This is a genomic window from Cellulomonas pakistanensis (assembly GCF_016862755.1).
Classification (GTDB): Bacteria; Actinomycetota; Actinomycetes; order Actinomycetales; family Cellulomonadaceae; genus Cellulomonas; species Cellulomonas pakistanensis.
Genome location: NZ_BONO01000016.1, coordinates 1 through 56,196, shown reverse-complemented (window position 1 = coordinate 56,196; position 56,196 = coordinate 1). Strand labels below are relative to the sequence as shown.

Here is a 56,196-nt window from a genome sequence, read left to right as displayed (position 1 = left end):
GGTGGAGGTGAACCTGTCGGTCGACGGCACCTTCGAGCAGAAGATGCAGTACCTGAGCGACCTGCAGTCGATGGACGACCGGCTGCTCCTGGTCACCGCGTGGAGCAACCCCGGCGCGGACCAGAGCATGACCGCCACGGGCTACACCTTCGTCCTGATCGACGCCGACGCGGTCCCGTCCCCCGACGCGCCCGCCGACGAGGTGGCCGACCCCGACGACGAGGCCTCGCCGTGACGCGAGGGACCCGCCTCGCCCGGTGGCGGCGCTCACGCGACGCGGGCTTCACCCTCGTCGAGTCCGTCGTCGCCACGACGCTGTTCGGCATCTTCGCCGCGTCGCTCCTCACGTTCGTCATGGGGACGTTCCGGATGACGGTCGAGACGCAGCGGCGGGTGACGGCGTCCCAGCTCGCGGCGGGCTCGGTGGCGGAGGCGCGGGCGCTCGCGGCGCGCCCCCCGGCCGGAGCCGCCGGCCCGGCGGCCGTGCCGATCGACCCGACGTTCCTCGTCGACACGTCCACGGTCGACGTCGGCGGCGTGCCGTACGAGGTGCGCCGGACGGCGACGGTCGTCCGTCCGGAGGGGGGCCCGGTGTGCGGCGACCCGCTCTCCGCGGTCGCGACACCCGCCGCGCTGGCGGAGGTGCGCGTCGAGGTGTCGTGGCCGACGGCGAGGTCCCCGGTGCGTGTCGAGCAGCGCGAACCGCTGACCGAGCGGTCGTTTGTCGCGGTGCGGGTGCACGACGACCAGCAGCCCGTCGCCGGCCTGGAGGTCGCGCTGCTCTCGGCGGTCAGCGCCGGGGCGCCCCCGGGCCTGGCCGGGACGGCGACCACCGGCACCGACGGCTGCGCCGTGTTCGAGGTGGACCCGGCCGCGGACCCGGCACCGTCCCACTGGTACGCGGTGGACACGGGGGACGCCACGGCGGCCTCGGCGCAGTACGTCACCGCCGACTGGCGGTTCAGCACCGGGACGGTGCCGCTCGGCCGCGTCGGTCCCGGGGAGGTGCGGTCGGCCGCGGTCGAGGTCCGGCGCGAGGCGACGCTGCGGTTCGTCCTGCTGGACGGGGCCCGGAACCCGCTGGCCGGCAGCGACACGGACGGCGTCAGCGTGTCGCTGGTGGCGGCGGACGGGCGGGCCCACGACGCCGAGCAGGTCCGCAGCACCGCCGAGGCGGTCGACGTGGTGGTGCCCGACGACCGTTCCCGGACCGCCTGGCGGTACCCGGCGCGGCACCGGGACCTGGCGGCGGACGGGCTGTGGTGGACGGCGGGCGGCGCCCCGGTGGTGACGCCCTCGTCGGTGACGATCACGCTGCACCCCGTCGACCAGGAGGTGCAGGGGACGGAGCCCGCGGTCTTCGAGATCGCGGCCACCGGGGACGGGCCGCTGCACGTGCTCTGGCAGGTCTCGGGCGACGGCGGTTACACGTGGCACGACCTGGACTCCGGCGAGGAGATGACGAGCGTGCAGGTCCCGCCGGGGACCGAGCTGCCCGGTGGGATCACGGACCGTGGCGTCCTGTCCGTGCGTGCCGTGGTGTCGAACGGAGTCGGTCACGCGGTCTCCGCCACGGCGCGCGTCCGGGTGCTCCCGGCCGAAGAGGAGGAGCCGGCGCCGCAGCCGGCGCTGCCGGTGATCACCATGTCACCGGTGGACGCCACCGCGTCGGTCGGCGACCGGGTGACGTTCGAGGCGTCGGCAGAGGGCGCACCGGCGCAGTACGTGCTCTGGCAGAGCTCGTCGGACTCCGGGCTCACCTGGGACGACCTCGCGGTCGACGCCGACCTGTGGACGTGGGAGACGCCGGAGCTCACGGCGCAGGACCACGCCCGGTGGTACCGGGCCGTGGTGATCGGCGCCGAGGGCATCGCGATCTCGGGTGTGGCCACGGTGTCGCTGTTCGAGGGTCCGCGGGAGTTCACGCTGCGCGCTCTGTGGCCCGCGGACTACGTGGTCTGGGTCGGCCCCCGACCCGGCGCCCTGGTCCCGGTCACGCTGGAGCCCGGACGGACGGTGGACCTCCTGCTGTCCGTCGACGGCGGGGTCGTCGCGGTGCGGGACGCGGACGGCGTCGTGACCGTCGTGGACGGCGGTGCGGGATGAGTCGCAGGTGCGCGGCCCGGCGCGGGTGGGCGGCTCGACGCCGGCACCCCGCGGGTCGCCGGCCCGGGACCCGGGCGTGGGGCGCCGGGGTGCCGGACGCCGGCGTCACCCTCACCGAGCTGGTCGTCGCGATGACGGTGTTCGGCATCATCCTGATGGGCGTCGCGACGCTGACCGCGGGGATCCACCGCTCGGACGGCGCGGCCCGGGACCGGGTCGACGACACCGCGGAGGGCAGCTACGCCCTCGAGCAGATCGACCGCGCGGTGACGCGGGCCGCGGTGCCGACGACGCTCGGCGGCCGGGAGCGAGCCGCGTTCGCGGAGGCCGGGCCGGGCACGATGGTCCTGTACGCGGACCTCGACGACCCGGGTGGTGCCGCGGGCCCGTCCCGGGTGGAGCTCGTGCTCGCGGACGGGGTGCTCTCGCAGACGGTGCGTCGGCCGGTCGAGGGCACCCGGGACACCTACTGCGCGGACGACGACGGCTCGCCGGCGTGCGACGGGCGGGTGCGGACCCTCGTGCTCGCGCGCGCGGTCCGGAACGACGGCACGGAGCCGCTCTTCACGTACCTCGACGCCGAGGGCGCCGTGACCGACGAGCCGCACCGCGTGCGCGCCGTCGAGGTCGCCCTCGTCGTGCAGCAGGACCCGTCGACCGGCGGCGCGCCCACCCGGTTCGCGGCGCGGGTCGTGCCCTACGGGCTGGTGCGGTGACCGGCGCGGCGCCCGCACCCGGCCTCGGACCCCGGAGGAGGACCTCGATGCGACGACGACGTGCCCGGGCGGGCGACCACGGGCAGCGCGACGCCGGGCTGTCCGCCGTCAGCGTCCTGTTCACGTTCCTCGCGCTGACGGCGCTCGTGATGGTGACGTCCGTCTACGCCTCGAACGCCGTCCGACCCGCTGCTCGGCACCTGCACTGGGCGCAGGCGGGCGCGGCCGCGGAGGCGGGGGCCGCCGACTACGAGCAGCGGCTGCTCGCGGACCCGACCTCCTGGCTCGACGTCGACTGCGGCGATCCCGCGCAGGTCGGGCAGGACCCGGGCGTGCTGCCCCACGCCTGCCCGTGGCCGGCGGGGGAGACCGGCTGGGCGCCGGTGGCCGACGGGGACGACCCGGCGACGTCGCCCGCGTACCACTACGAGGTGACGACCGCGCCCGCCGAGCTCGACGACCTGTGGGCGAGCTCGCTGACCCTGACCGTGACCGGGCGCGCGGGCTCCGTCGAGCGGGTCCTCGAGGTGCGGTTCGCCCGCGAGTCCACCGCGGACTACGCGCTCCACCAGGAGACGGACCTCGTCGAGCCGACGACGTGGGCCGAGGGCCGGCGCGCGCTCGGCCAAGCGACGGACCTGCCCGACGGCTGCGGCGCCGGCGCGGTCCTGCGGGCCGCGGACCGCACCGACGAGTGCCCCAACGTGGGCGTGCTGGCGCCCGGCGACTCGATCACCGGTGCCGTGCTGACCCAGGACCGGCTCGTGCTGGGCGCCGAGGCGGGCCCGGGGGCCGACGCCGCCCTGGTCGACGGCGAGTACGCCACGGCGGACCAGCGCTGCGGCCCTGAGGACGACGACACGGGCTCGTGGGCGGGGTGCGTCGGCACGGACGCCGGGGGCGACGCGGCGGCCGGGCGGGTCGACGAGCTGCTGGGCGGCTGGGCGCCGGTGCGACGGTCGTGGTCGGGCCTGCCCCACGGGATCGCGACGCTGTACGCGGACGTACCGGGCTGCCACTACTACGGCGCGACGCGCATCGTCGGCGAGGGCAAGTCCATGCGCGTGTGGTCCCCGGGCACCGCGGCCGCCGCCGCGCGCGGGGCCACCGTCGCGGTCCCCGGGCCCGACGGGGTGCTGCCGACCTGCGGGACGGGGTCGGTGGGCGTGCCCGACGGGCTCGCGGTCGTGGTCTGGACCACGCCGCTGGAGTACGCGACGGCCGCCGGGTCGTGGGCGGTCGACACGCCGCTGGACACGGTCGACCAGCAGGTCGGCGGTGACGACCGCTACGGACGGCTGCCGATCGGGGCCTACGGGTCGACGCCCGACCCCGCGCTGGCGCCCGGGGGCGACTGGCTGACCGGTGCGGTCGACCCCGAGCAGACCCGCACGACCAAGTGGGCGCGGTACGGGAACCTCTACGTGGAGGGGCAGTTCTCGCCCGGTGCGGACGACGGCGGAGGCGGGGTCACGTTCGTGGCGCAGGAGTCCGTGGTGGTCACGGGCGACGTGCTGCGCACCGGCGCGGGGCCGGGCGACGCGTGCGGCGAGGTGGGCACCGAGTGCCTGCTGGGCGTCGTGGCGGGCCGGGACGTCGAGGTGATGCACCCCGTGCTGGCGGACCTCGCCGGGGAGGGCACGGACGCCGCCGACGCGCGGTGGGACTTCGGGTTGACGATCGGCGAGGCCCCCGTGCGCGCGCCGGCGGACGACACGGAGAGCCGCGTGGGCAGCTGGTTCGACTCGTGGCCGCACCGGTACAGCGACCAGGCGACGGGTGCGCCCCACCCCGACCCCGCGGCGGGCCCGGGTGTGCAGGTGCAGGCCGTCGTCCAGGCGCTCTCCGGCACCCTCCGCGTGCAGCACCACGGCGGGGCGGCCGGCGCGTTCGACGTCGTCGTGCACGGCTCGCTCGCGCAGCGGTACGCGGGCGCGCTGGGTCCCGCGGCGGCCACGGGGGACGGGGCCGGCTACCCGACGATCGTGCACGACCCCGCCCTGGCGAGCGCGGTGCCGCCGTACCTCGCCCCGCTGCTGGGCACGGCCTGGCAGGTGCGGGCGGTGTCGGAGCTGAGGGCCGGCTGAGCACGGGCGTCCGGGAGGTCAGCCGAGCAGACCGACGTACCAGGCACCGACCGGGTCACCGACGGCGATCCCGACGAACGCGCCGGCGAGCATCCACGGGCCGAACGGGATGCCCGACCCGCGACCCGCGCGCCCCAGGACGACCAGCACCGCCGCGTACACGCCGCCCAGCAGGAACGCCGCGAACCCGCCCACCACGAGCGCGTCCCAGCCGAACCAGCCGAGCACCAGGCCGAGCACTCCCGCCAGCTTCACGTCGCCGAGGCCCATGCCCGCCGGGTACGCCAGGGCCGCGGCGAGGTAGAACGTCAGCAGCGCCACGCCGGCGACCCCGGCCCGCAGCAGCGCGCCCCAGTCGGACGTGCCGCCGGGGTTCCACGCCGCGAGGGCGAGCAGCACCGCGAGCACGGGGTACGAGGGCAGCACGATGACGTCGGGCAGTCGGTGCACGTCCACGTCGATGAGCGCCAGGGCGACCGCCACGGCCGCGAGGTACAGCACGGCCGGCAGCGCCCACGACGGGCCGACCAACGCGGCAGCGGCGGCGAACAGCGCGGCTGTGCCCGCCTCGACCAGCGGGTACCGGGCGCTGATCGGGGCTGCGCAGTCCCGGCACCGTGCTCGGAGCAGGAGCCAGGACACGACCGGGACGTTGTCCCGCGGCCGGATGCGCGCGCCGCACGCCGGGCACTCCGACGGCGGGCCGGTGACGGACCCGCCGCGCGGGACCCGCCAGATGACGACGTTGAGGAACGAGCCGATCGCCAGGCCGAGGACGGCGGCGGCGAGGGCGAGGGCGGCGGTGGGGGGCACGGGGCTCCTCGGGACGGGGTCGTGGTCAGCCCGCGCGGTGCGAGGCGACGTAGGCGTGCACCACCGCGACCGGGAGGCGCCCGCGCTCGGCGACGCGGAAGCCGTGCTCGCGCGCCCAGATCCGGACGGCGGCGGGCTCGGCGCGTGGGACGAGGTCGAGGTCGGCGGCGGTCTCGGGCGCGGGCGCGGCGGGCTCGGGGTCGGGCGCGGTGCCCGCGACGTCCGGCGATCCGGGCCCGCTCGGGTCACCGCGGTCTGCGCTCGCGGGGGGATCGCCGCCGGGCTCGCCCGGGCAGATGATCGTCCGCCCGGCCCGGATCCAGCGCGCGAGGGTGTCGAGCGCGGCCTGCACGGCCGCGGGGTCGGGGACGGAGGCGGGCTCCGGGTGCGCCGCCGGGGCGGCGACGGGGTCGGGCTCCTCGACCGGCGGACCGCAGCCCGCGTCGTCCGGCCACGTGCTCCACCCGTCGGACGCGGGCGGGGGATCGCCGGGTTCGTCTGATCGGGTCATCCGTGTGCTCCGGGTGCGTCGGTACGTGCCGCGCGCGGACCGGGGCGGGCGGGTTGCGGGCCCGCTCGTGCGCGATTCGCGTGCTGATTCATGAGTACTCGCCCCCCAGATCCCCTCGAATCGCGTGAGCACCTACGCGAAAGCGGCGGATCGACGGAGACGGCGGACGGCTGCGGATCCGCGGCGCCGCAGGCGGTCCCGCACGTGGTCCCGGCCTCCTGCGGAGCGGCGGCGCTAACCTCGAGGTGCGGTCGCGGGCGACAGCCGCAGCGCGGGGCCGCACGTCACCAGCAGCCGGACATCGGAGCACCCCATGCCCACTCGACCGACGACCCACGACCCCGCCGCGGCCGGCGCAGCCGCGGTGCCCGCCTCGTCCGTGGCGCCCGCCCCGACCTCCCGTCGCGCGCTGCGCGGCGCCGCCGCCCTCGGGGCCGTCGCGCTGCTCGCCGCGTGCGCCTCGGCGGACCCCGGCACGAGCGGGGACCCCACGACCGAGCCCGCCACGCCCACGCCGGCGCCGACCGGGACGCTCGAGCTCGTCGCCGGGTCGTCGGTGGTCGGGCTGCCCGACGGGCTGGACGCGCCGCCGGTGGACGCCGCCGCCGGCGCCGCGCGGACGTCGGACGACACCCTGCTCTACGTCGTCACCTGGGGGTCCAGCACCTGCCCGCAGGTCGCCGACCCGGAGGCCTCGGCGGACGGCGACGGCGTCGTGCGCGTGACGTTCGCCGAGCCCGGGGACGGCCCGTGCACGATGGACTACGTGCCGGCCACGTCGGTGGTCGCGCTGCCGGACGCCACGGCGCCGGACGCGGACCTGACCGTGGCGGTCGGCGAGTGGGGCGAGGTCGCGCTGCCGGCGGGCTCGGTCGAGCCGGGCTGGGTGCTCGCGGAGGGCTGACCCCGAGGCGCGGCCCGGGTGGGCGAGCCACGGTCGGGCCGTGGCCGGCGGTCCGGGCTGCTCGGCGGCCGCGCCGTCGCCGAAGGTCTGCCGCTGGAGGTCGGCGTCGAACCGCGCGACCTCCTCACGGTGCCGGAGCAGCGCGACGCCGCCGAGAACCGCGAGGACGCCGACGACCAGGGCCGGCCAGAACACGGTCACGCGCCACCACCTCCACCCCGCCGGGCGCCGTGCCCGACGTGGTCGCGAGTGCGCCGAGGCGTGCGGGGGCGCGCCGGCGGTGGGCGCCGGGTGTGCTCAGCAGAGGCCGGCGGACCGCGCCCAGGCGACCGCCTCGTCCCGGGTCGACGCGCCGATCTTGCGGTAGATCGACCGGACCTGGGACTTCACGGTGTTGCGGGAGACGAACTGGCGGCGCGCGATGTCCTCGAGCGAGTCGTCGCTCGTGAGCTCCGCGAGCACGACGAGCTCGCGCGGGCTCAGCAGGTCGACGACCTCGCTCGCGGCGTCGGTCGGGCTGAGGTCGGTGGTGTGCATGGGGGCGTCCCTGTCGTGGGTCGGCGTGCGCGGATACCGAGACGATCGGTCGCGGCCGGGGGCGCGTGAGCGCATCGCGAGCGGCGCGGGTCGGGCCTGGGTGGCAGCACCCAGGCGGCGGACGCGCGGCGGACGCGCGGTGGACGCGCGGCGTGGCGGGGCCGGCGCGCGGGCGGGCGTCCACAGGCGGCCGAGCGGGGCTGGTCAGCGGCCTCAAGGGCCTGGCTAGGGTCGGGCACTCAGCCGCGCTCGCCCGTCCGTCCCGGGGAGAGGCCCGGTGCTGGCACACCGGACCCCTCGTGCCCGCTCGACAGATCCTCAGGAGACCTGACATGCACGCACGGCCATCTTGGCATGCCCGCCGCGCCACCTCGGCGCTGCTGGCGGCGCTCCTCGCCGCGGCGTCGGCGACCGCCCTGCTGCTCCTCCCGGACCCGGCCCGGGCGGTCGCGGCGGCGCCCGCGGCCGGCATCAGCATCACACCCGCCGGGTACGGACCCGTCCAGCTCGGCCCGTTGGAGGGGACCGCCGGGTCGGACGAGCACGGGTACTGCGTCCAGGCGCGGGTCGCCGCGTCCGGCGCCGCGGACGCGCCGCAGGGTCTCGCGCACGTCGACGACCCGCAGCTCGGCGCCGCGCTCGCCCGGCACCGGTGGGCGACCGACGACCTCACGCAGGCCGCCCTCGGGTACGAGATCCACCAGCGGCACGAGCGGCCGGGGTTCGTCGCGGGCGGCGACGTCGCCGCGGTCAAGGTGCTGCTGGCCGACGCCACGCCGCAGGCCGTGAAGGACCGCGCGGCGCAGATCATGGCGGAGGCGGCCGCCGAGGCGGGCCCGTGGGCGGGTGCCGCCGGGACCGTGTCCGGGTCGGGCGGCCGGACGGGGGAGATCCGCGGGATCGAGCTCCGGTCGGCGGCCGGGAGGCCGGTCGTCGGCGCGTCGTTCACCGTGACGCTGACCGGGCCCGCGGTCCTCGACGCCTCGGGGACCCGCACGTACACCGGGACGACCGCGGGCTCGCCGGTCGCGCTCGCCTGGACCGCCACGGGCAACGGCACCGTGGGGTACTCGATCGTGTTCCCGGACGCGCCGCGCACCACCGTGACCGTCGTCGAGCTGCCGTCGAACCGGCAGGACCAGCTCACCTACGGCAACCGGCCCGCGCACGACATCGCGGAGATCACCGTCCCCGGCGAGCCGTTCGAGGTGGTGAAGGACTTCCGCCCGCGCGCGACGACCAGCGTGCGCGACACCGTGGTGGCCGACGGCGACCCGCTCGTCGACGTCGTGACGTTCACCGCGGCGCCCGGCGACACGTGGGTCGAGCTCGACGGCGTCCCGGTGGCGCTGCCGGCGGACGTCACCTGGTACGGGCCGTACGACAGCCCGCAGCCCCAGGCGGCGGCGGCGCCTGCGGGAGCACCGGTCGCGGGGGTCGAGCGCGTGGTAGCGCGCGGCCCCGGGACCACCGCGACCACGGGCGCCGTGCGCGCCACCGGCAACGGGTTCTACACCGCCGTCGTGACGATCCGCCGGGCGGACGCCGGTCCGTTCGCCGAGTACGTGCGCGAGGACTTCGCGGCGCCGTGGTTCGAGCAGGTCGAGACGGCGGTGAACCGGTTCGACCTGGCGCACGAGTCGCAGACCCGCGAGTTCAACGTGGTCCCCGGCGGGCGCGCCTTCGACCGGATCACCGTCACCGGGTACCCCGACGACCACGGCGGGTTCGGCGGGCTCGGCGACTGGGCGGCCGACCTCGGCGAGGCGACCGTCACCGTCTACGGGCCGCTGGCCGCGCTGCCGACGACCGCCGAGGTCCCCGAGGGCACGCCGGTGCACTGGACCGACACGGTCGCCGCGGTCAACGGCTCGTTCGACGTCGGGTACGACGACGCGCACCCCGTCGTCGCCCCGGCCCGGGCGACCCACCCGGGCGGCGACTACTTCGTGTTCGTCTACGCGTTCGCGGGGGACGACCGGGTGGACGCGTTCGTCAGCCCGTTCGACGACCCGCGCGAGGCCTTCTACGTACCGGGCCCGCCCGAGGTCGTCGTCCCGCCGTCGGTCGTGACGCGCGCCCGGGCGACGACCACCACGGGCGGCAGCATGCACGACGTCGCGCTGGTCACCGGCGCCACCGACCCGGGCGACCACCTGGTGTTCCGGGCGTACGGCCCGCAGGACCCGGACGCCGACCCCGTGTGCGACGAGGACGCGCTGCTGTGGACGTCGGACGCGGTGCCGGTCGCCGGGGCCGGGCTGTACGACTCCGGGCCGGCGCCCGCCCCCGACCGGGCCGGGGCCGTGTCCTGGGTCGAGACGCTCCTCGCCGAGGACGGCACCGTCCGGCACACCGGCACCTGCGGTCTGCCGTACGAGACGACGCTCGTCACGCCGGACCTCGCGGTGCGGACCGAGGCCCGGGCGGGCGCCGGCGTGGACGGCGGGGCGGCTGCGGTCGGGGAGGGCGAGCCGGTGGTCGGCGACGACCTGTGGGACGTGGTCGTCGTCAGCGGGACCGTCCCCGCGGGCGCCACGACGGTCGTCGACCTGTTCCACACGCCGGAGGGCGAGGAGCTCGTCTGCGCGGACCCGGTCTGGACCTCCGAGCCGATCCCGCTCGGGCGGGGCGCGGGCGAGTACGTCACGGGCCGGTACCCGACGACCGCGCCCGGGACCTACGGGTTCGTGGAGCGGACGACGGCCGCGGACGGGACGCCGCTGTCCGCCGGCACGTGCGGCGACCCGGCCGAGACGCTGACCGTCGCGGCGCCCGAGCCGCAGGCGCCCGCGCCGGAGCCCGAGCAGCCGCTCGCCGTCACGGGTGCGGACGGCGCCCTGCTCAGCGGCGCGGCCCTGGTGCTGGTCGTCGCGGGGGTCGGGGTGGTCGCCCACCGGGCGCGGCTGCGGCGCGCCCTCGACGCGGCGGAGGACGACGACGCGGCCTGGCCGGTCGCGTGAGGGGGCGCGCCGCGGTTCGCGACCCCGCAGCGCGCCGCGGTGCTCCGCCTCACGACGCCGCAGGTCGGTCCATCTGCGTCACCTTGTACGGCCGCCCGGCGCGGTCGTACGTCGTCCACGCGCCGACCTGCACCCCCCGGTCGAAGGAGCCCGACCGCATGATCGAGCCGTCCAGCCGGTACCACTCCCAGTACCCGTGCGGGTCGTCGCCGAGCAGCGGGCCGCGGGCGCGCAGGCTCCCGTCCCGGTGGCGCTCCTCGTGCACCGGCAGCTCGTCGGCGGGCGGCAGCGGGCCGGCGGGCGGCGGCGGTGCGGGCTCGTGCTCGGCCGGGGGCGCGGCGTCGGGGTGCGGCGACATGGCCGACATCCTCCCGCGGCGGCGGCCCGCTGCCCAGACCCCGGCCGCGCCCGGTTCACCCCCGGCCGCGCTCGGTGCGCACCCCACCCGGACGCAGGTCACCGCCCGCGCCGGCGCTACGATCCCGAGCGGGACGTGGCGCACTCCGGGTACCGCCCGCGGCCGTCGCGCGGCGGCCCGGAGCCCGCCCTCGACCGACCCGGAGGGGTGACCGCATGAGCCGGGGACGGCTGCGCGTCCTGCTCGGCGCCGCGCCCGGCGTCGGCAAGACCTACACGATGCTCGAGGCGGGCCGCGACCTGCGGCGCGACGGCCGGGACGTCGTCGTCGCCGTCGTCGAGACGCACGGCCGCGCCGCCACCGCCGCGCTCGTCGACGACCTCGAGGTGGTCCCGCGCGCCCGGGTCGAGCACGGCGGCGTCGCGCTGTCCGAGATGGACCTGGCCGCGGTCCTCGCGCGGCGTCCCGGCGTCGCCCTCGTCGACGAGTACGCCCACACCAACGCGCCCGGCTCGCGCCACGAGCACCGCTGGCAGGACGTCGCGGACCTGCTCGACGCCGGCATCGACGTCGTCACCACCGTCAACATCCAGCACATCGCGTCGCTGACCGACGTCGTCCGGACGGTCACCGGCATCCCGCAGCGCGAGACGGTGCCCGACGCGGTGCTGCGGGCGGCGGACCAGATCGAGCTCGTCGACCTCGCCCCGCAGGCGCTGCGGGACCGGCTCGCGGGCGGTGACGTCTACCCGGCCGAGCGCGTCGACGCCGCGCTGTCGAACTACTTCCGCCTCGGCAACCTCACGGCCCTGCGGGAGCTGGCGCTGCGCTGGCTCGCCGACGAGGTCGACGCCGCGCTGCGCTCGTACCGCGCCGAGCACGCGATCGACGCACCGTGGGAGGCGCGGGAGCGGGTCGTGGTCGCGCTGCCCGGCGGCCCGGAGGGGGAGACGCTGCTCCGCCGCGGCGCGCGCATCGCCGCGCGATCCGCCGGCGGCGAGCTGCTCGCGGTGCACGTGAGCGCCCGGACCGGCCTGCGCGACTCCGACCCGGGGGCGCTCGCGGCCCAGGCGGCGCTGGCCGAGCAGCTCGGCGGCACCTACCACCAGGTCGTCGGCGAGGACGTACCGACCGCACTGGTCGAGTTCGCGCGCGGGCGGGACGCGACGCAGCTCGTGATCGGGCTGAGCCGCCGCGGACGGCTGACGGCCGCGCTCACCGGGCCGGGCATCGGTGCGACCGTCATCCGGCTGGCCGGCCCGATCGACGTGCACCTCGTCAACCACGCGGCCGCCGCCGGTGCGCGCCTGCCGCTGCCCCGCGCGACCGGCGCGCTCACCCTCCGGCGCCGGATGCTGGGGTTCGCCCTGTCGGTCGTGCTCGGGCCGCTGCTGACCTGGTGGCTGGTCGCGGCTCGCACCGAGGACGCGCTGGCGAGCGACGTGCTCGCCTACCAGCTGCTCGTCGTGGTGATCGCCCTGGTCGGCGGCCTGTGGCCCGCGCTGCTCACCGCGCTGCTGTCCGGGTTGACGCTGAACTACCTGTTCGTCGCGCCGACCGGCACGGTCACGGTGAGCGAGCCGGTCCACGCCCTGGCGCTCGCCCTCTACGTGGTCAACGGCGCCCTGGTCAGCGCCGTCGTCGACGTCGCCGCCCGCCGGACCCGGGCCGCCCAGCGGGCGCGCGCCGAGTCGGACCTCCTGTCCACCGTCGCCGGCGGCGTGCTGCGCGGGCAGGACGCGCTCGGGGCGCTCATCGAGCGGACCCGCGAGGCGTTCGGGCTCGCCGGCGTCCGGCTGCGCAGCGGCGAGGAGGTGCTCGCCGAGTCCGGCGTCGTGCGCGCCGGGTCGCCGCACGTCGCCGTCGACGAGCGCACGGTGCTGGACCTCGACCGCGGCGCCGTCGCCCGCACCGGCACCACGTCCGCCCACGCCGGCACCGGGCCCGCCCGCACCGGCACCGCGTCCGCCCGCGCCGGCACCGCGTCCGCCCACGCCGGCACCGCGTCCGCCCGCGACGGCCGTGCGCCGGACCCCGCGCCGGCGTCGGGCCGTGCGCCGGACCGCGGCGCCACCGTCCCCGACGTCGACGGCGCCGGCAACCGCCTGCTCGGCGTCGTGGTGGCCCAGGTCGCCGCCGCGCTCGAGCACCTGCGCCTCAGCCGGACCGCCGACGCCATCGGACCGCTGCGCGAGACCGACCAGGTGCGCAGCGCGCTGCTGTCCGCGGTCAGCCACGACCTGCGGCGCCCGCTCACGGCCGCGACCACCGCGGTCGGCAGCCTCCGCGCGCGGGACGTCGACTGGTCGCCCGCCGACCGGGACGAGCTGCTGGCCACCGCCGAGGAGTCCCTCGCGACCCTCACCGCCCTGGTCACGGACCTGCTCGACGTCAGCCGCCTCCAGGCCGGGGTGCTGGGCGTCGCGGTGCGGCCGACCGACGTGGACGACGTGATCCTTCCCGCGCTGGACGAGCTGCGCCTCGGGCCGGAGGACGTGCGGCTCGAGCTCGACCCCGACCTCCCGCCCGTGCTGGCCGACCCCGCGCTGCTGCGCCGTGTGCTGGTCAACGTGCTGGCCAACGCCGTGCACGCCAGCCCGCCGGGGGTGGCCGTCCGGGTCCGCACCAGCGCGTTCGCCGACCGGGTCGAGGTGCGGGTCGTCGACCACGGGCCCGGCGTGCCGGCGGAGCGGCGCGCGGACCTGTTCGTGCCGTTCCAGCGGCTCGGCGACACGGACAACGCCACCGGTCTGGGTCTGGGGCTCGCGCTGTCCCGGGGGTTCGCCGAGGGGATGGGCGGCACGCTCGACCCCGAGGACACCCCCGGCGGCGGCCTGACCATGGTGATCGCGCTGCGCCAGACCGGCGCCGCGCCCGGAGCGGACCAGGAGCCGACGCCGTGAAGATCCTCGTCGCCGACGACGACCCCCAGATCCTGCGCGCGCTGCGGATCACCCTGCGCGCCCGCGGGTACGAGGTCCTCGTCGCCACCGACGGCGCCGCCGCGCTCAACCAGGCGATCGAGCACAAGCCCGACCTGTACCTGATCGACCTCGGCATGCCGCGGCTGGACGGCGTCGAGGTGATCCAGGGCCTGCGCGGCTGGACGAGCGCCCCGATCCTCGTCCTGTCCGGCCGTACGGGTTCCGCGGACAAGGTCGAGGCGCTCGACGCGGGCGCCGACGACTACGTGACCAAGCCGTTCGGCGTCGACGAGCTGCTCGCTCGCATCCGGGCGCTGACCCGGCGGGGGACGGGCGGGCCGGACGCGGAGCCGTTGGTCCGGATCGCGGACCTCACGGTCGACCTGACGGCGACGACCGTGACGCGCGAGGGCGCGGACGGCGGCCCGCCCGAGCCGGTCCGGCTCACCCCGACCGAGTGGCGGATCCTCGAGGTCCTCGTCCGCAACGCCGGGCGGCTGGTGACGCGGCAGACGCTGCTGCAGGACATCTGGGGCTCGGAGCACGTCACCGACACCGGGTACCTGCGGCTGTACCTGTCGCAGCTGCGCAAGAAGCTCGAGCCCGACCCCGCCGCGCCCCGCTTCCTGCTGACCGAGCCCGGCATGGGCTACCGGTTCGACCCGGCGGGCGGAGCGGTGCCAGGGGATCCTGCGGGCGCGGCGCCAGGGGAGCCGGCGGGCGGCGCGGTGCCCGGCGACGCGATCGGGTGATCCCGGCGCGGCCCGGTGGCCCGGGCGGGTGAACCGGGCCTCCTGAGGGCTGACCCAGGTCGCGCGAGCCGGTGCGTCTTGGTATCCACCGCCGACCCCTGACGCGTCCACCATGTGAGCGCGCACACCGCTGACCTGCGGTTCTGTCCGCTCTCGGGTGGTACTTGCCGATCTGTCCGATTTCTGTATAGTTCTTCCCGTTGAGCGACAACGGCAAACCCGCTGCAAGGCGGGGACGCAAAGCCACGGGTCCCAAGGGGACAGCCGGGCTACCGAACCGACTAGGAGTCATCATGACGTACCCCCTCCAGGCCCAGCTCCCGACGCAGGCCTCCTCCTCGCTGCTCACGCCGGGCGAGGTCGCGGTCATGTTCCGGGTGGACCCGAAGACCGTCACCCGCTGGGCCCAGGCCGGCAAGCTCTCCGCCGTCCGCACCCTCGGCGGCCACCGCCGGTTCCTCGAGTCCGAGGTCATGGAGCTGCTCGGCGGCGTGCCGCAGCAGGTCGCCCGCGTCTGAGGCGCACACCCGCAGCATCGCGAACGGGCCCCCGAGCACACGCTCGGGGGCCCGTTCCGCGTCCCGGGGCCGCCCGGTCCCTCCGCCGCCGGTCCTCGAGTGAACGATCCGGCCCGACACGCCGGTGCGTGTCGGGCCGGATCCTCCACTCGTCCGTCGGAAGGCGGGCGCGCCGGGTCAGAGCGGGTCGAGGACCGTGGACAGCACCGCGCGCCGCACCTCGTCCACGGGGCGGTCCGGCTGGAACGCCAGCCACTCCAGCCCGGCGACCAGCGTGGCCCCGAACATCGCGGCGGCCGTGAGCGAGGGGTCGCGGTGCGGCCAGGACGTCTCGACGACCTCGGCGAACACCGCGAACGACTCGTCGCGCACCTGCCGGATGGACTCCTGCCAGTCGCGCCCGGTGCGGAACACCTCGGCGACGAGCACCTTGGCGAAGTCGGGGTGGCCCTGGATCTGGGCGAGCAGCTCGTGGACGAGCGCCCCGACCGCCTCGCGGCCCTCGCGCCCCTCGGCGGCGCCGCGCAGCGCGGTGGTCAGCGCGCGCTGACCCTCGGTGAGCACGGTCTCGAACAGCGCGCCCTTGGACCCGAAGTTGTAGTAGACGCTGCCCTTGGCCACGCCGGCCCGGTCGGCGATGTCGTCGACCGACGTCGCGGAGAACCCGCGGTCGGCGATCAGCGCGACGGTCGCCTCGATGATCGCCCGGCGGGTGTCGCGCCGGCCGGTGGCGGGGGAGTCGACCACCCCGGCGGACGAGGACGCGGGGACGGCGGCGGCTGGCATGGGACCCAGCCTCTCAGATCGACAGGGCGGGGTGCAGTCGCGACAGCGTCCACGTGCGCTGCCGGGCGGCGCGCCACGAGGTGATCGCGAGCGACCCGAGCAGGAAGGCCGCCAGCGCCGCGACCGCGGTCCACAGCCGGCCGTCGGTGCCGCCGGTGGTCAGCTCGCGCAGCCCGGTGACGGCGTAGGTCATCGGCAGCGCCGGGTGCAGCGCGCGGAAGAACGCGGGCGTCGTCTCGACCGGGTAGGTGCCGCTCGCCGCCGTGAGCTGCAGCATCAGCAGCGCGATGATCGCGACCTTGCCGGCCGCCGCGCCGAGCACGGCGATGAGCATCTGCTGCACCGCGAGGAACGCCCACGCCACGAGCACGGTGAACGCGGCGGTGCCCAGCGCGGTCGACCACCCGAGCCCGAGACCGACGTGCACCACCGTCAGCAGGATCGCGACCTGTCCGACGCCGATGGCCAGCGCCGGCAGCAGGCCGGCCAGCGCGATCCGCCAGCCCGGTGCCGGCGTCGCGAGCCCGCGCGGCGGCAGCGGCCGGAGCAGCAGCCAGGTGATCAGGCCGCCGACGAACAGCGCCAGCGGCACGAAGAACGGCGCGAACCCCTCGCCGTACCCGTCGGCGGCGGCCACGTCCGTGCTCGACAGCCCGACCGGCGTGCTCAGCGCGGCGGCGCGGTCGGCGCGGGTGGCGTCGGAGTCGTCGGGGATCTGCGCGGCGCCGTCGGCGAGCGAGTCGGCGAGCTCCTGGCTGCCGTCGCCGAGCTGGTCAGTGCCGTCGGCGACCTGGGTCGCGCCCGTCGCGAGGGTGCCGGTGCCGGACGCGAGGTCCGCGGCGCCGGACGCCAGGGTGTGCGCGCCCGCGTCGAGGTCGCCCGCGCCCGCGGCGAGGGTGCCCGCGCCTGTCGCGAGGTCCGAGGCGCCGGAGGCGACGTCCGCGGTGCCGGCGGCCAGGGTCGCGGCGCCCGCGGCGAGCGAGCCCGACGACGACGCCAGCGTGCCGAGGCCGGTCGACAGCGCGGCCGAGCCGTCCCGCAGGTCGTGCGCCCCCGCGACCAGGGCGGCCAGGTCGTCGGCCGCGGCCTGCCGGGCCTCCGGCGTCGCTGGCAGGCCGAGGTCGGAGACCGCCTGCTGCATCGCCGCGAGCTGCGCCTGGATGCGCTGCGCGGCGTCGGCGTCGCCCGCGAGGGCCTGCTCCTGCGCGAGGGTCGCGAGGGCGCCGCCGATCGCGGTGAGGTCGTCGCCCGCGCCGCTCAGCCCGCCGAGCGTGGCCGCCGCGGCGTCGACCCCGTCGCCGAGGTCCTGCGCGCCTGCGGCCAGCCGCTGCGCGTTCGCCGCGGCGTCCGTCGCGCCGGCGGACAGGGCCTGCGCCCCCGTGGCGAGGGTCGCGGCGCCCGAGGCAGCCGACCCCGCGCCGGACGACAGCGTGCCCGCGCCGGTGGCCAGGGTCGCCGCGCCGGCGTCGAGGCGGTCCGCGCCGTCCACCAGGTCCGCCGACCCGGACGCCAGCCGCGCCGCGCCGTCCGCGGCCGAGGCCGCGCCGTCGGCGACCTGGTGCGCGCCGGACGACAGGTCGCCGCTCGCCGCCGTCAGCGTCAACGCGCCGTCCGACGCCTGCGCGAACCCGTCGCGGGCCGAACCCAGCCCGACGAGCACCCGGTCCGCGGCCTGCTCGCCGATCGTCCCGGAGACGGCCGCACGCACCTGCGTCATCGCGCTGCGGCCGAGCGTGGACGCGAGGTACGAGTTCGCGTCGTTGTAGGTCACGTCGATCTCGGCCGGGGTCGGGGTGTCCCCGCCGAGCGAGGCGATGTCGGCGGAGAAGTCGGCGGGCAGCGTGACGGCGAAGTAGTAGGTGCCGTCGGTGACGCCGGCGGCGGCCTCGTCCGCGTCGACCGGGCGCCAGTCCAGGGCGTGGGCGTCGAGCAGCTCGTCCACCACGTCGTCGCCGGCGTGCAGCGGCTCGCCGTCGCGGGTGGCGCCCTCGTCGGCGTTCACCAGGGCGACGGGCAGCCGGTCGAGGTGGCCGGTCGGGTCCCAGTACGCCCACAGGTACAGCGCGCCGTAGAGCAGCGGGATGGCCAGCATCGCGACGACGGCGAGCTTCGGCAGCAGGCCGCGGCGGAACCGGCGCAGCTCGGTGCCGGTCGACAGGGAGGAGAGCATCGGGGGGTCCTCGGGGGAGCAGCGGGGTCAGGCGGCGGGCACGGCGTGCGGGCCGGTGGCGAGGTTCACGACCTCGGGGTGCGCCCACCAGCGCATCCGGGCGACCTCGTCCAGCGAGGCGACGGACGCGACCACGGTGGTGCCGGCGGCGGCGAGCGCCTCGAGCCGGGTCCAGACCGTCTGCCGGCGGCCGGAGTCGTGCACCTGGTCCACGTCGTCGACGACGAGCAGGTCGGGGCGCTGGGCGAGCGCGAGCGTGACGCGCAGCAGCATGGCGTCGACCTCGTCGAGGTCCCAGACGACCGTGGACACGCGGGGGAGCGGGCGGTCGCCGAACACCGGCGCGGCCAACGCGGCGAACCGCTCCTGGGTCACCCGGCCGGTCCACCGGTACCAGGGCGACAGCCAGGCGATCCGCTCGCGGACGACGTCGCCGACCGTGACGGAGTCGTCGAGCTCGTCCACCCCGGCGAACCCGGCGACGGCCACCCGGCGCTGCACGGCGGACCGGCGGCGGGGGAGCTCCTCGCCGAGGACGGTGAGCGCGGAGCCGCGGTCCGGGACCATCCGGCCCGCGATCGTCAGCAGCAGGCTCGACCGCCCGGCGCCCTGGGGGCCCTGGACGACGGTGAGCGCGCCGGCGGGCAGGTCGAGGTCGACCGGGCCGTACACGGTGCCGCGGGAGCCCGTCAGGGCGAGCGCGCGGGCGCCGACCGCCGGGGCCGGCCGGGCGGCGGGCTCGGTCGCCTCGGCGCCGGCGTCGGCTGCGTCCTGCTGCGGGGCGGCCGCCGCGTGGACCTGCGGGGCGGCCGCGGCGCGGACCTGCGGCGCGGCCGCCGTCCCGCCCGGCTGAACGCTCCGCGCGCCCGGGTGCTGGGCCGCGGGGGCCGGGGTGTGGTCCAACGTCACTGCCGCTCGTTCTCCTCGTTCGTACTGACCGGTCAGTACAAAGATAGGCCGACACGGGCGGGCCGTCACCCGTGGGACGCGTCTCGCGCGTCACACCTGCCGCCGCACCCGCCGCGGGGCGCCCACGGCACGCACCGACGATCATGTCCGATCGCCGCTGGACTCGGGCCGCGCCGCGGAGTGGACTGGCCTCATGACCAGCACCCCCACCACGCCCGCCGCCGACCTCGACGCCCTCGCCCGCCGGCTGCACGCGCTGCACGACCCGGCCGCGCCGCTCGCGCTGAGCAACGCGTGGGACGTCGCGAGCGCCCGGGTCGTCGAGGCCGCCGGGGCGCCCGCGGTCGCCACGACCAGCGCCGGCGTGGCCTGGTCGCTCGGCCGACCCGACGGCGACCGGCTCGGGCGCGCGGACCTGCTGGCGGCCGTGCGCCGGATCACCGCGGCCGTCGCCGTCCCCGTCACCGTGGACGCCGAGGGCGGGTTCGCCGACGACGCGGCCGGCGTGGCGGCGACCATCGACGGCCTGCTCGACGCGGGCGCGGTCGGCGTGAACCTCGAGGACGGCGACCGGCCCGCGGCCGAGCTCGCGGCGCGGGTGGCCGCCGCCCGGGCCGCGGCGGACCGGGCCGGGGTCGCCCTGTTCGTCAACGCCCGCACCGACGTCTTCCTCCGTGGGCTCGGCGACCCCGCGGACCGCATGGCCGAGACAGTGGCCCGCGCGCGCCGGTACGTCGACGCCGGCGCGGACGGCGTGTTCGTGCCCGGGGTCGTCGACGCCGCGACGATCGCCGAGCTCGCCGCGGCGATCCCCGCGCCGCTCAACGTCATGGTCCGCCGGGGGCTGCCGCCCGTGCCGGAGCTGGGCCGGCTCGGTGTCGCGCGGGTCAGCCTGGGGTCGACGGTCGCGGAGGCCGCCTACGCGGTGGCCCGGCGCGCGGCCGCGGAGCTCCTCGCCTCGGGCACGTACGGCGTCCTCGCGGAGGCGATGGACTACGCGGAGCTGGACGGTCTCGTGGCGACCGGCGCGGAGCGGGCCGAGGGCGGCGCGTCCCGGTGACCGCCGTCGCGCACGCCCGGTACGCGCCCGGCGACCCCGGCTTCGACGAGCGGTACCGGGCGATCGACGCGCGGGACACCCGGTTCGACGGGCAGTTCGTCACCGCGGTGTCGTCCACCGGCATCTACTGCCGGCCGTCCTGCCCGGCGCGGACCCCGCGGCGCGAGCACGTGACGTTCTACCGGACGTCCGCCGCCGCGCACGAGGCCGGCTACCGCGCCTGCAAGCGCTGCCTGCCGGAGGCGACGCCCGGGACGCCCGAGTGGGACCTCCGCCGCGACGCGGTCGGGCGGGCGATGCGGCTGATCGCGGACGGCGTCCTCGACCGCGGCGGCGTGGCCGCGCTGGCCGCGGAGCTCGGGTACACGCCCCGGCACGTGCACCGGATGCTGGTCGCGGAGCTCGGCGCCGGGCCGCAGGCGCTCGCGCGGGCGCGGCGGGCGCAGACGGCGCGGGCGCTGCTCGTCGGCACGGCGCTGCCGGTGACGGACGTGGCGTTCGCGGCCGGGTTCGGGTCGGTCCGGCAGTTCAACGACACGGTGCGCGAGGTGTTCGCGGTGAGGCCGTCGGAGCTGCGGGCGCGGGCGCGCGGGGCGGGGGTGCCCGACGCCGGGGTCCCCGGCGCCGGCTCGCCGACCGGCGCCGGGTCGCCCGCCGCGGCCGGCGCGGCGGTCCCCGGTGACGCCCCCGCGGGCGCGCAGGTCCGCCTCGACCTCGCCCTGCCCGTGCGGCAGCCGTTCGACGCCCGGGGCGTGCTCGGCTTCCTCGCGGCCCGCGCGGTCGCCGGGGTCGAGGTCGCCGACCTGCCCGACGCCGGCCCCCTGCGCTACGCCCGCACGCTGGCGCTGCCGCACGGCCCGGGAGCGGTGGAGATGGTCGCCACGGCCGACCGGGCCGGGGCGTGGCGGCTCGCGCTCCGGCTGGAGCTCGCGTCGCTGGCGGACGTCGGCACGGCGGTCGCCCGGGTCCGCCGGCTGCTGGACCTGGACGCCGACCCGGCCGCGGTCGACGCCGCGCTGTCGGCCGACCCGGCGCTGGCCCCGCTGGTCGCCGCGACCCCGGGCACGCGGGTGCCCGGGACGGTCGACCCGGCGGAGCTGGTGGTGCGGGCGATCGTCGGGCAGCAGATCTCCGTGGCGGCCGCGCGCGGCCACCTGGGTCGGCTGGCCGCGGTCGCGGGGTCGCCGGTCGCGTCGTCGATCGCCGGGCTCGAGCGGCTGTTCCCCACGCCGGCGCAGGTGCTCGCGGCCGTGCCCCCGCCCGTCGCCGGCGCCGACCCCGACCCGGCGCGGCCGCTGCGGCTGCCGGGCCGGCAGGTGGGCGCCGTGCTGGCGGCCGCCGCGGCGCTGGCCGACGGGACGCTGCCGGCGCACGTCGGCGCGGACCCCCGGCGGCTGCGGGACGGGCTGGTGGCGCTGCCGGGGGTCGGGCCGTGGACCGCGGCGTACGTGGCGATGCGGGTGCTCGGCGACCCGGACGCGTGGCTGGCCGGCGACGTGGCGCTGGTGGCCGGCGCCCGGGCGGCGGGGGCGCTCGACCCGGACCTGCCGCGGGCCGCCGCGCACCGCGCGCTGGCGGCGCGGGCCGAGGCGTGGGCGCCGTGGCGGTCGTACGCGGCGATGCACCTGTGGCGGGCCGCCGCGGCGCGTTGACCGGCCGGGTCGCGGCGCGGGCGCGCGGGCACCGGGTGGCGGTGCGCAGGGTCCCCGGTCGCCGGTCGCGGCATGGAAGAATCGCGGGCATGGCGATGAGAGAGATCCGCGTGGTGGGCGACCCGGTGCTGCGCACCCCGTGCGAGCCGGTGACCACGATCGACGCCCGGGTCAAGGGCCTGGTCGAGGACCTGCTCGAGACGGTCGACCACGACGGCCGCGCGGGGCTGGCCGCGAACCAGATCGGCGTCGGCCTGCGCGCGTTCTCCTGGAACATCGACGACGAGCTCGGCTACGTGCTGAACCCGACGATCGTCGAGCTGTCCGAGGACTACCAGGACGGCGACGAGGGCTGCCTGTCGGTGCCGGACCTGTGGTTCCCGACCAGGCGCGCCTGGTACGCGCGGGTCGTGGGCACGGACCTGGACGGCAAGGAGGTCGTCGTCGAGGGCGTCGAGCTCATGGCGCGCTGCCTTCAGCACGAGGTCGACCACCTGGACGGCCACCTCTACATCGACCGGCTGGACCGGTCCGTGCGCAAGAAGGCGATGCGGGCGATCCGCGAGACGCTCTGACGCGCCGCGGAACCGGGGCGATCCGGGCACGGAGCAGGTGAGGAGGGCCGCTGCGCTGGTGCGCAGCGGCCCTCATCAGGCATGCTGTCCCCAGCACGCCGCGCGTGCAGGCTGTGGAGTCACGTGTCCGGTAGGGACGAGGTCGTTGGGGAAGGCGAACCTCGAGCCGATCCGGGAGGGATGACATGGCAGGTGCGATCACCCGCGGTGTTCTTTTCGTGCACTCCGCGCCGCGCGCGCTCTGCCCGCACCTCGAGTGGGCGGCGGGCAACGTGCTGGGCCTGCGCCTGTCCATGGACTGGACGGAGCAGCCCGCCGCACCGGGGATGTTCCGTGCCGAGCACTCGTGGCAGGGGACCTCCGGCACTGGCGCGCGCCTCGCGTCGGCCCTGCGCGGCTGGACCCACCTGCGCTACGAGGTGACCGAGGACGCGAGCCACGGCAGCGACGGGGCCCGGTGGAGCCACACCCCGGAGCTGGGCATCTTCCACGCGCAGACCGACGTGCACGGCAACGTCGTCGTCCCCGAGGACCGCATCCGCGCGGCCCTCGAGCAGGCCGACGCCGGCGGCGTCCGCGAGGAGCTCGCGCTCGCGCTGGGTCAGGCGTGGGACGACGAGCTGGAGCCGTTCCGGTACGCGGGCGCCGGTGCGCCCGTGCGCTGGCTGCACCGCGTGGGCTGAGTCGGCGCCGCGCTCAGCGGTAGAACCGCGCCGCGCGGTCGTACAGGTCGAGCACCTCGTCGCGGCGCGCCGCGGACGGGAACCGCCCCGGCTCCGCCCGCGCCATGACGGCCAGGTCGGCGACCCAGCGGGCGAAGAACGCCCGGTGCTCCGCCGGATCCGGCCCGGGGCCGTCGACGTGCACCGGGCTCGTGTGCGCGAGCCGGATCGTCCGCGGGTCGGGCTGCCACGCGCGGGCGGCCACCCAGCCGGCGCCGCGGAGGTCGAGCGTCGCGTCCAGGGCCGGCCCGTCGGACCGGGCCGCGACCCGGCCGTCGACGACCACCTCCACCCGCGCGGCGCCGTCGGGGGTCCGCGCCTCGGCCCGGACCCGGTGCCGCGCCGCCGGCACCGTGCCGCCGGGCCCGGCGTCGCCGACCGTCACGGTCAGCAGCGGCCCGTTGGTCACCACCGACCGGCCGGCCCGCAGCCCGGCGTAGAAGCCTTCGACCGTCAGCGGCCCGGGCGCCTGGACGTGCACCCGGTTCCAGCCGGGCGGGGCCGGGAGCACGCCGGACGCCGACCCGGCCGACGCCGGCAGCCGCAGCCCGAGGCCGAGGAACCGGTACCAGAGTCCGAGCTGGTACCGGAACGCGCCCGCCCGTCCCGGGTGCGCGGCGCGGTCGCGGGGGCGGCCCCACGCCTCGTTCGCCAGCACGCCCCCGGGGACCAGGTGGTTGGTCAGGACACCGACCGCGTCCGGGGCGCCGGTCGCCATCAGCACCGGCGCGTCCCACCAGGTGAGCTTCTCGGCCTCGACGAACGCGCCGACGGCGCGCGCGGCGTCCACCAGGGCGCGCGACGGCGGGGACCACCAGTCGTCGGCGCCCGTGCCGGGCAGGTCGGGGACCGCGGCGCCGTGCAGCAGGACCGCGCCGCCGCCGCGCTCGTCCTCGGTGACCGGGGCGACGGCGTGCCGGTCACCGTCCACCGTCAGCGCGGCCCGCGGGGCGCCGCCGGCGGGGGCGCCGGTGCCGCCGCCCGCCGCCGGCTCGTCCGCCGCCGTCGGCTGGTCGTTCCACCGCGTGACGAACGCGCCCAGGTGGAGGTCCTCCGCGCGCAGCAGGGCGGCGGCGTCGGCGAGCGGCCGGTGCACGTGCAGGTCGCCGGACCACCAGCCCGCGCCGGCCAGGTCGGCCCACCGCTCCGGCACCGCCGCGACCCGCGCCGGTCCGGCACCCACGTCGACGACCCGTTCGACCCGCCGGTGCTCCGGGCCGCGCTCGACCACCACCGTGCAGGCGCCGCGGGGCACGGGCACCTCGGCGGTGCCGTCGGCGAGGAAGTGCGCGGGGTACCCGGGCTCGATCACGGACCCGTCGGAGGGGTCGCGGTCCATGCCGAGCACGCCGGGCCGGTCGCTCGCCGTCAGGTCCTGGACGGCGTCCTCGGGCGCGTGCCACGTGCCGCCCGGCCCGCGGACCGTGACCCGCGCGGGTGCTCCGGTCTCGATCGTCAGCGTCGGCACGCGTCGACCGTACCGAGCCCTGGGGCCCAGTTCCTAGAGCACCCTGACCGAGTGCGCGGGACGATGGGCGGGGACCGGGCGGTTTCCCAGGCCGTTCCCAGGATGCGTCCCTAGCGTCGTGTGCCACACGATGTGATCGCATTCAACCAGGGGTCCCGGAGCCCGGGACCAGGGGAGGACGACCCATGGCGCACAGCACCCGACGCCGCACGCTCGGCCTGATGTCCGGCCTGTCCGTCCTCGTGGCGCTGGCCGCCTGCGGCAGCGCGGACGCGGCCACCGAGGACGACGCCGCGGCCGGCGGCACGCAGTCCGAGTCGCAGACCGATGCCGGCGACACCGGGACCGCCGGCGCCGGCACGGACGGCACCGCCGGCTCGTCGTCCGGCGAGTTCGCCGACGGCACCTACACGGCCGAGGGCTCGTACTCGACGCCCGGCGGCGAGGAGTCGATCTCGGTCGAGCTGACCGTCACCGGCGACGTCGTCTCCGACGTCACCGTCACCCCCGAGGCGAGCGGCGGCAACGCGGCGCGGTTCCAGGAGGAGTTCGCCTCCGGCGTCGCGGACGAGGTCGTCGGCGAGGACCTCGCGGGGCTGGCGGTCGACAAGGTCTCCGGCTCGTCGCTCACCGGCGACGGGTTCAACGCGGCGCTCGACCAGATCCGCGCCGATGCCGCGGCCTGAGGCCACCACCTCGTTCGACGCGATCGGCACCCGCTGGGCGATCGACACCCCGGAGCCGCTGCCGGACGCCGTGCTGCAGGCGGTGCGCGCGCGGATCGACCGGTTCGACCGGGACTGGTCCCGGTTCCGCGACGACTCCTGGGTGGCCGAGGTCGCCCGGGGCGGCGCGGGCTCGTACCGGCTGCCGGACGACGCCGGGCCGCTGCTCGACGCGTACGACGCGGCGGCGCGGTGCACGGACGGGGCGGTCAGCCCGCTGGTCGGCCGCGCGCTCGAGGGGCTCGGCTACGACGCGGCGTACACGCTCCGGCCGCGCCGGGACGACGGCGGGGCGCTGCTCACGGCGCCCGCGCCGGACTGGCGCACCGCCGCCCGGCGCTCGGGCGGGACGCTCACGCTCGACGAGCCGGCGCTGCTCGACGTCGGGGCCGCGGGCAAGGGGTACCTGGTCGACCTGGTGTCCGGCGTGCTCGCGGACCACGGCGTCGGCGCCCACGTGGTCGACGCGGGCGGCGACCTGCGGGTCGTCGGGCTCGGTGCGGGCGCGGCGGCGGGCGGACCGCTGACCGTCGCGCTGGAGGACCCCCGGGACACGACCCGCGCGCTCGGCGTGCTGCGGCTGACCGACGGCGCGCTGTGCGGGTCGGCCACCAACCGGCGCGCCTGGGGCCCGGGCCTGCACCACGTCGTCGACGCCCGCACCGGCGCGCCGACGACGGACGTGCTGGCCACCTGGGCGGTCGGCGGCTCCGCCCTGGCGGCGGACGCCGCGGCGACCGCGCTGTTCTTCGCCGAGCCGGACCTGGTCGCGTCCCGGTTCGGCATCCGGTACGTGGTGCTGCGCGCCGACGGGAGCCTGCGCTGGTCCCTCGGCCTGGACGGGAAGGTGTTCGCGTGAGCGCGTTCGCGTGGGTGGACGAGCGGCTGGGCCGCGTCACGATGTACCGGCTGCTGACGCTCGGGCTGTCCGCCCTCGCCGTGGTGGCGCTGGTGCTGGCCGCGACCGACGTGATCTTCCTCGACCCAAGGGCGATGGTGGCCAGCGCCGCGGTCGCCGTGGCCGCGTCGGTGGCGAGCGCCTGGGCCGCCGCGCTCGCGTTCCGCACCAGGCCGCACACCGAGTCGGCGGTCATCACCGGCCTGATCCTGTTCTTCCTGTTCTGGCCGACCCTCGAGGCGCGCTACCTCGGCACGCTGGCGCTGGCCGCGATGCTGGCGAACCTGTCGAAGTACGTCCTGGCATGGCGCGGCCGGCACCTGCTCAACCCGGCGGCGGCCGGCGCGCTGCTCGTCGGCCTGACCGGCTGGGACGCGACGACGTGGTGGGTGGCGGACCGCTGGCTGCTGGTGCCCGTGGCGCTGCTGACGCTCGTGATCGTGGTGCGCACGCGCCGGTACGCGCTGGTCGGCACGTTCGTGGCGGTCGCCGTGCTGGCGGTCGCGGTGCGGCTGGTCGTCGAGGGGTCGACGCCGTGGGCCGCCGTGTCCACGGCGCTGGTGTCCTACCCGATCCTGTTCCTCGGCGGCGTGATGCTGACCGAGCCGCTCACGCTGCCGCCGCGCCGCTGGCAGCAGCTGGTCGAGGCCGGCGTCGTCGGCGTGCTGATGGCGGTGTCGTACCACGTCGGCCCGCTGTACAGCACGCCCGAGGCGGCGCTCGTGGTCGGCAACCTCATCGGGTTCGCCTGGGGCCAGCGGGGCGCCGTGCGCCTGACGCTGACCCGGTCGACCCGGCTCACGCCGCGCACCGTCGAGCTCGCGTTCCGCGCCGACCGGCCCGTGCGGTTCCGGCCGGGGCAGTACGTCGAGCTGACCGTCCCGCACGCCCGGCCGGACAGCCGGGGGACCCGGCGAGTGTTCAGCGTCTCGTCGGCGCCGTCGGCGGACGAGCTCACGGTCGCGCTGACCGTCCCGGAGAAGGCGAGCACGTTCAAGCGGGCCCTCGCGGCGCTGCCGGTCGGTTCCCGCATCCGGGCGACCGGGCTGGGTGGGGACTTCGTGCTGCCGTCCGCGGCCGACCGGCCGCTGCTGCTCGTCGCCGGCGGCATCGGCATCACGCCGTTCGCGTCGCAGCTCGCGGCGCTGGCGGCGGCGGGGGAGCGGCGGGACGTCGTGCTCGTGCACGGGGTCGCCGATCACGCCGACCTGGCCTACGCCGACGTGGCGCAGGCCGCCGGGGCGCGGGTGCTGGTCCTGTCCCCGACGCCGGACCTCGACGGCCTGCCCGCGGGCGCGGTGCACCTGGGGGAGCGGCGCCTGACCGTCGAGGCGCTGGCGGAGTCGGTGCCGGACCTGGCGCAGCGGGACGCGTACGTGTCCGGGCCACCGGCGATGGTCGACGGCACGCGGGCGCTGCTGCGCCGCGCCGGGGCGCGGCGGGTGCGGACGGACGCGTTCAGCGGGTACTGAGCCCCGGGCGCCGGTCGTCGACCGGACGAGTGGAGCGTTCTGCCCGACACGCCGGCGTGTGTCCGGCAGAACGCTCCACACCACGGAGGGCGGGGGTCGAGGAGCCGCCCGCGCGCCCGCTCATCCCCGCGGGGTGACGCGCACGCGCGCGCACCGCGCGGAGCGTGGGACCCGGCGCCGGGGCCGGCGCCGCCGGCACACCCCAGGGGAGGGTCCGACATGTCGCAGACCCAGGAAGGCCCGGAGGGCGAGTTCCGCTCCTCCGAGGACGTGCGCACCGCGTTCATCTCCGGCAACAGCTTCCGCGCCCAGGTCGTCCGCTACGTCGACATCGACGGCGACGCGATCTTCGAGGGCGACATCGTGCTCGGCACCGTCGACCAGGTGGAGCGCGAGTCCGAGCAGCTCAAGGCGGAGCTGCGCGGGGAGCTCGAGTCCGGTGTCATCATCACCGGCGACCAGTTCCGCTGGCCCGGGTGCCTGGTCCCGTACGACATCGACCCGGCGCTGCCGGACCAGGCGCGGGTCGCCGAGGCGATCGCGCACTGGCAGCAGAACACCGGCTTCCGGTTCGTGCAGCGCACCGCGGCGAACGCGGCGTCCCACCCGAACTGGATCACGTTCCGGCCGGGCAGCGGGTGCTCGTCGGCGGTCGGCATGCGCGGGGGCCAGCAGTTCATCAACCTGGCGGGCGGGTGCGACCGCGGGCGGACGATCCACGAGATCGGGCACGCCGTCGGTCTGTGGCACGAGCAGTCCCGGGCCGACCGCGACGCCTTCGTCACGATCAACTGGGCCAACATCCAGCAGGGGTTCGAGCACAACTTCAACCAGCACGTCACGGACGGCGACGACGTCGGCGCCTACGACTACGGCTCGATCATGCACTACCCGCGCGACGCGTTCGGCGTCGGCGGCGCGGAGACGATCACGCCCGTGGACCCCGCCGCGCAGATCGGCCAGCGGGTCGCGCTCAGCGCCGGCGACATCGCGGCGGCGAACGTGCTCTGCCCCGGCAAGCAGCCGGTGGAGACGCTCAAGGAGCGGCTGCCCGAGACGCTCAAGGAGCTGCAGCCCGAGACGCTCAAGGAGCTGCAGCCCGAGACGATCAAGGAGCGCGCCCCCGAGACCCTGAAGGAGCGGCTGCCCGAGACGATCAAGGAGCTGCAGCCGGAAACCGTCAAGGAGCGCGCGCCCGAGACGCTCAAGGAGCGGGTCGAGACGATCCGCGAGGGCACGGGCGGCTTCACCCTCCAGGAGGGCACGCTCCCGGGACCGGGCGGCCCGGGCGTCGACCCCGTCCGGTTCGCGGGCCGGGTGCCCTTCGCGCTCGGCACGCCGCACGCCGGCGCGGCCGCGGACCCCGGGGCCGGGGACTTCCTCGCCCGGCTCGCGGCGCTCGAGGCGGCGGTCGACGCGCTCGCCGCCGAGCAGGCGGCGCTCGTCGAGCAGGTCGTGCTGCTGTCCGACCCCGGACGGTGAGCGGGGTGATCGTCGTCGTCTCGCACGCCGGCGACGCGCACGCGACGGCGGTCGTCGACCGGCTGGCGTCCTGGGGGCGGGAGGCGTACCTGCTCGACTACGGCCGGTTCGGCCGGGACCTGACGCTGACCCTCGACCACGGCGACCCGGGCCGGCCGGCCGTGCGGGTGGCCGACGCCGCGGGCGTCACCGACCTCACGGACGCCACCGCGGTGTGGTGGCGGCGGCCGCAGCTGGTCGACGTCGGCGCGGTCCTCGACGACGATGCCCGCGGCTTCGCGTACGGCGAGTGGCACGCGGCGCTGGGCGGCCTGCACGAGCTCCTCGCCTGCCCGTGGATGAACCCCCCGCCGCTCGACGCCGCCGCGTCGCACAAGCCGACGCAGCTCGCGGTCGCGCGTGAGCTGGGGCTGCGGGTGCCGGCGACGCTCATGACGTCGGACCCGGCGGAGGCCCGCGCCTTCGTGGACCGGGTGGGCGTCGGGTCGACGGTCTACAAGATCTTCGCGGCGACCGAGCGGGTGTGGCGCGAGACCCGGCGGCTGCACCCGGCCGACCTGGCGCAGCTCGACGCGGTGCGGCTCGCGCCGGTGATCTTCCAGGAGCTCGTCCCCGCCCGCGCTGACCTCCGGGTGACGGTCGTCGGCGAGCGGCTGTTCCCGATGGAGATCGACACCACCGGGACCGGGGCCGACGTCGACTTCCGGCTGCACCTCGCGCGCGCTCGCACGTCGGCCGCCGACCTCCCCGACGACGTCGCCGACCGGCTGCGCGCGCTGATGAAGCGGTTCGGGCTGGTCTACGGAGCGGTCGACCTGCGGCTCACGCCCGAGGGCGAGCACGTGTTCCTCGAGGTGAACCCGGCGGGCGAGTTCCTGTTCGCCGAGCACGGCGCGGACCTGCCGATCACGGAGGCGGTCGCCGGCTGGCTGGCCGCGCCGGGCTGACGCCGCGGCTAGATGGCGACGACCGGCAGCTCCACCTCGGCGGCGGGGTCGCCGGGGACCGGCACCGACTGCGTCGAGACCAGGTCGGTGTGCGAGGTGCGCTCGGCGCCGCTGACCGCCACGCGCGCCCAGACGACGAGGTCGGCGCAGCTCGCGAGCAGCTCGTCGGGGGCGTCCACCGCCACCGTCGCGATCGTCCGCGTGCCGTCGTCCACCGCCTCGGCGTCCGCGCCGGACACCAGCACGCTCGCGGCGTCCTGCTCGGTGACGTCGCGCAGCTCGACGCGGACGGGGGTGCCCGGCGCGGGCCGGGGACCGCCGCCGGCGGCCACGACGCGCACGGTCACCTGCACGCTCGCGACGCTACACCCGGGGCGACGGCCCGGGCGGCCGGCACGCCCCGTCGGACAGGTGCCGAGGGCGTGCGGGCCGAGCGTGCAGGCGGGCGTCAGCTGGGAAGCGACCGGCCGGTGGACGCGATGACCTCCCGGTACCAGTCGAACGACGCCTTCGGCGTGCCGCCGAGGCCCGGGGCCGCGGGATTCGGCGGTCCGCGCCGGCCTCGACGCGGACGTGGCGCGGGTCCTCCTCGGCGAGGGCTGACACCGACCCCGCCGGGCGGGCTCCTCCGCAGGCCCACCCGACGGCCCGCCGGCACGGTCGTCCGCTCGGAGACGGCTGGAGGGTCCGGCTCGGCACGGGACGGTCACACCCCGCCGACGCCCGGCACCCCGGCCACGGGGTACGGCCGGCCGCCCCGGCGGTGCGCGCCGAGCGGCACCAGCGCGTCGGGCGCCTCCGCGCCGAGCGCGGTGCCGTCGACCGTGACGACCTGGCGCCCGTCCGCCCGCGCGGCGAGCGTGGTCCGCAGCAGGTCGTCGAGCCGGTAGCGGTCCGGCCCGGCGAGGTCGACGGTGTCCTGGAGCGGCGCGCCCTGGGCGACCTCGGCGAGCAGCTCGACGACGTCCTCGACCGCGACCGGCTGCAGCAGCATCCGCGGGGCGCGCACGGCACCGTCGACGGTCAGCCAGTCGGCGATCGACGGGACGAAGTCGTGGAACTGCGTCGCACGCACGACCGTGAACGGGACGTCGCCCTCCCGCACCGCGTCCTCCTGCGCGACCTTGCCCGCGTAGTACCCGTTCGCCAGCGCGCGGTCGGCCCCGACGACGGACAGCAGCACGTGGTGCCGCACGCCCGTGCTCAGCTCCGCGGCGAGCAGGCGCTCGGTGGTCCCGCGGAAGAACGCCGTCGCCGCGGCGGCGTCCATCTCGGGGGAGTTCAGCACGTCGACCACGACGTCCGCACCCCGCACGGCGTCCCCGACCCCGGTGCCGGTCACGGGGTCGAACCCGTCCTCCCGTGACCCGACCACCACCTCGTGGCCGAGAGACCGGAGCCGGGCGGTGAGCAGGCTTCCCACGTGCCCGGTGCCCCCGGCGATCAGCATCCTCATGGTGCTCCCTCCCGGCCGGCGCCCTGCCGGCCCGCCGGTACGACGACGCAGCGCGGGCCGGTGTGAGGTCAGCCGGACCAGGAGGTGAGCTTCTGCGGGTTGACCTGCAGCCACAGGTCGGTGATCCGGCCGTCCCGCACCTGCGCGTTGACCAGCGCCTGCACCCGGCCCGCGTCCTCGACGGCGAACGCGAGGCCGTCGCCGGTCCGCCGGGCGGCCAGGACCGCCGACGGCCGCTTCTGCAGCACGCCGAGCAGGAACCGCGCCACGTTCGACACCCCGAGGACCGGGCGCCGCGCCGCGGTGACCACGCCGCCGCCGTCCGACCGCAGGGTCACCGACGGGTCGAGCAGCCCGGTGAGGGCGGCAAGGTCCCCGCCCGAGGCCGCCGCCGCGAACGCCGCCATCACCTCGTCGTGCTCGCGGGTCCCGCGCCCGGGCTCGGCGCCGTGGGCCCGTACCCGCCGCCGGGCGGAGGTCGCCAGCTGCCGCACGGCCGCCGGGCTGCGGCCGACGGCCGCGGCGATCTCGTCGAACGGCAGGGCGAACACGTCGTGCAGCACGAACGCGACGCGCTCCGCCGGCGTCATCGCCTCCATCACGACGAGGAGCGCGGTGCTCACCTCCTCGTCGAGGGAGACCCGGTCGAGGGGGTCCCCGTCCGCCGAGCCCGGCGGGCGTGGCCGCCCGACGGCGCCGGAGAACAGGTCCGAGGGGACCGGTTCCGGGAGCCACTCGCCGACGTACCGCTCCCGGCGCGCCCGCGCGGACCCGAGCACGTCGAGGCACACGCGGCTCATCACCCGGGTGAGCCAGCCCTGCGGGTTCCGCACGGCCGCGCGCTCCTCGTCGGTCATCCGGTACCAGCGAACGTAGGTCTCCTGGACGGCGTCCTCCGCCTCGGCGAGCGTCCCGAGCATGCGGTAGCCGATCGCGAGCAGCCGGCGGCGCTCGGCGAGCACGTCCGGGAGGGCGTCCGTGGCGGGGACGGCGGGGGCGCCCACGGCCGGCCCCGGCACCGCGCCGGTCCCGAGGGACCTGTCGTCGGGCACGCGCTTCCTCATGGTCCCCGTGTCCTCCCCGTCGCCCGTCACGCTGCGGCGATCGTGGCACGGTTCGCAGCCTGCGGGACCGGCGAGGCGTCGCCGGAGTTGATGCCCACGGTCCGCTCCCCGGCCCCGGCCGCCGCCGGGTCCGGCGCGCCGCCGGTCACGAACGCCCGCCGCGGCTCGACGACGGCACCGAGCGAGGCGATGTCCCGGCCCCCGACGGCGGTGCCGAGCCAGACCAGCAGCACCCGGAGCTTGCGCTCCCAGGTCGGCACGGCCAGCACGTGGTAGCTGCGGTGGGCGACCCACGCGGGCAGGCCGGTGAGGACCAGCCGGCGGTACTGGAACACCCCCTGGTGCCGGCCCAGCGTCGCGACGACGCCGAGGCTGTGGTGCACGTAGTCCCGCGGGCGGCGGCCGCGCAGCGTCGCCACGAGGTTCCGGGCGAGCAGCCGGCCCTGCCGGACGGCGTGCTGCGCGTTCGGCACGGTCAGCGCACCGGGCGCCCCCGCCAGGTCCGGGACCGACGCGTCGTCGCCCGCGGCCCACGCGTCCGGGACCACCGTGCCGTCCTCGCCCTCGACGCGCAGGTCGGCGCGCACCCGCACCAGACCCCGCTCCGTGACGGGCAGGTCGGTGTGCCTGCTGACCACGGGGTTCGCCGCGTTGCCGGCCGTCCAGACGACGAGACCGCTGTCGAACTCCTCGCCGGTCGAGAGGACCACGTGGCCGCCCACGGCGGACCGCAGCTGCGCGCCGAGGTGCACCCGGGCTCCGCGTCCGCGCAGGTGCCGCACCACCCACGCCCCCGGCCCTTCCGACACCTCCGGCAGGATCCGGTCACGGGCCTCGACGAGGTGGAACGCGACGTCGTCCGGCCCGAGCTCCGGGTAGGACGCCAGCAGCGCGGTCGCGAGCGCGAGGGTCTCCCCGAACGCCTCGACCCCCGAGAAGCCGCCGCCGACGAACGTGAACGTCAGCAGCCGGCGCCGCTCCGGGCCGGGAGGCAGGACGGCCGCCCGGTCGAACGCGGTGAGCACGTGGTCGCGGACGGCCACGGCCTCCTCGACCTGCTTCAGCCCGATGGCCGTGTCGACCAGCCCGGGGATCGGCAGCGTGCGGGTGACGGCGCCCGCGGTGACGACGACCACGTCGTACGCGAGCGCGAACGGGAGGCCGTCGCGCGGCGTCACCGTCACCGTCCGGGACGCGTGGTCGATCCGGGTCACCGCTCCCGCCACGAGGCGCGTCCGGCGCAGGTGCCGGCGCAGCGGCACGGTCGCGTGCCGCGCCTCGACGGACCCCGACGCCACCTCCGGGAGGAACGGCTGGTAGGTCATGTACGGGCGCGGGTCGATGACGGTGACCCGCGCCTCGCCGCGACGGAGCCTCTTCTCGAGCCCCCACGCGGCGTAGAACCCGGCGTACCCGCCACCGACGACGACGATGTGCTTCACGGCTGCGACCCCTCTCCCTGTCCGGTCGCAGGCATGACGACGCAGGGGCGCCAGGTGTGAGGTCGCGCGCCCCGGCTGGAGACGAGTGGAGCGTCCTGCCCGACACGCACCGGCGTGTCGGGCAGGACGCTCCACCCCACGTCCCGCGGGGGCCGCAGCCCCAGGGGTCAGGCGTTCGTGACCACCAGGGCCACGTTGTGGCCGCCGAAGCCGAACGAGTTGTTCACCACCGCGATGTCGCCGGCGGGCAGCGCGCGCGGGGTGTCGCGGACCAGGTCGAGCACGAGCTCCGGGTCCGGCTTCTCGACGTTGATCGTCGGCGGCGCCTGGCGGTCGTGCACGGCGAGCACCGAGAACACGGTCTCGAGCGCGCCGGCGCCGCCGAGCAGGTGGCCGGTCATCGACTTGGTGGCGGACAGCGCGACCTGGTCGGCGTCGGCGCCGAGGGTCTCCCGGACGCCGCGGGCCTCGATGAGGTCGCCGACGACGGTCGAGGTGGCGTGCGCGTTGACGTGCCGCACGTCGCCGGTCGCGACGCCGGCGTCCTTCATCGCCATCCGCATGGCGGCGATCTGGCCGCGGCCGGTCGGCTCGGGGGAGGTGATGTGGTAGCCGTCCGAGGACAGGCCGACCCCCGCGATCTCGGCGTAGACCCGGGCGCCGCGGGCGCGGGCGTGCTCCTCGGACTCGACGACGACGATGCCGGAGCCCTCGCCGATGACGAAGCCGTCGCGGTCGACGTCGTACGGGCGCGAGGCGCGGGCCGGGTCGTCGGACCGGGTCGACAGCGTGCGGGACGCGGCGAACGCGGCCATCGGCATCGGGTGGATCGTGGCCTCGGTGCCGCCGGCGATCACGATGTCCGCGCGGCCGCTGCGGATCATGTCGACGGCGTAGCCGATCGCCTCGGCGCCGGACGCGCAGGCGGACACCAGGGCGTGCGCCCCGGCGCGGGCGCCGAACTCCAGCTCGACGTACGCGGACGGCGAGTTCGGCATGAGCATCGGGACGGTCATCGGCAGGACGCGGCGGGCGCCCTTCTCGCGCAGGGTGTCCCAGGCGTCGAGCGTGGTCCAGATGCCGCCGATGCCGGAGGACACCACGACGCCGAGCCGGTCCTGGTCGACCTCGGGGGAGCCGGCGTCGGCCCACGCCTCGCGGGACGCGATGATCGCGTACTGCGCCGAGGGGTCCATCTTCTTCATCTCGGGCCGGGGGAGGACCTCCTCCGGGCGGACCGCGAGCGTGGCGGCGAAGTCGACCGTGAGGCCGTACGTCGAGCTCCAGTCGTTGTCCAGCGTGCGCGCGCCCGACGTGCCGGCCAGGGCGGCCTGCCAGGTGGTGGGGACGTCCCCGCCGAGCGGGGTCGTGGCGCCGAGTCCGGTGACGACGACTCGCGTGCTCATGAGGTGCTCCTGGGTGTCGGGTGCGGCTGGTTCGTGGGTGTCCCGGACGGTGCCGGGACGCGACCGGGTCCGCGCCGCGGGAGCGCTCGGCTCCCGTCGACGCCGCGCGAGGCGGCGGCGCGGCGCGGACCCCGGTCGGGCGGCTCAGGCCTGGGCGTTCGAGATGAACGACACCGCGTCGCCGACGGTCGCGAGGTTCTTGACCTCGTCGTCCGGGATGCGGACCTCGAACTTCTCCTCGGCCAGGGTGACGATCGTCATCATCGACAGGGAGTCGATGTCGAGGTCGTCCGTGAACGACTTCTCGGGCAGGACCGAGTCGGTCGGCAGGCCGGTCTCCTCGCTGACGATCTCGGCCAGGCCGGCCAGGATCTCCTGCTCGCTGTGCGCCATCGGTGTCTCCTTGGTTGGGTGCTGCACCGCGCCGTGAGGTGCGGTGACGGATCTGCGGTCGGTGAACGGTACTGCGGCCGGGCCCCCGCTCAGGGGAGCACGACCACCTGGGCGGCGTAGACGAGACCCGCGCCGAAGCCGATCTGGAGCGCCAGGTCGCCGCTCTTCACCTGGCCCTCGCGGTACAGGCGCTCGGTCGCGAGCGGGATCGACGCCGCCGAGGTGTTGCCGGTGTCGGCGATGTCCCGGCCGACCGCGACGGTCTCGGGCAGCTTCAGCTGCTTGATCATCTGGTCGATGATCCGCATGTTCGCCTGGTGCGGGATGAACGCGTCGATCTGGTCGGCGGTCACGCCCGCGGCGGCCAGGGCCTTCTCGGCGACCGGGGCCATCTGCCAGACGGCCCACTTGAAGACGCTCGGGCCCTCCTGGCGGAGCGTCGGCCAACCGGCGCCGTTGTCGCGGGTGTCGAGCCACGAGTGGGTCTGGCGGATGGCCTGCGACTGCGAGCCGTCCGAGCCCCACACGGTCGGGCCGATGCCCGGGAAGTCGGACGGGCCGACGACGACCGCGCCCGCGCCGTCGCCGAGCAGGAACGAGATGGAGCGGTCCGTCGGGTCGACGAAGTCGCTCATCTTCTCCGCGCCGATGACCAGCACGTTCCGGGCGGTGCCGGCGCGCACGAGGGCGTCCGCCTGGCCGATGCCGTAGCAGTAGCCCGCGCAGGCGGCCGACACGTCGAACGCCGCGGCGGGGGTGGCGCCGAGCCGGTCCGCGAGGACCGCGGCGCCCGAGGGCGTCTGGTGGAAGTAGGTCACCGTCGCCAGGATGACGGCGTCGATGTCCGCGCCCGTCAGGCCCGCGTTCGCGATCGCCTCGCGGGCGGCCTGCTCGGCGAGGTCGAGCACGTCGGTCTCGGCGCCCGCGCGGACGCGGGTGACCATGCCGGTGCGCTGGCGGATCCACTCGTCGGACGAGTCGATCGGGCCGACCAGGTCGTCGTTCGGGACGACGTTCTCGCCGCGGGCGGCGCCCAGGCCGAGGATCCGCGTGTGGGCGGGGCCGGTCGCCTGGGTCAGGGTGGGGCGGGTCACTGGGCGGTCTCCCGGGAGTCGTCGGACGGTGCGGGCACGTCGTCGCCGGGGGTCGAGGCGTGACGCGCGACCAGCTCCCGGGCGGCGGGCAGGTCGGCCGGCGAGGTGATCGCGACCGTCTCCACCCCGGGCAGGCTACGCCGGGCCAGGCCCTTGAGCACACCGCCCGGCGCGAGCTCGAGCAGGCCGGTGACGCCGAGCCCGGCGAGCGTCGCCTGGCACAGGTCCCAGCGCACCGGGGAGGCGATCTGGGCGACCATGCGGGCCACCACGTCGGCGCCGGCGACCTCGGGCCCGAGCGCCGAGCCGTCGGCGTTGGTGAGCAGCGTCACGCGCGGCGACGCGGCGGGGGTCTGCGCGGCCACGGCGGCGAACGCGTCGCGCGCCGGGTGCATGAAGGGGGTGTGGAAGGCGCCGGCGACCTGCAGGGGCACGACGCGGGCGCGGGCCGGCGGGTTCTCGGCGAACCGGGCCAGCGCGTCCTTCGCGCCCGCGGCGACGACCTGGCCGCCGCCGTTGACGTTCGCGGGCCACAGGCCGGCGGCCTCGATCGCGGCGAGCACCTCGTCCGGGTCACCGCCGAGGACGGCGGTCATGCCGGTCGGCTCGGCGGCCGCGGCCTCGGCCATGAACCGGGCGCGCTGCCCGACGAGGGCGACCGCGGCGGCGTCGTCCAGCACGCCCGCGACCGCAGCGGCGGCGAACTCGCCGACCGAGTGGCCCGCCGTGGCGCCGACCGCGACCGGGGCCTCGTCCTCCAGCGCGCGCAGCGCCAGGAGGGAGGTGGACACGATGAGCGGCTGGGCCACCGCGGTGTCGCGGATGGTGTCGGCGTCGGAGGTCGTCCCGTGCGCCGTCAGGTCGACGCCCGAGGCCTCCGAGAAGGCCGCCAGGCGGTCGGCGGAACCGGGCAGCTCGAGCCAGGGCGCGAGCATGCCGGGGGTCTGGGCGCCCTGTCCGGGGCAGACGATCGCGAGCACCCGACCACTCTGCCGGTCGGCGCGCGGCGCGCCCGCTCACGACCCGCACACGGTTGCCGGGTCCGACTTGTCCGGGTCCCACAACGCTCGGGCGGGCCCGCCGGGCCACGAGGTCGGCGGTCGCGCCCGAGGTCGGCGGTTCCGCCGGGGGTGCGGTGGCCGGAACCGACGACCTCGGCGGGGTCAGGCCCCGGGGTGGTCCAGGCGGCCGACCGCGAGGGCCTGCTGCAGGACGTACGCCTCGCGCGGGTCCAGCGGGTCCCAGCCGGTGACCTCGGCGACGCGGCGCAGCCGGTACCGGACGGTGTTGGGGTGCACGTAGAGCGTGCGGGCCGCGGCCTCGAGGCTCCGGCCGGCCGCGAGGTAGGCGGTGAGCGTCTCCAGCAGGCTGCCCGTGCTGGCCAGCAGCGGGACGTACGCCTGCTCGACCAGCAGCGCGCGGGCGCTCGCGTCGCCGACCAGCACCCGCTCGGGCAGCAGGTCGTCGGCGAGCACCGGGCGCGGCGCCTGCGGCCAGGCGTGGATCGCGACCAGCCCGGCGAGCGCGGCGCGGGCGGACCGGGCGGCGTCGGCGAGGTCCGCCCCGGTCGGGCCGAGCACCACCGGACCCGGGCCGAACCGGGGGATCAGGGACGCCGCCGCCTCGCGCAGGTCGCCGGTGCCGCCGAGGAACACGACGAGCCGGTCGCCCTGGATGCCTACCAGCGCGTCGTCGGCGGCGCGGCGGGTCGCCCGGCGCAGGTCCGAGGTCCGGACGTCGTCGAGCGGGGAGGCGGTCGTGCCGACGACGACCAGCGTGCTGCCGCGGCCGCTCCAGCCGAGTGCCGCGACCCGGGACCGGAGCGAGTCGTCGACGTCGCCGCGCAGCAGCGCGTCCACGACCAGTGCCTCGAGCCGGGCGTCCCACGCGCCGCGCACCTCGGCGGCGCGGGCGTAGACCTCGGCGGCGGAGAACGCGACCTCGCGGGAGTAGCGGAGCACGGCCTCGAGCAGGTCGCGCTCGCCGCCGGGCGCCGCGAGCCGGTCGCTGTGCGACTCCACCACGTCGACGACCACGCGGACCAGCTGCAGCGTGTGCTGCAAGGAGATCGACCGGGTCAGCTCCGGCGGGGCGGTCGCGAAGATCTCGCCGACGCCGTGCGGGGGGCGGGACGGGTCGGCGAACCAGGTGACGAACGCGGTGATGCCGGCCTGCGCGACGAGCCCGACCCAGGAGCGGTCGTCGGCGGGCAGCGCGCGGTACCAGTCGAGGTCCTCGTCGAGCCGGCGCATCGCGGCCGCCGCCAGGACGCCGCTGCCCTCGCGGACGCGGCGCAGCGTCTCGCCGTTGCTCGCGTCCGGCGCGGTGGCGATCCGGCCGGCGCGGGTCCGGGTGCGGGCGGGGGAGAGGCCGTCGGCGGGGGCCGGGGCGGGCGCGGCCTCGGGCGCCGGCGGCGCGGTGGTCGGGGTCGCGAGCGGTGCGGTGGCTGTGGTCGCGCGCCCCGCGGCCGTCGTCGGGCGCGGCGACGCGGCGGGCGAGGCGGCCGGGGTGGCGGCCTCGGTGGCGGGGGCCGCGGGCTTCCGGCGGGGCTGGGGCATGCCCGGAGCATACGGCCCCGTTGTGGGGAACCGACAAAGGTCGCGGGCGTCCGCGGGCAGGTGGCGGACCGTTCGACCGGTGCGGGACGACGGCACCGGATAGTGTCGCGTCATGGCTCTGCTGCCCCGACTGCGCCGCCTGCTGGGCCGCCCTGCGCCCGCGTCCCGGATCGGGGCGCGCCGGCCGACGGGTGCTCCCCGGCACGGCGACGTCCCCCAGGAGGACGCCCTGAGGTCCCGCCTCGGCGACGATCCCAACGACGAGCGCGCCTTCGCGGCCCTCGCCGAGATCGTCCGCCGGCACGCTGCGACCGGCGTCGACGACGACCCCCTGACCGCCGAGGCCGACGACGCCGAGCGTCAGCGCGCCGCCGACCTGGCCGTGTGGTCGCTCGGCGAGGAGCTCGCCGGCAACCCGCGTGCCTGGTACCCGCTCGTGGAGGTCGCGCGGCTGTCCGTGCGCGACGACCTCGAGGGGACGCTCCGCCGGCTGACCACCGCCGCCGAGCGCGACCCCTCCGGCGCCGCGCTGGTCGCCGGGCTGCGCCTGCTGCGGGAGGCCGGGCTGCCGGTCGAGGCGCTCGGGCTCGGCACCGGGCACTGGCACCCCAAGGACCACGACCCCGAGGTCGGGCGCGAGCTCGTGCTCGCCGCCGTCGAGGCGGGCCGCCCGCTCGACGCCAAGCAGCACCTGGCCGGCCTCGACCTCTACCCGAAGCAGGACGACATCGCGCAGATGCGCCGGGAGCTCGCCCGCCTGGTCGACCAGGCCGAGCGCCACGCCGGCGCCTGACCCGCCCGCCCCGCCCACGTCGAGAGCCCCGCGGACCGCCACGGTCCGCGGGGCTCTCGCACGTCCGGGGGCGGGTCCGTCGAGTTCGGTGGCTTGCGCCGACGTCGGGGGGTGGACGCACCGAACGGGGCGGGAAGCACCGAACTCGGGCCCGCAGGCGGCCGCCCCGCCCTCCGACGCGAACGGGCCCCGCCCCTCCCGAGGGAGGGGCGGGGCCCGTCGTGCGTGCTCAGGCGGGTCCGGTCAGGACTCGCCGCCCGCGTTGCCGGAGGTGCCGGCGTTCACGTCGTGCAGGCGGTACTTCTCGATCGCCTGCGCCGGGGCCTCGGCCGCGACCTTGCCCTCGCGGGCGAGCTGCTGCAGCACGCGGACCACGGTCGACGGGCCGTCGATCTTGAAGTACCGGCGCGCGGCGGCGCGGGTGTCGGAGAACCCGAACCCGTCGGCGCCGAGCGTCGCGTACCGGCCCGGGATCCACTCGCGCACCTGGTCGGCCACGAGGTGGTCGTAGTCGGTGGTGGCGACGAACGGGCCCTCGGCGCCCTGGAGCTTGGCGGTGAGGTACGGCGTGCGCGCCTCCTCGCCCGGGTACAGGAACGCGTGCTCGTCGGCGGCCAGCGCCTCGCGCCGCAGCTCGTTCCAGGACGTCACGGACCACACCGCGGCGTCGACGCCCCAGTCCTCGGCGAGCAGCTGCTTCGCCTCGAGCGCCCACGGCACCGCCACGCCGGACGCGAGGATCTGGGCCTTGGTGCCCTCGCCCTCGGCCGGGGACAGCAGGTAGATGCCCTTGAGGATGCCCTCGACGTCGACGTCCTCCGGCTCGGCCGGCTGGACGATCGGCTCGTTGTAGACCGTGAGGTAGTAGATGACGTTCGGGTCGCGGCCGTCGTCCCCGTACATCCGCTGGATGCCGTCGCGGACGATGTGCCGGATCTCGTAGCCGTACGCCGGGTCGTAGTGCACGACGTGCGGCATGGTGCCGGCCAGCAGCGGCGAGTGGCCGTCCGCGTGCTGCAGGCCCTCGCCGGTCAGCGTGGTGCGGCCGGCGGTGGCGCCGATGAGGAACCCGCGGGTCATCTGGTCCCCGGCCGCCCAGAACTGGTCGGCCGTCCGCTGGAACCCGAACATCGAGTAGTAGAAGTAGAACGGGATCAGCGGCTCGGCGTGCGTCGCGTAGGACGTGCCGACCGACTGGAACGCCGCCGCGGACCCGGCCTCGTTGATGCCGGTGTGCATGATCTGGCCGGCCTCGGACTCCTTGTAGGAGAGCATGAGGTCGCGGTCGACGGCGAGGTAGTTCTGGCCGTTGGTGTTGAAGATCTTCGCGCTCGGGAAGATCGAGTCCAGGCCGAACGTGCGGGCCTCGTCGGGGATGATCGGGACCAGGCGCTTGCCCAGCTCCTTGTCTTTGATGAGGTCCTTGAACAGCCGCACGAGCGCCATCGTCGTGGCGACCTCCTGCGTGCCGGAGCCCTTCTTCAGCAGCTCGTAGGCCTTGTCGCCCGGCAGCGTCAGCGGCTTGTGCGTCGAGCGGCGCTCGGGCACGTAGCCACCGAGCTGGCGGCGGCGCTCCTGCAGGTACTGGATCGCCGGGTCGTCCTGGCCGGGGTGGTAGTACGGCGGCAGGTACGGGTCGGCGTCGATCTGCTCGTCCGTGATCGGGATGCTGAGCGAGTCGCGCAGGGCCTTGAGCTCGGCGCCCTTGAGCTTCTTCATCTGGTGCGTGGCGTTGCGCCCGGCGAAGCCGGAGCCCAGGCCGTAGCCCTTGACGGTGTGCGCCAGGATGACGGTCGGCTGCCCGGTGTGCTCGCGCGCGGCCTTGTAGGCGGCGTAGATCTTGCGGTAGTCGTGGCCGCCGCGCTTGAGCGCCCAGATCTCGTCGTCGGTCATCTTCTCGACGAGCTGCTTGGTGCGCGGGTCGCGCCCGAAGAAGTGCTCGCGGATGAACGCGCCGTTCTCCGCGCGGTACGTCTGGTAGTCGCCGTCGGGCGTCTCGTTCATGAGGTGGACGAGCGCGCGGTCCTTGTCGGCGTTGAGCAGGACGTCCCACTCGCGGCCCCAGACGACCTTGATGACGTTCCAGCCGGCGCCGCGGAACTGCGCCTCGAGCTCCTGGATGATCTTGCCGTTGCCGCGGACCGGGCCGTCGAGGCGCTGCAGGTTGCAGTTCACGACGAAGGTCAGGTTGTCCAGGCCCTGCTGGGCGGCGTGCTGCAGCATGCCGCGCGACTCGGGCTCGTCCATCTCGCCGTCGCCGAGGAACGCCCAGACGTCCTGCTGGCTGGTGTCCTTGATGCCGCGCAGGTGCAGGTACTTGTTGGTCCACGCCTGGTAGATCGCCGACGCCGGGCCGAGGCCCATCGAGACCGTCGGGAACTCCCAGAAGTCCTCCATGAGCCGCGGGTGCGGGTAGGAGGGCAGGCCGCCGCCCGGGTGCGAGACCTCCTGGCGGAACCCGTCGAGCTGGTGCTCGTCCAGGCGGCCCTCGAGGAACGCGCGGGCGTAGACGCCGGGGGAGGCGTGGCCCTGGAAGTAGATCTGGTCGCCGCCGCCCGGGTGGTCCTTGCCGCGGAAGAAGTGGTTGAGGCCCACCTCGTACAGCGTCGCCACGGACGCGTACGACGAGATGTGACCGCCGACGGCCACGCCGGGGCGCTGCGCGCGGGTCACCATGACCGCGGCGTTCCACCGGTTCCACGAGCGGTACCGGCGCTCCAGGACCTCGTCGCCCGGGAAGTACGGCTCCTCGTGCACGCCGATGGTGTTGACGTACGGCGTGTTCAGCTCGGCCGGCACCGCCACGTTCCGCTCACGCGCGCGCTTGAGCATGCTCAGCATCACGTAGCGGGCCCGGGGGCCGCCCTTGTCGTCGATGAGCCCGTCGATGGACTCGACCCACTCGGAGGTCTCCTCGGGGTCCACGTCCGGGACCTGGCTCAGCAGGCCGTTGATGAGCGGTCCGCGCTCGTCCTTCGAAGCCACCAGTGCTCCTCGCCTCTCCACGCGGGGGGCCGATCGGCCCCGGTGCGCATCTCGGCCCGCCGGCAAGCGCCACCGGTTTCGGTGCGCCTCGCCGCCGGGCGGGTAGTAGGACCATTGTCCGCCGTCCGGACACCGAAAGTCTCCCCGTCCGCCACTCGGGATGCGTGACGTCCGTGACAATCGGCCCGCGACGCGTGGTCCGGGTCACGTCCGAGCACGTCAGGGCCGCTTTCCCGGGCGCGCGCGGGGGCGCGGGGGAGGCGCGGGCGCGAGGCGCGTCCGAGGGCCGCGACGCCGCAGGTGGGCGGGCCGGCGATCCGGCCCGCGCCACGACCGCGCTTGCCACGCGCACGTGGGGTGCGGTGGGCTACCGTTCGGTGATCATCGAACAGGTGGTGCTCGGGAGCGGCCCGGCACGCCCGACGGAAGGAACAGGTCAGGACGTGGCATCCAGCACCGGCGACGCCCCCTCGGGGGCGGGCCGTCTCGGGTTCACCTCGGGCCAGGTGGTCCAGGAGTTCGGTTACGACGACGACGTCGACGAGGCCCTGCGGTCCGGGGTCGAGGAGATCACCGGCACGGAGCTCGTCGACGAGGACTACGACGACGTCGTGGACGGCGTGGTCATCTGGTTCCGCGACGAGGACGGCGACCTGGCCGACACGCTCATGGACGCGATGACGGTGCTGGACGACGGCGGCCAGATGTGGGTCCTGACCCCGAAGCCAGGCCGCGACGGCCACGTCGGGCACGACGACATCGAGGAGGCCGCCACCACGGCGGGCCTGCACGCCACCAGCACGTTCTCGATCGCGGGCGACTGGTCCGCGACGCGCCTCGGCAGCCGCGGCCGGGGTCGCTGACCCCTCGGTCGTGAGCGGCGCGGCGGGGATGCCGGTCCTCGGCGACCCGGCGCCCGTGCTGACGCTGCCGGACGCGCACGGCGCGCCGGTGACGGTCGGCGGGCCGGTGGACGGGCCGGTGCTGCTCGTGTTCGTGCCGTTCGCGTTCTCGCGCGTCTGCACCGCGGAGCTGGGGGAGCTGCAGGAGCACCTGCCCGAGCTCGTGCGCGCCGGCGTGCGCGTCCGCGCCGTGTCCTGCGACCCCGCGCCCGCCCTGCGCGCGTGGGCCGAGCAGGACGGGTACGCGTTCCCGCTGCTGTCGGACTTCTGGCCGCACGGCGCCGCCGCCCGGGCGTACGGGGTGTTCGACGACGCCGACGGGTACGCGCGGCGGGGGTCGTTCCTGCTCGACGCCTCCGGGGTGCTGCGGTGGTCGCTGGTGCACGACGCCGGGCGTCCGCGGCCGTTCGGGGCGTACCGCGAGGCGGTCGCCGGGCTCTGACGCGGCGCCGGTGCGCGGGCCGCGGGCGCGGCTCCGGCGGGCCGACCTGCACCGGTAGGCTGCCGACCGCAGCAGGGGCCTGTAGCTCAGTTGGTCAGAGCGCCGCGCTTACACCGCGGAGGTCGTCGGTTCGAGACCGGCCGGGCCCACCCGAGGAGACGTACGGTGACCCATGGGCTACACCGTCGTGCCCCTGGGGGCCGAGACCTGGGACCAGTTCGCCGACCTGGTCGAGCGGAACAACGGCGTGTTCGGCGGCTGCTGGTGCATCGGGTTCCACCCCGAGTTCGGCCAGCGGGGCCTCGACCACCGGGCGGCCAAGCAGGACCGCGTGCTGACCGGGCGTGCCCACGCCGCGCTCGTCCTCGACGACGACGGCGCCGCCCAGGGCTGGTGCCAGTACGGCGACCCGGACGAGCTGTCCCGCATCAAGCACCTGCGGGCGTACGAGAAGGAGCCGCCGGCGCGGCCCGACTGGCGGCTGACGTGCGTGTTCGTCGACAAGCGGCACCGGGGCACCGGCGTCGCGCGTGCCGCGGTCGGGGGCGCGCTCGCGCTCGTCGCGGCGGCGGGCGGCGGCCGGGTCGAGGCGATCTCAGAGGTCACGGCGGGTCGCCAGGCCCACGGGCGGTTCCTGTTCACCGCGACCGCCGAGCTGCTGGGCTCGTACGGCTTCGCCCCGGTCCGCCAGGTCGGCAAGCACGCGTGGATCATGAGCCGCGACGTCCCCGCGGCGCCGGCCGGCTGACCGGCCGGGAACCGTCGCCCGGCCGGGTGGTCAGCCCTCCGGCAGCAGCGACCGCACGACCCGCGCCGGGTTCCCCGCGACGACCACGTCCGGCGGTACGTCCTTCGTCACCACGGACCCCGCGCCGACGACCGACCGCGCCCCGATCGTCACGCCCGGGCACACCACCACGCTGCCGCCGAGCCACACGCCGTCCTCGATCGTGATCGGCGAGACGCGCTCCCAGCCCTGTTGGCGCAGCTCCGGGTCCAGCACGTGCGTCGGCGTGTACAGCCGGACGCTGGGGCCGATCAGCACGTCCGCGCCGATCCGGATCTCGCCGCCGCCCAGGGTCAGGAACTCCGCGTTGACGAACGTGCGGTCGCCCAGGTGCAGGCGGTGCCCGTAGTCGAGGTAGAACGGCGGGCGGAAGTCGACGCCCTCGCCCACGGTGCCCAGCAGCTCGCGGAACAGCGCCCCCGCGGCGGGGCGGTCGTCGTCGTACAGGGCGGTGATCCGGCGGCAGGTGCGCTGGGTGCTCGTGGTCAGCTCGGCCAGCTCGGGGCCGGACCGGTAGCGGTACCAGTCGCCGGCGACCATCTTGTCGTACTCCGTGCGGGCGTCCGCGAGGGCGGTCGCCAGGTCGAGCTCCACCGGGGGTTCTCCTTCGTCGGGAGCGTCGAGTGTCCCAGGCGGGGCAACGCGGGTCGTGGGACCAGCCGTCCGCGCGCCGGGCGGTCGCGGCGCGGGTGCAGGTGCGGCCGTCACCCGGACGGTCGCTGTCCTGCGGGAGCACCGGACCGTAGATTCGCACGACGATCGTCCCGAGGCGACGCCGTCGCACCGCAACCGCAGGGGAGCCGCATGCCGACGAATCCGGCGGTCGCGATCGCCGACCCCCGGACGGCACGGCTCCTGGCCCGCTTCCTCCACGCGCGGGCGGGCGGGGTACCAGCGGCTGCGAGCTACCTGAACGAGGACGAGTCCGCCTCCGTGGTGATCGCGACGTTCAAGGAGTCGCCGGTCCCCGGCCGGGCCGTCTTCTCGACGGCCGGGTTGTCGTCGGTCCCCAACGTGCTGGACGGCGACGACATCCGGGTGGAGCTGATGGCGTGCGCCGCCGTGGACGACGAGGCGATCGAGAACGTGCTGGCCATGTGCGCGTTCGCCGTGGCCTCGTCCGGCTGGCTGGCCGCCCCGGGTGTGGTGTTCCCGGACGTCGTGGCGGAGTACGTCCGCGACACGACCGTGCCGCACCTCATGTGGACCGAGCCCTTCTCGGTGGCGGGCCTCAGCTCGGCAGAGGTCGCCGACGTGGGGGTCGTCCACTGGCTCCAGGGCCTGCCGTTGACCGACCGCGAGGTCGAGTACCTGCAGCGCAACGGGTTCGACGCCCTGGAGGATCGCCTGGCCGGCGCTCGTGTCGAGTACGACGACCTGCGGCGCGCCTCGGTCTGCTGAGGGCCTCCCGGCTCGGTCCGGGGCTGCGCACGGGGAGCGGGGCGGCCGCGCTCGCGGCGCCCGCCCCGGCCGTCAGGCGGCCACGGCGCTGCACGTCAGGCACGCCAGCGCGCGCCCGTCCGGCCGCACGGTCGGCGCGCCGACCCCGTTGCGGACGACGTTCTCCGTGACCGTCTCGCGCAGGTGCCCGGCGCACACCGCGGCGCCGCACCCCCGGCACAGGGCGACGGCGGGGACCTGGACGTCGTTCTTCGCGTCCTCGTAGCAGTACATAGGCTCTCCTCGGCTTGTGCGTTGCTTAGATGAACATCAATATAGATAGACGTCGAAACAGAGCGTCTCGGGTGTCCTCATCGTGGACACCGGCAGCGCGGCGGAGGAGGTCCCATGGCGGACGACGGGCGGCCGGACCAGGCGCGCGAGGGCGCGCGCGTCCCGGCGGACTTCGCCATGGGCGACGAGGCCGCGGGCGCGGCGGCGGCGACGCTCCGGGCTCTCGCCGACCCGCTGCGGCTGCGGATGCTCTCGCTGATCGCCAGCGCCCCCGGCGCTGAGGCCACCGCGGGCGACCTCGCGAGCGTCGCCGCGGTGTCCCAGCCGACCGTGTCGCACCACCTCAAGCTGCTGCGGGACGCGGGCGTCCTGACCTCCGAGCGCCGCGGGACGTCCGTGCACTACCGCGTCGACCCGGCGGTGCGCGCGGCGGTCTCGACGCTGCTCAACGCGGTCGTGCCCGCGGTGCTCGAGGCGGGCCGGCCGGGCCCGGAGCGGGGCGCGGCTGTCGACGCCGACGTCGACCGGCTGGTCGCCGCCGTCGCGCCGGACTTCGCCGACCTGGAGCCGTCCGCGGTCGCCGCGGTCGTCCGCGAGTCGTACCTGGCGCTCGTGCTCACGGGCGGGCGGGCCGAGGACCTGGTGCCGGACGCCGAGCGGTTCGCCCGGCAGCGGCTGGCGGACATCCGGCGCGTCGCGGCGCCCGCGGGCGACGACGTGCCGCAGGTGTTGTTCGTGTGCGTGTCCAACACCGGGCGGTCGCAGCTCGCCGCGGCGCTCACCCGGCGCTACGCCGGCGACGCGGTCCGCGTGCGGTCGGCCGGCAGCGCCCCCGCGGCGGCGGTCGGCGGGGCGGTCATGGGCCTGCTGGGGGAGGACGGCGCCGACGCGGACGCGTTCGCCAAGCCGCTCACCGACGACGCCCTGCGCGCCGCGGACGTCGTCGTCACGATGGGGTGCGGCGACGCCTGCCCCGTGCTGGACGGCAAGCGGTACGAGGAGTGGCCGCTGGGCGACCCGGGCCTCGCCTCGCCGCGCGGCCTGCGGGCGATCCGGGACGAGATCGACCGGCGCGTGCGCCTGCTGGTCGGCGACCTGGCGCCGCACGTGGTGCTCCCGCAGGCCTGAGCGGGCGCCCGGGTCTGGACACCGGAACCCCCGTCCACCAGGGTGATCGCCCATGGGGGCTCAGCCGCGGCCGCTGCTCGGACGGGACGCCGAGCTCGCGCGCCTGGCGGGCGTCGTCCTGGGCGCCCGCAACGGCGCGAGCGGCGCCCTGGTCGTGCGCGGCGACCCGGGGATCGGCAAGACGAGCCTGCTGCGTGCGACCGCCGAGCAGGCTGACGGCTGCCGGGTCGTGCAGGTCGCGGGATACGAGTCGGAGCAGGCGATCGCGCACGCGGCGCTCGACCGGCTGCTGCGGCCGCTGCGCGACCTGGTCGGCGCGATCCCCGCGCACCACGCGGGCGCGCTCGCCCGGGCGACCGGCGCCGAGGACGGGCCGCCGCCCGACCGGTTCCTCGTCGGGCTGGCGGTGCTCGAGCTGCTGTCGGCGGCGGGCCGGAAGCGGCCGGTGCTGTGCACGGTCGACGACGCGCACCTGCTGGACCCGGAGACGCTGACGGTGCTGGCGTTCGTCGCGCGCCGGCTGTACGCCGAGCCGGTGGCGCTGCTGCTCGCCTCCCGGGACGACCCGGCGGTGGACGCGGCGACCGCCGGTGTGCCGGCGCTGCGCCTGACGGGGCTGGACCCGGAGTCGGCGGGCGCGCTGCTGCGGGCGTCGGCCGCGCCGGGCGCGGACCCGCTGCTGCTGACCCGGGTGGCGGCGGCCACCGGCGGCAACCCGCTGGCGCTGATCGACCTGGCGGACGAGCTCACCGTGCAGGAGCTCACGGACTCGGGCCTGGGGGAGGAGCCGGTGCCCGTCGGCCGGCACCTGGTCGCGCACTACGCGCGGACGATCGGCCGGACGCCGCCGGCGACGCGGTCCTGGCTGCTCGTGGCCGCGGCCGACTCCACCGGCGCGATCGACCTGGTCGAGGCGGCCGGCCGCGCGCTCGGCATCCCCGCGGGCGCCGCGGTGCCGGCGGAGGACGCGGGCCTGGTCGACCTGGGCGGCAGCACGCGGTTCCGGCACCCGCTGGTCCGGGCCGCCGCGTACACCGCCGCGACCGGGGCCGAGCGGCGCGCGGCGCACGCGGCGCTCTCCGTCGCGGCGCGGGAGGCGGGGCTGGCCGAGCTCGAGGCGTGGCACGCCGCCAAGGCCGTGCTCGGCACCGACGACGCCGTCGCCGGCCGGCTGGAGCGCGTGGCGGACCTCGCCGGCGCCCGGGGCGGGTCGGTGTCCCGCGCCCGGGTGCTGGGCCGCGCCGCCGAGCTGACCCCGCCGGGCCCCGCGCGGGCGCGCCGGTCGGTGGCCGCGGCGGAGGCGGCGATGGCGGCGGGGGCGGCGCAGCTCGCGGCCGGGCTGCTCGACGAGGTCGACGAGCGGGACCTGGGGCCGGTGGAGCGCGCCCGCGCGCTGGTGGTGCGCGTGAACCTCGGGGTGTTCACGGCCGACCCGGCCGTCATCGTGCGCGCCACCGCGGACCTGCTCGCCGCCGCGCGGCTGCTGCACGGGCGGGACCCGGAGCGCGAGCAGCGGGCGCTGCTGCAGGCGTTCGACTTCACGCTCGCGGTCGAGCGGCGGGCTGCGGGCTGCACGCTCGCCGAGCTCGGCGGGCGGCTGCGGGAGGGCGCCGGCGTCCGCGAGGGGCCGGCCGCCGTGGTGCTCGCGGCGCTGGGCGCGCACGTGCTCGACCCGTACCCGGAGGCGGTGCCCGCGATGCGCCGGGGCCTCGCGTGCGTCCGGGCGCTCGACGGGCCCGCGGCCCTGCCGTTCCTCACCGCCGGGGTGGCGCTGGCGACGGCGCTCGGCGACCCCGGGGCGCGGACGGAGGTGCTGGCCGCGGCGGCCCGCGCGGCGCGGGACACGGGGGCGCTGCAGGTGCTCGACACGGCGCTGTGGGTCGCGTCGATCGCCGAGCTCACCGGCGGCACCCCGCGCCGCGCCGCCCAGCTGGTCGAGGAGGTCCGCGAGCTGCGCCGCGCCATCGGGTACGACGCCGAGCACGTCGCGAACGTCGCGCAGCTCGCGTGGGCCGGGGCGCCGCGGGACCACGTCGCCACCGTGTCCCGGGCGGCGGCCGCGACGGGCTTCGGCGGGGTGGAGTCCAGCGCGACCGGCGCCCTGGCGATCCGCGACCTCGCCGAGGGGCGGTACGGCGACGCGTACGCCGCGCTCGCTCCGGAGATGGGGGACCCCTTCCTCCAGGTGACGCCGACCCGCGTGCCGGACCTCGTCGAGGCCGCCGCCCGCTCGGGGCACGCGGACGCCGCCGCCGCCGGGACCGCCGCGCTCGAGGCGCGGGCCGAGGCGAGCGGCTCGCCGTGGGTGCGCGGGCTCGCGCTGCGCTGCCGGGCGCTCGTGGTCGCGGGTCCGGGTTCGGAGGAGCTGCTCCGCGAGTCGGTCCGCGCGCTCGACGCCGCGGGTGCCGAGGTGGACGCCGCGCGCTCCCGGCTGCTGCTCGGCGAGGCGCTCCGCCGCGCGCGGCGCCGGGGCGAGGCCGCGCACGAGCTCCGGCGCGCGCTCCGGGCGCTGACGGCGACGGGTGCCACGGTGTTCGCCGAGCGGGCGCGCTCCGAGCTCCGCGCCGCGGGCGCCGACGCCGACCGGCCGCCCGAGGAGGCCGCCCTGGTCGACCTGACGCCGCGCGAGCAGACCGTGGCCCGGATGGCGGCGCGCGGCGACACGAACGCCGAGATCGGCGCCGCGCTGTTCGTGTCCGTGCACACGGTCGACTACCACCTGCGCAAGGTGTTCGCGAAGCTCGGCGTCACCTCGCGCCGGCAGCTGAAGGAGCACGTCGGGCCGGCGTGACAGGTGAGAGCGGTGCCACGCACTACGCGCGCCACGTGGTCCGGCCACGCGCGGGACGGCGGGACGCTCGGGGGACCATCGTCAACCCGGGGGAGCACCGATGCCATTCGTCACCGTCGAGGACGGCGCGCAGATCTTCTACAAGGAGCTCGACGGCGGCGGGTCGCCCGTCGTCCTGAGCCACGGCTGGCCGCTCAACGCCGACGCCTGGGACGCCGCCGCGCTGTTCCTGGCCGAGCACGGCCACCGCGTGATCGCCCACGACCGCCGCGGTCACGGGCGGTCCACCCAGACCTGGCACGGCAACGAGATGGACACCTACGCCGACGACCTGGCCAGCCTGATCACGACCCTCGACCTGCGCGACCTCACGCTGGTCGGCCACTCGACCGGCGGCGGCGAGGTCGTGCACTACGTCGGCCGGCACGGCAGCGAGCGCGTCGCACGGGTCGTCCTGGTGTCGGCCGTGCCGCCGATGATGCTCCGGACGGAGGACAACCCCGACGGAGTCCCGGCCGAGGTGTTCGACGGCCTGCGGGCGGGCGAGAAGGCCGACCGGTCCCAGCTCTACCGCGACCTCGCCGACGGCCCGTTCTTCGGGCACAACCGGCGCGGCGACGTCGACCAGGGCTTCCGCGACGCGTTCTGGCTGCAGTCGATGGCCTGCGGGCACCGCGCCGCCTACGAGTGCATCGCCGCGTTCTCGGCGACGGACTTCCGCCCGGACCTCGCGGCGCTCGACGTGCCGACGCTCGTGATCCACGGCGACGACGACCAGATCGTGCCGTTCGAGGTGGGCGGGAAGCGGTCCGCCGACCTGGTCGAGGGCGCGAAGCTCCTCGTCTACGAGGGCAGCCCGCACGCGCTGCCCGACACCGACCGCGCGCGGCTGCACGCGGACCTGCTCGCCTTCATCGACGCCTGAGGGAGACCCCGCCATGACCGAGCCCGTCAGCCCCGAGCCCGTCAGCCCCGGGACCGCCGGCCCCGAGCCCACCCGCCCCGACACCGTCGTGCTCGTGCACGGCCTCTGGATGACCCCCCGCAGCTGGGAGCACTGGGTCGCCCGCTTCGAGCAGCGCGGCCTGCGCGTGCTCGCCCCCGCCTACCCGGGTTTCGAGATCGAGGTCGAGGCGCTGCGGGAGAACCCGGACGTGATCGCGCGCCTGACCGTGCCCGAGGTCGTCGACCACCTCGCCGGGATCATCGAGGCGCTCGACCGCCCGCCGGTGATCATCGGGCACTCGTTCGGCGGCACCCTGACCCAGCTGCTGCTCGCGCGCGGCCTGGGCGCGGCCGGGGTCGTCATCGACTCCGCGCCGACCGAGGGCGTCCACGTCACGCCGCTGTCCCAGGTCCGGTCCCTGTTTCCGGCGCTGAAGACGCCGGCGAACCGGCGCCGGGCGGTCGCGTTCACCGCCGACGAGTTCCACTACGCGTTCGCCAACACCCTGAGCGCAGAGGACTCCCGGGCGGCGTGGGAGCGGTACGCGATCGGCGCGCCCGGCGACTGGATCTGGGCGTACGGCCTCATCGCCAACCTCAAGCCCGGGCACCAGGAGACCTGGGTCGACTACAGCGCAGACCGCGCGCCGCTGCTGTTCCTCGCCGGGGAGAAGGACCACATCATGCCGGCGTCCGTGAACCGGTCGAACGCGAGGCACTGGGAGAGGTCGCCCGCGCTGACCGCGTACGAGGAGCTGCCCGGCCGCGACCACTGGACGTGCGCCGCACCCGGCTGGGAGCAGGTCGCGGACAAGGCGCTGGACTGGGCGCTCGAGCACGCGGCCCCGCTCGGCGGGCGGGCGCCCGTGGCGCCCTAGTCCAGCCGGGCCCGGTGCCGCGCGCGCCCGGCCGCGTCCTCGTCGCTCAGCCACTCGCCGTCGACCCGGCGGCCCACGACGTCGAGGTACGGCCGGACCACCGCGCCGAGCGACCCGTCCCGCGCGGTCGCGATCTCGCGCGCCACGACCCGGCCGTCGAGGTCGACGAGGCTGAGCAGCCAGGTCGTGCCGTCCTCGGTCGGCAGCGGGTCGTGCAGGACCACGATGCGGGCGCGGCGGATCGCGTGCTCGTCGAGGTCGTCGAACGCTCTGGGCATCGCGGGCTCCCGGGGTCGGGGCGTCCAGCCTGTCGGACGGCGGGGCCTCCGCGGCGCAGGAGCGAGGGTGAAACGTGCGGGCGGGCCCCCTGGGGGTGCTCCAGGGGCCCGCCCGCGCGGTCGGTCAGCGCTCGACGACCACGTGCTCGTTCGGCACCACGTGGGTCATCGACAGCCCCGTGACGTCGCGGGGCCCGTTGGCGCCGAGGTTCGCCAGACGCTCGAGCTCGTCGTCCGACAGCGTCTGGCTCTGCAGCGGCGGCAGGTCCTTGACGTCGTCGACGCCGATGCCGAGGCCCTCGCCGACGCGCAGGCCGAGCTCGTCGTCGACCATGAGGAAGTGCCACACCATCCGCTCCTGGACGGGGCGGGCGGCCTGGCCGATCAGCGCGACGAAGTTGGCGACCAGGTCGTCCTTCTCCCACTGCTCCATGAGCTGGTAGCGCTGCCCGGCCTGCGTGTAGTCGTCCGTCCGCGGGATCCGCTGCCGGGTCAGCCGGCCGGAGACCACCGGGCCCTGCTCGTCGTGCGTGGGGTACCGGGCCTCGCGCAGGCCGCCGGTGATGGACGGCTCGTAGTTGACGTGCGGGTTCTGGCCCTCGCCGAGGTCGACGCCGTAGGACATCTGGCCGCCGCGCTGGTTGGTCGCCACCCGGGCGCCGCGCGGGCTGTTGACCGGCAGCTGCAGGTAGTTCGGCCCGACCCGGTACCGCTGGGTGTCGGAGTAGGAGAACGTCCGCCCGACCAGCATCTTGTCGTCCGAGAAGTCGAGCCCGTCGACCAGGACGCCGGTGCCGAACGCGATCTGCTCGTTCTCGTTGTGGTGGTCCGAGACGTTGCTGGTGAGCGTCATCGTGCCGACGAGCTTCGGCTCGAAGTCGTTCTCCGGCCATACCTTGGTGTCGTCCAGCGGGTCCCAGTCGAGCTCGGGGTGCTCGTCGTCGCTCATCAGCTGCACGTAGAGATCCCACTGCGGGTGCTCGCCGCGCTCGATGGCCTCGTACAGGTCCTTCGAGGCGTGGCCCAGGTCGCCCGCCTGGATGTTCGCGGCGTCGGCCTCGGTGAGGCTCGCGACGCCGGCGCGCGGCAGCCAGTGGTACTTCACCAGGTGCGTCTCGCCCTCGGCGTTCACCCACTTGTACGTGTTCACGCCGAAGCCCTGCATGGTCCGGTAGTTCGCCGGGATGCCGCGGGGGCTGAACAGGTTGACCAGCATGTGCATCGCCTCGGGCGTCTGCGACATGAAGTCGAAGATGCGGGCGGGCTCCTGCCGGAACGTCACCGGGTCCGGCTTCAGCGAGTGGATGACGTCCGGGAACTTGATGGCGTCGCGGATGAAGAACACCGCGAGGTTGTTGCCGACCAGGTCCCAGTTGCCGTCCTCGGTGTAGAACTTCACGGCGAACCCGCGCGGGTCGCGGGCGGCCTCCGACGAGTCGCGGCCGCCGATCACGGTCGAGAACCGGATCGCCACGTCCGTCCGCTTGCCGGCCTCGGCGAACAGCTTGGCGCGGGTGTACCGCGCGATCGGCTCGTCGCCCCAGGAACCCGTGGCCTCGAAGTGGCCGAACGCCACGGCGCCGCGCGCGTGCACCACCCGCTCGGGGATGCGCTCGCGGTCGAAGTGGCTGATCTTCTCCAGGAACTGGTAGTTCTCCAGCGTCGCGGGGCCGCGGGCCCCGACGGTGCGCTGGTTCTGGTTGTCGTAGACCGGGTGCCCCTGCCGGTCGGTGAGGACCGGGCGGTCCTCCTCGCCCTCGGCGGGTCCCTGGTGCGCGACGTCGGTCATGGCATCCCCCTGGTGGTGCTGCGGCCACGGTCCCGATCGACGCTAGGGGCCGGTGCGGGGTCGCGCGATCCGGGAGGGGCGACTCCCTGTCGTGGCAGGAGATCACCCAATGGTCATCTCATTTGTCCCGGCGGGCCGTCGATCGGCCGGTCGACGTGCACGCGCGACGAAGGACCTCCATGACTCACGACTCCTCGACCGCCGCTCGACCGAGCGGAGCCGGAGCACCCGGCCCCGACGACGACCGGGTCCGGGCGACCTGGTTCACGAACCTGTCCATCCGCACCAAGGTCGTCGTCCTGCTCGCCCTGGTCGTGATCGCCGTGGTGGGCGCGAGCGCCTCGGCGGTCGCGCGGATGTCCCAGATCGCGGCGACGACGCGGAGCGTCCAGACGATCAGCACGGAGGTCGTCAGCCGCATCGCGGTCGTCGAGCGCGAGGTCGTCGAGGCCCAGCTGCTCGCGACGCAGGCGGCGGCCACCGACGACGCCGCCGAGCGCCGGCGCCTCGCCGACCTGGCCGCCGAGTCGGACGCCGTCCTCGAGGAGGCCGCCGCGTCGTTCGAGGCGGGGACGGAGGGCATCGTCGTACCCGGGTGGGACGAGTTCCGCTCGAGCTGGGCGACCTGGCTCGACCTGCGGGCGGACCGGCTGCCGACCGGCGGCGGCGCCGTGCCGGCGGGCGCACCCACGCTGTCCGACCCGGACGCCGAGGCGGCCGTCGCCGCAGCCCTGGCAGGGCTGGATCAGGCGGACACCGACTCGGACGCCTACCTGGAGGGCATGGCCGCGGCCAGCGAGGCCACCGTGCAGCGCGCGACGCGCTCCCTGCTGCTGGTCCAGGGCGTCGGGCTCGCGGTCGTGATCGTGTTCGGCCTGCTGACCTCGCGGACGATCCGTCGCCAGGTCGCCGAGGTCCGCCGGTCCGTGGAGGCGATGGCGGAGGGCGACCTCACCGTCGAGCCGCGCGTCGACTCGACGGACGAGCTCGGCGGGATGGCCCGGTCGCTCGCGAGCGCGCAGCAGAGCCTGCGGTCGACCATGGCCGGCGTCGTCGGTGCGGCGCAGCAGGTGGCCTCCGCGTCGGCGGCGCTCACGACGAGCTCCGAGCGGGTCGCCGCCGGCTCGGACGAGACGTCCGCCCAGGCCGGCGCGGTCGCCGCGGCGGCGGAGCAGGTGTCCCGCAACGTGCAGACCGTGGCCGCGGGGGCAGAGCAGATGGGCGCCTCCATCCGGGAGATCGCGCAGAACGCCTCGCAGGCCGCCAAGGTCGCGGGCCAGGCGACGGACGTCGCCCAGGCGACCAACGACCAGGTGACCCGGCTGGGCGAGTCCAG

The 56,196-nt window shown here is 76.5% G+C and carries 50 protein-coding genes, 1 tRNA gene and 1 riboswitch (1 of these 52 only partly in view); of the genes, 29 read left to right on the top strand and 22 right to left on the bottom strand.

The annotated features are described in order from the left end of the window. From Cpa01nite_RS11395 to Cpa01nite_RS11380, 4 genes are all read left to right on the top strand, one after another. Window positions 1-235: the 3' end of a hypothetical protein gene (locus tag Cpa01nite_RS11395; RefSeq protein ID WP_203668888.1), read on the top strand. 371 nt of this gene lie to the left of the window's left edge; only the last 235 of its 606 coding nucleotides appear in the window; the start codon falls outside the window, past its left edge; it ends in the stop codon at window positions 233-235. Beyond that, window positions 232-2,106, top strand: coding sequence for a prepilin-type N-terminal cleavage/methylation domain-containing protein (locus tag Cpa01nite_RS11390; RefSeq protein WP_203668887.1), 1,875 nt, complete (start codon window positions 232-234; stop codon window positions 2,104-2,106). The genes Cpa01nite_RS11395 and Cpa01nite_RS11390 overlap by 4 nt, the downstream gene beginning before the upstream one ends. Before the next feature lie 89 nt (window positions 2,107-2,195). Further along, window positions 2,196-2,822 (top strand): PulJ/GspJ family protein, encoded by a 627-nt coding sequence (locus Cpa01nite_RS11385; RefSeq protein WP_203668886.1) that lies wholly within the window; start codon window positions 2,196-2,198, stop codon window positions 2,820-2,822. Between the two features lie 47 nt (window positions 2,823-2,869). Further along, window positions 2,870-4,909, top strand: a complete 2,040-nt coding sequence (locus tag Cpa01nite_RS11380; protein WP_203668885.1) for a hypothetical protein — start codon at window positions 2,870-2,872, stop codon at window positions 4,907-4,909. Between the two features lie 18 nt (window positions 4,910-4,927). Here Cpa01nite_RS11380 and Cpa01nite_RS11375 read toward each other — a convergent pair whose 3' ends face one another. Together Cpa01nite_RS11375 and Cpa01nite_RS11370 are read right to left on the bottom strand one after the other, a co-directional pair. After that, window positions 4,928-5,722 carry a prepilin peptidase gene (locus Cpa01nite_RS11375; RefSeq protein WP_203668884.1) on the bottom strand — a complete coding sequence of 265 codons (795 nt, stop codon included), beginning with the start codon at window positions 5,720-5,722 and terminating at the stop codon, window positions 4,928-4,930. A gap of 25 nt (window positions 5,723-5,747) precedes the next feature. Next, the gene (locus Cpa01nite_RS11370) at window positions 5,748-6,233 is read right to left on the bottom strand and encodes an Lsr2 family DNA-binding protein (RefSeq protein ID WP_203668883.1); all 486 of its coding nucleotides are present in this window, start codon (window positions 6,231-6,233) and stop codon (window positions 5,748-5,750) included. A 313-nt stretch (window positions 6,234-6,546) separates the two neighbouring features. Here Cpa01nite_RS11370 and Cpa01nite_RS11365 point away from each other — a divergent pair, with 313 nt between their 5' ends. After that, a complete protein-coding gene (locus Cpa01nite_RS11365; RefSeq protein WP_203668882.1) occupies window positions 6,547-7,137 on the top strand; it encodes a hypothetical protein in 591 nt (196 codons plus the stop codon). A gap of 297 nt (window positions 7,138-7,434) precedes the next feature. On the opposite strand, the gene Cpa01nite_RS11360 is transcribed toward Cpa01nite_RS11365, so the two are convergent. Further along, entirely contained in the window at window positions 7,435-7,674 is a 240-nt protein-coding gene (locus Cpa01nite_RS11360) for a LuxR C-terminal-related transcriptional regulator (RefSeq protein WP_203668881.1), read from the bottom strand. Between the two features lie 332 nt (window positions 7,675-8,006). Between Cpa01nite_RS11360 and Cpa01nite_RS11355 the strand changes: the two genes are divergently transcribed. Continuing rightward, window positions 8,007-10,637 (top strand): hypothetical protein, encoded by a 2,631-nt coding sequence (locus Cpa01nite_RS11355; protein WP_203668880.1) that lies wholly within the window; start codon window positions 8,007-8,009, stop codon window positions 10,635-10,637. 49 nt (window positions 10,638-10,686) lie between these two features. Here Cpa01nite_RS11355 and Cpa01nite_RS11350 read toward each other — a convergent pair whose 3' ends face one another. Then, complete coding sequence (locus Cpa01nite_RS11350; protein ID WP_239068723.1) at window positions 10,687-10,995, bottom strand: toxin-antitoxin system YwqK family antitoxin; 309 nt, start codon at window positions 10,993-10,995, stop codon at window positions 10,687-10,689. A 215-nt stretch (window positions 10,996-11,210) separates the two neighbouring features. On the opposite strand from Cpa01nite_RS11350, the gene Cpa01nite_RS11345 reads away from it, so the two are divergent. The 3 genes from Cpa01nite_RS11345 to Cpa01nite_RS11335 all read left to right on the top strand — a co-directional run bounded on the left by Cpa01nite_RS11345 (window position 11,211) and on the right by Cpa01nite_RS11335 (window position 15,189). Then, the gene (locus Cpa01nite_RS11345) at window positions 11,211-13,898 is read left to right on the top strand and encodes an ATP-binding protein (protein ID WP_203668879.1); all 2,688 of its coding nucleotides are present in this window, start codon (window positions 11,211-11,213) and stop codon (window positions 13,896-13,898) included. Further along, window positions 13,895-14,671 carry a response regulator gene (locus tag Cpa01nite_RS11340; RefSeq protein WP_203668878.1) on the top strand — a complete coding sequence of 259 codons (777 nt, stop codon included), beginning with the start codon at window positions 13,895-13,897 and terminating at the stop codon, window positions 14,669-14,671. The genes Cpa01nite_RS11345 and Cpa01nite_RS11340 overlap by 4 nt, the downstream gene beginning before the upstream one ends. Window positions 14,672-14,873: 202 nt before the next feature. Continuing rightward, window positions 14,874-14,948: riboswitch (cyclic di-GMP riboswitch) on the top strand. 16 nt (window positions 14,949-14,964) lie between these two features. After that, window positions 14,965-15,189 carry a BldC family transcriptional regulator gene (locus Cpa01nite_RS11335; RefSeq protein ID WP_203668877.1) on the top strand — a complete coding sequence of 75 codons (225 nt, stop codon included), beginning with the start codon at window positions 14,965-14,967 and terminating at the stop codon, window positions 15,187-15,189. A gap of 177 nt (window positions 15,190-15,366) precedes the next feature. Here the strand turns inward: Cpa01nite_RS11335 and Cpa01nite_RS11330 are convergent, their stop codons facing one another. From Cpa01nite_RS11330 to Cpa01nite_RS11320, 3 genes are read right to left on the bottom strand one after another with little or no spacing between them, the layout of a single operon-like run. Continuing rightward, complete coding sequence (locus tag Cpa01nite_RS11330) at window positions 15,367-15,975, bottom strand: TetR/AcrR family transcriptional regulator (RefSeq protein WP_203668876.1); 609 nt, start codon at window positions 15,973-15,975, stop codon at window positions 15,367-15,369. 13 nt (window positions 15,976-15,988) lie between these two features. Next, entirely contained in the window at window positions 15,989-18,145 is a 2,157-nt protein-coding gene (locus tag Cpa01nite_RS11325; RefSeq protein ID WP_203668875.1) for a YhgE/Pip domain-containing protein, read from the bottom strand. Between the two features lie 27 nt (window positions 18,146-18,172). Next, window positions 18,173-19,054: an ATP-binding cassette domain-containing protein gene (locus Cpa01nite_RS11320; RefSeq protein ID WP_239068722.1), complete on the bottom strand. Its 882-nt coding sequence runs from the start codon at window positions 19,052-19,054 to the stop codon at window positions 18,173-18,175. A gap of 193 nt (window positions 19,055-19,247) precedes the next feature. On the opposite strand from Cpa01nite_RS11320, the gene Cpa01nite_RS11315 reads away from it, so the two are divergent. The 4 genes from Cpa01nite_RS11315 (at window position 19,248) to Cpa01nite_RS11300 (ending at window position 23,024) form a co-directional block, all read left to right on the top strand. Then, window positions 19,248-20,114, top strand: coding sequence for an isocitrate lyase/PEP mutase family protein (locus tag Cpa01nite_RS11315; protein WP_203668874.1), 867 nt, complete (start codon window positions 19,248-19,250; stop codon window positions 20,112-20,114). Beyond that, on the top strand, window positions 20,111-21,766 hold the full coding sequence (locus Cpa01nite_RS11310; RefSeq protein ID WP_203668873.1) for an AlkA N-terminal domain-containing protein: 1,656 nt from the start codon (window positions 20,111-20,113) through the stop codon (window positions 21,764-21,766). Before Cpa01nite_RS11315 ends, Cpa01nite_RS11310 begins: the two co-directional genes overlap by 4 nt. Window positions 21,767-21,855: 89 nt before the next feature. Beyond that, a complete protein-coding gene (gene def / locus Cpa01nite_RS11305; RefSeq protein ID WP_203668872.1) occupies window positions 21,856-22,341 on the top strand; it encodes a peptide deformylase in 486 nt (161 codons plus the stop codon). Between the two features lie 185 nt (window positions 22,342-22,526). Further along, on the top strand, window positions 22,527-23,024 hold the full coding sequence (locus Cpa01nite_RS11300) for a DUF3145 domain-containing protein (RefSeq protein ID WP_203668871.1): 498 nt from the start codon (window positions 22,527-22,529) through the stop codon (window positions 23,022-23,024). A 13-nt stretch (window positions 23,025-23,037) separates the two neighbouring features. On the opposite strand, the gene Cpa01nite_RS11295 is transcribed toward Cpa01nite_RS11300, so the two are convergent. Continuing rightward, window positions 23,038-24,531: a CehA/McbA family metallohydrolase gene (locus Cpa01nite_RS11295; protein WP_203668870.1), complete on the bottom strand. Its 1,494-nt coding sequence runs from the start codon at window positions 24,529-24,531 to the stop codon at window positions 23,038-23,040. Window positions 24,532-24,716: 185 nt separating this feature from the next. Here Cpa01nite_RS11295 and Cpa01nite_RS11290 point away from each other — a divergent pair, with 185 nt between their 5' ends. From Cpa01nite_RS11290 to Cpa01nite_RS11270, 5 genes are all read left to right on the top strand, one after another. After that, a complete protein-coding gene (locus Cpa01nite_RS11290; RefSeq protein WP_203668869.1) occupies window positions 24,717-25,217 on the top strand; it encodes an FMN-binding protein in 501 nt (166 codons plus the stop codon). After that, window positions 25,204-26,115, top strand: coding sequence for an FAD:protein FMN transferase (locus Cpa01nite_RS11285; protein WP_203668868.1), 912 nt, complete (start codon window positions 25,204-25,206; stop codon window positions 26,113-26,115). The genes Cpa01nite_RS11290 and Cpa01nite_RS11285 overlap by 14 nt, the downstream gene beginning before the upstream one ends. Then, complete coding sequence (locus Cpa01nite_RS11280) at window positions 26,112-27,626, top strand: FAD-dependent oxidoreductase (RefSeq protein ID WP_203668867.1); 1,515 nt, start codon at window positions 26,112-26,114, stop codon at window positions 27,624-27,626. Before Cpa01nite_RS11285 ends, Cpa01nite_RS11280 begins: the two co-directional genes overlap by 4 nt. 219 nt (window positions 27,627-27,845) lie before the next feature. Next, window positions 27,846-29,108, top strand: coding sequence for a Dot/Icm T4SS effector Zinc-dependent metalloprotease LegP (gene legP, locus Cpa01nite_RS11275; protein ID WP_203668866.1), 1,263 nt, complete (start codon window positions 27,846-27,848; stop codon window positions 29,106-29,108). A gap of 5 nt (window positions 29,109-29,113) precedes the next feature. Next, window positions 29,114-30,055 (top strand): MvdC/MvdD family ATP grasp protein, encoded by a 942-nt coding sequence (locus tag Cpa01nite_RS11270; RefSeq protein ID WP_203668865.1) that lies wholly within the window; start codon window positions 29,114-29,116, stop codon window positions 30,053-30,055. Between the two features lie 8 nt (window positions 30,056-30,063). On the opposite strand, the gene Cpa01nite_RS11265 is transcribed toward Cpa01nite_RS11270, so the two are convergent. The 9 genes from Cpa01nite_RS11265 to Cpa01nite_RS11225 form a co-directional block, all read right to left on the bottom strand. Continuing rightward, the gene (locus tag Cpa01nite_RS11265) at window positions 30,064-30,408 is read right to left on the bottom strand and encodes a hypothetical protein (protein WP_203668864.1); all 345 of its coding nucleotides are present in this window, start codon (window positions 30,406-30,408) and stop codon (window positions 30,064-30,066) included. A gap of 353 nt (window positions 30,409-30,761) precedes the next feature. Then, the gene (locus tag Cpa01nite_RS11260; RefSeq protein WP_203668863.1) at window positions 30,762-31,511 is read right to left on the bottom strand and encodes an SDR family oxidoreductase; all 750 of its coding nucleotides are present in this window, start codon (window positions 31,509-31,511) and stop codon (window positions 30,762-30,764) included. 68 nt (window positions 31,512-31,579) lie between these two features. Next, window positions 31,580-32,563 carry an RNA polymerase sigma factor SigJ gene (gene sigJ / locus Cpa01nite_RS11255; protein ID WP_239068721.1) on the bottom strand — a complete coding sequence of 328 codons (984 nt, stop codon included), beginning with the start codon at window positions 32,561-32,563 and terminating at the stop codon, window positions 31,580-31,582. Window positions 32,564-32,601: 38 nt separating this feature from the next. Then, window positions 32,602-34,017: an NAD(P)/FAD-dependent oxidoreductase gene (locus Cpa01nite_RS11250; protein WP_203668861.1), complete on the bottom strand. Its 1,416-nt coding sequence runs from the start codon at window positions 34,015-34,017 to the stop codon at window positions 32,602-32,604. Between the two features lie 167 nt (window positions 34,018-34,184). Then, window positions 34,185-35,423 carry a beta-ketoacyl-[acyl-carrier-protein] synthase family protein gene (locus tag Cpa01nite_RS11245; RefSeq protein WP_203668860.1) on the bottom strand — a complete coding sequence of 413 codons (1,239 nt, stop codon included), beginning with the start codon at window positions 35,421-35,423 and terminating at the stop codon, window positions 34,185-34,187. 144 nt (window positions 35,424-35,567) lie between these two features. Then, the gene (locus Cpa01nite_RS11240; RefSeq protein WP_146838928.1) at window positions 35,568-35,816 is read right to left on the bottom strand and encodes an acyl carrier protein; all 249 of its coding nucleotides are present in this window, start codon (window positions 35,814-35,816) and stop codon (window positions 35,568-35,570) included. Between the two features lie 89 nt (window positions 35,817-35,905). Continuing rightward, a complete protein-coding gene (locus Cpa01nite_RS11235; protein ID WP_203668859.1) occupies window positions 35,906-36,910 on the bottom strand; it encodes a beta-ketoacyl-ACP synthase III in 1,005 nt (334 codons plus the stop codon). Beyond that, on the bottom strand, window positions 36,907-37,890 hold the full coding sequence (locus Cpa01nite_RS11230) for an ACP S-malonyltransferase (RefSeq protein ID WP_203668858.1): 984 nt from the start codon (window positions 37,888-37,890) through the stop codon (window positions 36,907-36,909). Before Cpa01nite_RS11230 ends, Cpa01nite_RS11235 begins: the two co-directional genes overlap by 4 nt. Window positions 37,891-38,073: 183 nt before the next feature. Next, a complete protein-coding gene (locus Cpa01nite_RS11225; RefSeq protein WP_239068720.1) occupies window positions 38,074-39,468 on the bottom strand; it encodes a PucR family transcriptional regulator in 1,395 nt (464 codons plus the stop codon). A 112-nt stretch (window positions 39,469-39,580) separates the two neighbouring features. On the opposite strand from Cpa01nite_RS11225, the gene Cpa01nite_RS11220 reads away from it, so the two are divergent. Then, window positions 39,581-40,261, top strand: a complete 681-nt coding sequence (locus Cpa01nite_RS11220) for a hypothetical protein (protein WP_203668857.1) — start codon at window positions 39,581-39,583, stop codon at window positions 40,259-40,261. 243 nt (window positions 40,262-40,504) lie between these two features. Here the strand turns inward: Cpa01nite_RS11220 and aceE are convergent, their stop codons facing one another. Next, a complete protein-coding gene (aceE, locus tag Cpa01nite_RS11215) occupies window positions 40,505-43,246 on the bottom strand; it encodes a pyruvate dehydrogenase (acetyl-transferring), homodimeric type (RefSeq protein WP_203668856.1) in 2,742 nt (913 codons plus the stop codon). A 443-nt stretch (window positions 43,247-43,689) separates the two neighbouring features. On the opposite strand from aceE, the gene Cpa01nite_RS11210 reads away from it, so the two are divergent. From Cpa01nite_RS11210 to Cpa01nite_RS11195, 4 genes are all read left to right on the top strand, one after another. Further along, window positions 43,690-44,109 (top strand): DUF3052 domain-containing protein, encoded by a 420-nt coding sequence (locus tag Cpa01nite_RS11210; RefSeq protein WP_203668855.1) that lies wholly within the window; start codon window positions 43,690-43,692, stop codon window positions 44,107-44,109. Window positions 44,110-44,119: 10 nt separating this feature from the next. Beyond that, window positions 44,120-44,590 carry a redoxin domain-containing protein gene (locus Cpa01nite_RS11205; RefSeq protein WP_308439372.1) on the top strand — a complete coding sequence of 157 codons (471 nt, stop codon included), beginning with the start codon at window positions 44,120-44,122 and terminating at the stop codon, window positions 44,588-44,590. Window positions 44,591-44,665: 75 nt separating this feature from the next. Beyond that, window positions 44,666-44,739, top strand: a tRNA-Val gene (locus Cpa01nite_RS11200). Window positions 44,740-44,762: 23 nt separating this feature from the next. Further along, on the top strand, window positions 44,763-45,338 hold the full coding sequence (locus Cpa01nite_RS11195) for a GNAT family N-acetyltransferase (protein ID WP_203668854.1): 576 nt from the start codon (window positions 44,763-44,765) through the stop codon (window positions 45,336-45,338). A 30-nt stretch (window positions 45,339-45,368) separates the two neighbouring features. On the opposite strand, the gene Cpa01nite_RS11190 is transcribed toward Cpa01nite_RS11195, so the two are convergent. Continuing rightward, window positions 45,369-45,971, bottom strand: a complete 603-nt coding sequence (locus Cpa01nite_RS11190) for a sugar O-acetyltransferase (RefSeq protein WP_203668853.1) — start codon at window positions 45,969-45,971, stop codon at window positions 45,369-45,371. 210 nt (window positions 45,972-46,181) lie between these two features. Here Cpa01nite_RS11190 and Cpa01nite_RS11185 point away from each other — a divergent pair, with 210 nt between their 5' ends. After that, on the top strand, window positions 46,182-46,778 hold the full coding sequence (locus Cpa01nite_RS11185; protein ID WP_203668852.1) for a suppressor of fused domain protein: 597 nt from the start codon (window positions 46,182-46,184) through the stop codon (window positions 46,776-46,778). A gap of 72 nt (window positions 46,779-46,850) precedes the next feature. Here the strand turns inward: Cpa01nite_RS11185 and Cpa01nite_RS11180 are convergent, their stop codons facing one another. Further along, a complete protein-coding gene (locus tag Cpa01nite_RS11180) occupies window positions 46,851-47,051 on the bottom strand; it encodes a DUF2180 family protein (RefSeq protein ID WP_203668851.1) in 201 nt (66 codons plus the stop codon). Window positions 47,052-47,165: 114 nt separating this feature from the next. On the opposite strand from Cpa01nite_RS11180, the gene Cpa01nite_RS11175 reads away from it, so the two are divergent. The 4 genes from Cpa01nite_RS11175 (at window position 47,166) to Cpa01nite_RS11160 (ending at window position 52,793) form a co-directional block, all read left to right on the top strand. Continuing rightward, window positions 47,166-48,179 (top strand): metalloregulator ArsR/SmtB family transcription factor, encoded by a 1,014-nt coding sequence (locus Cpa01nite_RS11175; RefSeq protein WP_203668850.1) that lies wholly within the window; start codon window positions 47,166-47,168, stop codon window positions 48,177-48,179. A gap of 52 nt (window positions 48,180-48,231) precedes the next feature. Next, the gene (locus tag Cpa01nite_RS11170; protein WP_203668849.1) at window positions 48,232-50,970 is read left to right on the top strand and encodes a helix-turn-helix transcriptional regulator; all 2,739 of its coding nucleotides are present in this window, start codon (window positions 48,232-48,234) and stop codon (window positions 50,968-50,970) included. A 100-nt stretch (window positions 50,971-51,070) separates the two neighbouring features. Next, a complete protein-coding gene (locus Cpa01nite_RS11165; RefSeq protein ID WP_203668848.1) occupies window positions 51,071-51,895 on the top strand; it encodes an alpha/beta fold hydrolase in 825 nt (274 codons plus the stop codon). A gap of 13 nt (window positions 51,896-51,908) precedes the next feature. After that, window positions 51,909-52,793 (top strand): alpha/beta hydrolase, encoded by an 885-nt coding sequence (locus Cpa01nite_RS11160; protein WP_203668847.1) that lies wholly within the window; start codon window positions 51,909-51,911, stop codon window positions 52,791-52,793. On the opposite strand, the gene Cpa01nite_RS11155 is transcribed toward Cpa01nite_RS11160, so the two are convergent. Together Cpa01nite_RS11155 and Cpa01nite_RS11150 are read right to left on the bottom strand one after the other, a co-directional pair. Continuing rightward, window positions 52,790-53,071: a hypothetical protein gene (locus Cpa01nite_RS11155; protein ID WP_203668846.1), complete on the bottom strand. Its 282-nt coding sequence runs from the start codon at window positions 53,069-53,071 to the stop codon at window positions 52,790-52,792. The two genes, Cpa01nite_RS11160 and Cpa01nite_RS11155, sit on opposite strands and share 4 nt — an antisense overlap. Before the next feature lie 124 nt (window positions 53,072-53,195). Then, window positions 53,196-54,860, bottom strand: a complete 1,665-nt coding sequence (locus Cpa01nite_RS11150) for a catalase (protein WP_203668845.1) — start codon at window positions 54,858-54,860, stop codon at window positions 53,196-53,198. A gap of 179 nt (window positions 54,861-55,039) precedes the next feature. Here Cpa01nite_RS11150 and Cpa01nite_RS11145 point away from each other — a divergent pair. Next, window positions 55,040-56,196: HAMP domain-containing protein (locus tag Cpa01nite_RS11145; RefSeq protein WP_203668844.1), on the top strand; the 1,157-nt coding region annotated here is incomplete at its 3' end.

Excerpts from the sequence above, each read along its gene's own strand:
- Cpa01nite_RS11380 (WP_203668885.1), top strand. The coding sequence starts at position 2,870 with ATGCGACGACGACGTGCCCGGGCGGGCGACCACGGGCAGCGCGACGCC.
- Cpa01nite_RS11370 (WP_203668883.1), bottom strand. The coding sequence starts at position 6,233 with ATGACCCGATCAGACGAACCCGGCGATCCCCCGCCCGCGTCCGACGGG.
- Cpa01nite_RS11365 (WP_203668882.1), top strand. The coding sequence starts at position 6,547 with ATGCCCACTCGACCGACGACCCACGACCCCGCCGCGGCCGGCGCAGCC.
- Cpa01nite_RS11360 (WP_203668881.1), bottom strand. The coding sequence starts at position 7,674 with ATGCACACCACCGACCTCAGCCCGACCGACGCCGCGAGCGAGGTCGTC.
- Cpa01nite_RS11355 (WP_203668880.1), top strand. The coding sequence starts at position 8,007 with ATGCACGCACGGCCATCTTGGCATGCCCGCCGCGCCACCTCGGCGCTG.
- Cpa01nite_RS11350 (WP_239068723.1), bottom strand. The coding sequence starts at position 10,995 with ATGTCGCCGCACCCCGACGCCGCGCCCCCGGCCGAGCACGAGCCCGCA.
- Cpa01nite_RS11345 (WP_203668879.1), top strand. The coding sequence starts at position 11,211 with ATGAGCCGGGGACGGCTGCGCGTCCTGCTCGGCGCCGCGCCCGGCGTC.
- Cpa01nite_RS11335 (WP_203668877.1), top strand. The coding sequence starts at position 14,965 with ATGACGTACCCCCTCCAGGCCCAGCTCCCGACGCAGGCCTCCTCCTCG.
- Cpa01nite_RS11330 (WP_203668876.1), bottom strand. The coding sequence starts at position 15,975 with ATGCCAGCCGCCGCCGTCCCCGCGTCCTCGTCCGCCGGGGTGGTCGAC.
- Cpa01nite_RS11325 (WP_203668875.1), bottom strand. The coding sequence starts at position 18,145 with ATGCTCTCCTCCCTGTCGACCGGCACCGAGCTGCGCCGGTTCCGCCGC.
- Cpa01nite_RS11315 (WP_203668874.1), top strand. The coding sequence starts at position 19,248 with ATGACCAGCACCCCCACCACGCCCGCCGCCGACCTCGACGCCCTCGCC.
- def (WP_203668872.1), top strand. The coding sequence starts at position 21,856 with ATGGCGATGAGAGAGATCCGCGTGGTGGGCGACCCGGTGCTGCGCACC.
- Cpa01nite_RS11300 (WP_203668871.1), top strand. The coding sequence starts at position 22,527 with ATGGCAGGTGCGATCACCCGCGGTGTTCTTTTCGTGCACTCCGCGCCG.
- Cpa01nite_RS11290 (WP_203668869.1), top strand. The coding sequence starts at position 24,717 with ATGGCGCACAGCACCCGACGCCGCACGCTCGGCCTGATGTCCGGCCTG.
- Cpa01nite_RS11285 (WP_203668868.1), top strand. The coding sequence starts at position 25,204 with ATGCCGCGGCCTGAGGCCACCACCTCGTTCGACGCGATCGGCACCCGC.
- legP (WP_203668866.1), top strand. The coding sequence starts at position 27,846 with ATGTCGCAGACCCAGGAAGGCCCGGAGGGCGAGTTCCGCTCCTCCGAG.
- Cpa01nite_RS11260 (WP_203668863.1), bottom strand. The coding sequence starts at position 31,511 with ATGAGGATGCTGATCGCCGGGGGCACCGGGCACGTGGGAAGCCTGCTC.
- Cpa01nite_RS11245 (WP_203668860.1), bottom strand. The coding sequence starts at position 35,423 with ATGAGCACGCGAGTCGTCGTCACCGGACTCGGCGCCACGACCCCGCTC.
- Cpa01nite_RS11240 (WP_146838928.1), bottom strand. The coding sequence starts at position 35,816 with ATGGCGCACAGCGAGCAGGAGATCCTGGCCGGCCTGGCCGAGATCGTC.
- Cpa01nite_RS11225 (WP_239068720.1), bottom strand. The coding sequence starts at position 39,468 with ATGCCCCAGCCCCGCCGGAAGCCCGCGGCCCCCGCCACCGAGGCCGCC.
- Cpa01nite_RS11220 (WP_203668857.1), top strand. The coding sequence starts at position 39,581 with ATGGCTCTGCTGCCCCGACTGCGCCGCCTGCTGGGCCGCCCTGCGCCC.
- Cpa01nite_RS11195 (WP_203668854.1), top strand. The coding sequence starts at position 44,763 with ATGGGCTACACCGTCGTGCCCCTGGGGGCCGAGACCTGGGACCAGTTC.
- Cpa01nite_RS11185 (WP_203668852.1), top strand. The coding sequence starts at position 46,182 with ATGCCGACGAATCCGGCGGTCGCGATCGCCGACCCCCGGACGGCACGG.
- Cpa01nite_RS11180 (WP_203668851.1), bottom strand. The coding sequence starts at position 47,051 with ATGTACTGCTACGAGGACGCGAAGAACGACGTCCAGGTCCCCGCCGTC.
- Cpa01nite_RS11175 (WP_203668850.1), top strand. The coding sequence starts at position 47,166 with ATGGCGGACGACGGGCGGCCGGACCAGGCGCGCGAGGGCGCGCGCGTC.
- Cpa01nite_RS11170 (WP_203668849.1), top strand. The coding sequence starts at position 48,232 with ATGGGGGCTCAGCCGCGGCCGCTGCTCGGACGGGACGCCGAGCTCGCG.
- Cpa01nite_RS11165 (WP_203668848.1), top strand. The coding sequence starts at position 51,071 with ATGCCATTCGTCACCGTCGAGGACGGCGCGCAGATCTTCTACAAGGAG.
- Cpa01nite_RS11160 (WP_203668847.1), top strand. The coding sequence starts at position 51,909 with ATGACCGAGCCCGTCAGCCCCGAGCCCGTCAGCCCCGGGACCGCCGGC.
- Cpa01nite_RS11155 (WP_203668846.1), bottom strand. The coding sequence starts at position 53,071 with ATGCCCAGAGCGTTCGACGACCTCGACGAGCACGCGATCCGCCGCGCC.
- Cpa01nite_RS11150 (WP_203668845.1), bottom strand. The coding sequence starts at position 54,860 with ATGACCGACGTCGCGCACCAGGGACCCGCCGAGGGCGAGGAGGACCGC.